Source organism: Streptomyces sp. NPDC051136 (assembly GCF_044455745.1).
Classification (GTDB): Bacteria; Actinomycetota; Actinomycetes; order Streptomycetales; family Streptomycetaceae; genus Streptomyces.
Genome location: NZ_JBITFE010000001.1, coordinates 457,863 through 514,430 on the forward strand (window position 1 = coordinate 457,863; position 56,568 = coordinate 514,430).

The 56,568-nt window shown below is 73.6% G+C and carries 50 protein-coding genes (2 of these 50 running past the window's edge); 20 read left to right on the forward strand and 30 right to left on the reverse strand.

Features of this window, described 5'->3' with window-relative positions:
• A protein-coding gene (locus tag ACIBCJ_RS01935) for a cytochrome P450 (RefSeq protein ID WP_362503708.1) crosses the window boundary here: on the reverse strand, positions 1-850 show its 5' portion. It extends 728 nt beyond the left edge of the window; the window shows 850 of its 1,578 coding nt (coding positions 1-850); the start codon lies at positions 848-850; the stop codon falls past the left edge of the window.
• A 121-nt stretch (positions 851-971) separates the two neighbouring features.
• Between ACIBCJ_RS01935 and ACIBCJ_RS01940 the strand changes: the two genes are divergently transcribed.
• A complete protein-coding gene (locus tag ACIBCJ_RS01940) occupies positions 972-1,580 on the forward strand; it encodes a TetR/AcrR family transcriptional regulator (protein ID WP_362092079.1) in 609 nt (202 codons plus the stop codon).
• Between the two features lie 108 nt (positions 1,581-1,688).
• Positions 1,689-2,414: a DUF2470 domain-containing protein gene (locus ACIBCJ_RS01945; protein WP_362092082.1), complete on the forward strand. Its 726-nt coding sequence runs from the start codon at positions 1,689-1,691 to the stop codon at positions 2,412-2,414.
• On the opposite strand, the gene ACIBCJ_RS01950 is transcribed toward ACIBCJ_RS01945, so the two are convergent.
• From ACIBCJ_RS01950 to ACIBCJ_RS01965, 4 genes are all read right to left on the reverse strand, one after another.
• Positions 2,382-3,602, reverse strand: coding sequence for a lactonase family protein (locus ACIBCJ_RS01950; RefSeq protein ID WP_365978771.1), 1,221 nt, complete (start codon positions 3,600-3,602; stop codon positions 2,382-2,384). The two genes, ACIBCJ_RS01945 and ACIBCJ_RS01950, sit on opposite strands and share 33 nt — an antisense overlap.
• An 81-nt stretch (positions 3,603-3,683) precedes the next feature.
• Entirely contained in the window at positions 3,684-4,736 is a 1,053-nt protein-coding gene (locus tag ACIBCJ_RS01955) for a hypothetical protein (RefSeq protein ID WP_365978770.1), read from the reverse strand.
• A 38-nt stretch (positions 4,737-4,774) separates the two neighbouring features.
• Positions 4,775-6,031: an FUSC family protein gene (locus ACIBCJ_RS01960; RefSeq protein ID WP_362092090.1), complete on the reverse strand. Its 1,257-nt coding sequence runs from the start codon at positions 6,029-6,031 to the stop codon at positions 4,775-4,777.
• A 105-nt stretch (positions 6,032-6,136) separates the two neighbouring features.
• The gene (locus ACIBCJ_RS01965; RefSeq protein WP_365978769.1) at positions 6,137-6,631 is read right to left on the reverse strand and encodes an FBP domain-containing protein; all 495 of its coding nucleotides are present in this window, start codon (positions 6,629-6,631) and stop codon (positions 6,137-6,139) included.
• A gap of 194 nt (positions 6,632-6,825) precedes the next feature.
• Here ACIBCJ_RS01965 and ACIBCJ_RS01970 point away from each other — a divergent pair, with 194 nt between their 5' ends.
• Both ACIBCJ_RS01970 and ACIBCJ_RS01975 read left to right on the forward strand, forming a co-directional pair.
• Entirely contained in the window at positions 6,826-8,115 is a 1,290-nt protein-coding gene (locus tag ACIBCJ_RS01970) for an ROK family transcriptional regulator (protein WP_365978768.1), read from the forward strand.
• Between the two features lie 109 nt (positions 8,116-8,224).
• The gene (locus tag ACIBCJ_RS01975; protein WP_362092098.1) at positions 8,225-8,536 is read left to right on the forward strand and encodes a hypothetical protein; all 312 of its coding nucleotides are present in this window, start codon (positions 8,225-8,227) and stop codon (positions 8,534-8,536) included.
• A 93-nt stretch (positions 8,537-8,629) separates the two neighbouring features.
• Here ACIBCJ_RS01975 and ACIBCJ_RS01980 read toward each other — a convergent pair whose 3' ends face one another.
• The 4 genes from ACIBCJ_RS01980 to ACIBCJ_RS01995 all read right to left on the reverse strand — a co-directional run bounded on the left by ACIBCJ_RS01980 (position 8,630) and on the right by ACIBCJ_RS01995 (position 13,034).
• A complete protein-coding gene (locus tag ACIBCJ_RS01980; RefSeq protein WP_365978767.1) occupies positions 8,630-9,661 on the reverse strand; it encodes an SDR family oxidoreductase in 1,032 nt (343 codons plus the stop codon).
• Positions 9,662-9,989: 328 nt separating this feature from the next.
• Entirely contained in the window at positions 9,990-11,216 is a 1,227-nt protein-coding gene (locus ACIBCJ_RS01985) for an FUSC family protein (protein WP_365978766.1), read from the reverse strand.
• Between the two features lie 76 nt (positions 11,217-11,292).
• On the reverse strand, positions 11,293-11,949 hold the full coding sequence (locus tag ACIBCJ_RS01990; protein ID WP_362092108.1) for an HAD family hydrolase: 657 nt from the start codon (positions 11,947-11,949) through the stop codon (positions 11,293-11,295).
• Positions 11,950-12,002: 53 nt separating this feature from the next.
• On the reverse strand, positions 12,003-13,034 hold the full coding sequence (locus ACIBCJ_RS01995; RefSeq protein WP_362092110.1) for a PHP domain-containing protein: 1,032 nt from the start codon (positions 13,032-13,034) through the stop codon (positions 12,003-12,005).
• Positions 13,035-13,195: 161 nt separating this feature from the next.
• Here ACIBCJ_RS01995 and ACIBCJ_RS02000 point away from each other — a divergent pair, with 161 nt between their 5' ends.
• Entirely contained in the window at positions 13,196-13,432 is a 237-nt protein-coding gene (locus ACIBCJ_RS02000) for a hypothetical protein (protein WP_362092113.1), read from the forward strand.
• Positions 13,433-13,463: 31 nt separating this feature from the next.
• Here ACIBCJ_RS02000 and ACIBCJ_RS02005 read toward each other — a convergent pair whose 3' ends face one another.
• From ACIBCJ_RS02005 to otr(A), 4 genes are all read right to left on the reverse strand, one after another.
• On the reverse strand, positions 13,464-14,729 hold the full coding sequence (locus ACIBCJ_RS02005; protein ID WP_362503691.1) for a ricin-type beta-trefoil lectin domain protein: 1,266 nt from the start codon (positions 14,727-14,729) through the stop codon (positions 13,464-13,466).
• 168 nt (positions 14,730-14,897) lie between these two features.
• Positions 14,898-15,452, reverse strand: coding sequence for a VanZ family protein (locus ACIBCJ_RS02010; protein WP_362092119.1), 555 nt, complete (start codon positions 15,450-15,452; stop codon positions 14,898-14,900).
• 227 nt (positions 15,453-15,679) lie between these two features.
• Complete coding sequence (locus tag ACIBCJ_RS02015; protein WP_133884947.1) at positions 15,680-16,366, reverse strand: DUF4230 domain-containing protein; 687 nt, start codon at positions 16,364-16,366, stop codon at positions 15,680-15,682.
• A 107-nt stretch (positions 16,367-16,473) separates the two neighbouring features.
• Entirely contained in the window at positions 16,474-18,342 is a 1,869-nt protein-coding gene (gene otr(A) / locus ACIBCJ_RS02020; protein ID WP_365978765.1) for a tetracycline resistance ribosomal protection protein Otr(A), read from the reverse strand.
• Positions 18,343-18,546: 204 nt separating this feature from the next.
• On the opposite strand from otr(A), the gene ACIBCJ_RS02025 reads away from it, so the two are divergent.
• Entirely contained in the window at positions 18,547-19,500 is a 954-nt protein-coding gene (locus tag ACIBCJ_RS02025; protein ID WP_362092126.1) for a ribose-phosphate pyrophosphokinase, read from the forward strand.
• Here ACIBCJ_RS02025 and ACIBCJ_RS02030 read toward each other — a convergent pair.
• A complete protein-coding gene (locus ACIBCJ_RS02030; protein WP_362092129.1) occupies positions 19,466-19,852 on the reverse strand; it encodes an anti-sigma factor antagonist in 387 nt (128 codons plus the stop codon). The two genes, ACIBCJ_RS02025 and ACIBCJ_RS02030, sit on opposite strands and share 35 nt — an antisense overlap.
• A gap of 211 nt (positions 19,853-20,063) precedes the next feature.
• Positions 20,064-21,005, reverse strand: coding sequence for an NADP-dependent oxidoreductase (locus tag ACIBCJ_RS02035; RefSeq protein WP_365978764.1), 942 nt, complete (start codon positions 21,003-21,005; stop codon positions 20,064-20,066).
• 298 nt (positions 21,006-21,303) lie between these two features.
• On the opposite strand from ACIBCJ_RS02035, the gene ACIBCJ_RS02040 reads away from it, so the two are divergent.
• Positions 21,304-21,696 carry a VOC family protein gene (locus tag ACIBCJ_RS02040; protein WP_133884942.1) on the forward strand — a complete coding sequence of 131 codons (393 nt, stop codon included), beginning with the start codon at positions 21,304-21,306 and terminating at the stop codon, positions 21,694-21,696.
• A 77-nt stretch (positions 21,697-21,773) separates the two neighbouring features.
• On the opposite strand, the gene ACIBCJ_RS02045 is transcribed toward ACIBCJ_RS02040, so the two are convergent.
• Positions 21,774-22,076: a DUF4235 domain-containing protein gene (locus tag ACIBCJ_RS02045; RefSeq protein ID WP_362092136.1), complete on the reverse strand. Its 303-nt coding sequence runs from the start codon at positions 22,074-22,076 to the stop codon at positions 21,774-21,776.
• A 48-nt stretch (positions 22,077-22,124) separates the two neighbouring features.
• Positions 22,125-23,150 carry a glutathione S-transferase C-terminal domain-containing protein gene (locus ACIBCJ_RS02050; RefSeq protein ID WP_365978763.1) on the reverse strand — a complete coding sequence of 342 codons (1,026 nt, stop codon included), beginning with the start codon at positions 23,148-23,150 and terminating at the stop codon, positions 22,125-22,127.
• Positions 23,151-23,326: 176 nt separating this feature from the next.
• Here ACIBCJ_RS02050 and ACIBCJ_RS02055 point away from each other — a divergent pair, with 176 nt between their 5' ends.
• Positions 23,327-24,331 (forward strand): cation diffusion facilitator family transporter, encoded by a 1,005-nt coding sequence (locus ACIBCJ_RS02055; protein ID WP_362092142.1) that lies wholly within the window; start codon positions 23,327-23,329, stop codon positions 24,329-24,331.
• Positions 24,332-24,395: 64 nt separating this feature from the next.
• Here the strand turns inward: ACIBCJ_RS02055 and ACIBCJ_RS02060 are convergent, their stop codons facing one another.
• On the reverse strand, positions 24,396-24,845 hold the full coding sequence (locus tag ACIBCJ_RS02060; protein ID WP_362092145.1) for a nitroreductase family deazaflavin-dependent oxidoreductase: 450 nt from the start codon (positions 24,843-24,845) through the stop codon (positions 24,396-24,398).
• A 377-nt stretch (positions 24,846-25,222) separates the two neighbouring features.
• Here ACIBCJ_RS02060 and ACIBCJ_RS02065 point away from each other — a divergent pair, with 377 nt between their 5' ends.
• From ACIBCJ_RS02065 to ACIBCJ_RS02080, 4 genes are all read left to right on the forward strand, one after another.
• Positions 25,223-26,461, forward strand: a complete 1,239-nt coding sequence (locus tag ACIBCJ_RS02065; RefSeq protein ID WP_365978762.1) for a cytochrome P450 — start codon at positions 25,223-25,225, stop codon at positions 26,459-26,461.
• A gap of 12 nt (positions 26,462-26,473) precedes the next feature.
• Positions 26,474-26,674: a ferredoxin gene (locus tag ACIBCJ_RS02070; protein WP_365978761.1), complete on the forward strand. Its 201-nt coding sequence runs from the start codon at positions 26,474-26,476 to the stop codon at positions 26,672-26,674.
• A 52-nt stretch (positions 26,675-26,726) separates the two neighbouring features.
• Positions 26,727-27,278, forward strand: a complete 552-nt coding sequence (locus tag ACIBCJ_RS02075; RefSeq protein ID WP_365978760.1) for a flavoprotein — start codon at positions 26,727-26,729, stop codon at positions 27,276-27,278.
• 78 nt (positions 27,279-27,356) lie between these two features.
• The gene (locus ACIBCJ_RS02080; RefSeq protein ID WP_362503673.1) at positions 27,357-28,325 is read left to right on the forward strand and encodes an aldo/keto reductase; all 969 of its coding nucleotides are present in this window, start codon (positions 27,357-27,359) and stop codon (positions 28,323-28,325) included.
• 39 nt (positions 28,326-28,364) lie between these two features.
• On the opposite strand, the gene ACIBCJ_RS02085 is transcribed toward ACIBCJ_RS02080, so the two are convergent.
• Together ACIBCJ_RS02085 and ACIBCJ_RS02090 are read right to left on the reverse strand one after the other, a co-directional pair.
• The gene (locus ACIBCJ_RS02085) at positions 28,365-29,027 is read right to left on the reverse strand and encodes a DUF4232 domain-containing protein (protein ID WP_365978759.1); all 663 of its coding nucleotides are present in this window, start codon (positions 29,025-29,027) and stop codon (positions 28,365-28,367) included.
• 136 nt (positions 29,028-29,163) lie between these two features.
• The gene (locus ACIBCJ_RS02090) at positions 29,164-31,545 is read right to left on the reverse strand and encodes a SpoIIE family protein phosphatase (protein ID WP_365978758.1); all 2,382 of its coding nucleotides are present in this window, start codon (positions 31,543-31,545) and stop codon (positions 29,164-29,166) included.
• 287 nt (positions 31,546-31,832) lie between these two features.
• Between ACIBCJ_RS02090 and ACIBCJ_RS02095 the strand changes: the two genes are divergently transcribed.
• The 3 genes from ACIBCJ_RS02095 (at position 31,833) to ACIBCJ_RS02105 (ending at position 39,274) form a co-directional block, all read left to right on the forward strand.
• Entirely contained in the window at positions 31,833-34,919 is a 3,087-nt protein-coding gene (locus tag ACIBCJ_RS02095) for a glycoside hydrolase family 2 TIM barrel-domain containing protein (RefSeq protein WP_365978757.1), read from the forward strand.
• 154 nt (positions 34,920-35,073) lie between these two features.
• Complete coding sequence (locus tag ACIBCJ_RS02100) at positions 35,074-37,317, forward strand: cellulase (protein ID WP_365978756.1); 2,244 nt, start codon at positions 35,074-35,076, stop codon at positions 37,315-37,317.
• 355 nt (positions 37,318-37,672) lie between these two features.
• Positions 37,673-39,274 (forward strand): RICIN domain-containing protein, encoded by a 1,602-nt coding sequence (locus tag ACIBCJ_RS02105; protein ID WP_365978755.1) that lies wholly within the window; start codon positions 37,673-37,675, stop codon positions 39,272-39,274.
• Between the two features lie 56 nt (positions 39,275-39,330).
• Here the strand turns inward: ACIBCJ_RS02105 and ACIBCJ_RS02110 are convergent, their stop codons facing one another.
• Positions 39,331-40,500, reverse strand: a complete 1,170-nt coding sequence (locus ACIBCJ_RS02110; RefSeq protein WP_362503658.1) for a lactate 2-monooxygenase — start codon at positions 40,498-40,500, stop codon at positions 39,331-39,333.
• 357 nt (positions 40,501-40,857) lie between these two features.
• Here ACIBCJ_RS02110 and ACIBCJ_RS02115 point away from each other — a divergent pair, with 357 nt between their 5' ends.
• Positions 40,858-41,292: a protease inhibitor gene (locus ACIBCJ_RS02115; RefSeq protein WP_365978754.1), complete on the forward strand. Its 435-nt coding sequence runs from the start codon at positions 40,858-40,860 to the stop codon at positions 41,290-41,292.
• Positions 41,293-41,440: 148 nt separating this feature from the next.
• Here the strand turns inward: ACIBCJ_RS02115 and ACIBCJ_RS02120 are convergent, their stop codons facing one another.
• The 9 genes from ACIBCJ_RS02120 to ACIBCJ_RS02160 all read right to left on the reverse strand — a co-directional run bounded on the left by ACIBCJ_RS02120 (position 41,441) and on the right by ACIBCJ_RS02160 (position 50,958).
• Positions 41,441-41,707 carry a CDGSH iron-sulfur domain-containing protein gene (locus ACIBCJ_RS02120; protein WP_399281615.1) on the reverse strand — a complete coding sequence of 89 codons (267 nt, stop codon included), beginning with the start codon at positions 41,705-41,707 and terminating at the stop codon, positions 41,441-41,443.
• Positions 41,688-42,332, reverse strand: a complete 645-nt coding sequence (locus ACIBCJ_RS02125) for a HemK2/MTQ2 family protein methyltransferase (protein ID WP_362092180.1) — start codon at positions 42,330-42,332, stop codon at positions 41,688-41,690. Before ACIBCJ_RS02125 ends, ACIBCJ_RS02120 begins: the two co-directional genes overlap by 20 nt.
• Positions 42,333-42,362: 30 nt before the next feature.
• Positions 42,363-43,394: an iron-containing redox enzyme family protein gene (locus ACIBCJ_RS02130; protein ID WP_365978753.1), complete on the reverse strand. Its 1,032-nt coding sequence runs from the start codon at positions 43,392-43,394 to the stop codon at positions 42,363-42,365.
• 55 nt (positions 43,395-43,449) lie between these two features.
• Positions 43,450-43,629 carry a hypothetical protein gene (locus tag ACIBCJ_RS02135; protein ID WP_362092186.1) on the reverse strand — a complete coding sequence of 60 codons (180 nt, stop codon included), beginning with the start codon at positions 43,627-43,629 and terminating at the stop codon, positions 43,450-43,452.
• 88 nt (positions 43,630-43,717) lie between these two features.
• Positions 43,718-44,728, reverse strand: coding sequence for a Ppx/GppA family phosphatase (locus ACIBCJ_RS02140; RefSeq protein WP_365978752.1), 1,011 nt, complete (start codon positions 44,726-44,728; stop codon positions 43,718-43,720).
• A gap of 30 nt (positions 44,729-44,758) precedes the next feature.
• Positions 44,759-47,581, reverse strand: coding sequence for an NHLP bacteriocin export ABC transporter permease/ATPase subunit (locus tag ACIBCJ_RS02145; protein ID WP_362503648.1), 2,823 nt, complete (start codon positions 47,579-47,581; stop codon positions 44,759-44,761).
• 1 nt (position 47,582) lies between these two features.
• Entirely contained in the window at positions 47,583-49,805 is a 2,223-nt protein-coding gene (locus tag ACIBCJ_RS02150; RefSeq protein ID WP_365978751.1) for an NHLP family bacteriocin export ABC transporter peptidase/permease/ATPase subunit, read from the reverse strand.
• Positions 49,802-50,608 (reverse strand): HlyD family efflux transporter periplasmic adaptor subunit, encoded by an 807-nt coding sequence (locus ACIBCJ_RS02155; RefSeq protein ID WP_362092198.1) that lies wholly within the window; start codon positions 50,606-50,608, stop codon positions 49,802-49,804. Before ACIBCJ_RS02155 ends, ACIBCJ_RS02150 begins: the two co-directional genes overlap by 4 nt.
• A 134-nt stretch (positions 50,609-50,742) precedes the next feature.
• Positions 50,743-50,958 carry a type A2 lantipeptide gene (locus ACIBCJ_RS02160; RefSeq protein WP_133884919.1) on the reverse strand — a complete coding sequence of 72 codons (216 nt, stop codon included), beginning with the start codon at positions 50,956-50,958 and terminating at the stop codon, positions 50,743-50,745.
• A 618-nt stretch (positions 50,959-51,576) separates the two neighbouring features.
• On the opposite strand from ACIBCJ_RS02160, the gene ACIBCJ_RS02165 reads away from it, so the two are divergent.
• From ACIBCJ_RS02165 to rfbB, 4 genes are all read left to right on the forward strand, one after another.
• Entirely contained in the window at positions 51,577-52,893 is a 1,317-nt protein-coding gene (locus ACIBCJ_RS02165; RefSeq protein ID WP_365978750.1) for a S1 family peptidase, read from the forward strand.
• A 549-nt stretch (positions 52,894-53,442) separates the two neighbouring features.
• Positions 53,443-55,929 carry a SpoIIE family protein phosphatase gene (locus tag ACIBCJ_RS02170; protein WP_362092205.1) on the forward strand — a complete coding sequence of 829 codons (2,487 nt, stop codon included), beginning with the start codon at positions 53,443-53,445 and terminating at the stop codon, positions 55,927-55,929.
• Between the two features lie 161 nt (positions 55,930-56,090).
• Positions 56,091-56,270 (forward strand): hypothetical protein, encoded by a 180-nt coding sequence (locus tag ACIBCJ_RS02175; protein WP_133884916.1) that lies wholly within the window; start codon positions 56,091-56,093, stop codon positions 56,268-56,270.
• A 147-nt stretch (positions 56,271-56,417) separates the two neighbouring features.
• Positions 56,418-56,568 carry the 5' portion of a dTDP-glucose 4,6-dehydratase gene (gene rfbB, locus ACIBCJ_RS02180; protein WP_365978749.1) on the forward strand. It continues 824 nt past the right edge of the window, so only the first 151 of its 975 coding nucleotides appear in the window; it begins with the start codon at positions 56,418-56,420; its stop codon lies beyond the right edge, outside the window.

Here is a 56,568-nt window from a genome sequence, read left to right on the forward strand (position 1 = left end):
GCGACAGCCGCTCCCCGGTCTCCGGGTGGGCCGTCTCCAGCATCCGGTCGAGCAGGTCGCCGTCACCGCCCCGGCCGTCCGCGCCGGCGCCCGCCCGGCGTTCGCGGACTAGGTCGTCCACCGTGCGGTTGAGGTAGGCGATGTCGGCGGCGTTGCGGCGGCTCGCGTCCCGCAGCAGCCAGGGGGCGAGCGGCGCGGGCACCGTGTTCAGACGCTGCGCGTAGCCGAGCGTGCCCACCATCGCGGTGACGAAGGGATGCGGGCGGGGGCGTTCGAAGGAGCCGAAGTCGTGCCCGAACCCGGTGCGCGCGATGGTCTCCAGCGTCAGCTTGGTCATGTCGCCGGGCACGTCCACCGCCCGCCCGGCCGCCTCGGCCAGGTCCCAGTGGCCGGTGAGCCGGGCGGCCACGTCCAGCATCATCACGTGGTACCCGGCCATGGCCTCGCGGCTGAAGCCGGGCGCCAGCACGTCGTGCGCCAGCTGCCAGTTGGGCTCGTGGTTGTACGCCGTGAACAGCCCGTCCCCGGCGACCGGCCGCAGGTTGGCCACCCCGAGTCCCACGTGCTTGGCGAACCGCGCCTCGTCCGCCAGGTCGGCGGCCAGGGACGCGCCCCACACGAAGACGAACTCCTTGCCGAACGCGCGCCGCCGGAATATCGGCCCCAGCCGCCGCGCGTACCCGAGCGAGTCCTGCATCGGCGTGCGCCGGCTCGCCCCCACCACGTCGCCGAGCAGGGGCAGCCGGTACGGCGGGTGCGGGATGCGGTGCAGTTCCGGCCAGCCCTGCTCGGCACTGCGGAAACCCTTGGGCAGTCCGCCTCGGGTCGTCTCCCTCGCTGTCTGGGCCATGACGCGGTCTCCCTTGACGCTGCGGCGTGTTGCACGAGCCGAGGCGAGCGTGTTGTACATGGATTCAATAACGCGCCCAGTCTCGACCCGTTGTTGAACCGGCGTCAAGTAAGGTGCGGGCATGGCCGCGAACCAGGGCGAGCGCACCCGCCGCCGGCTCAGTACCGCCGAGCGCCGGGAGCAGTTGCTCTCGGTGGGCGCGCGACTGTTCTCCGAGAGCCCCTACGACGAGGTCCGGATCGAGCAGGTCGCCGAGATCGCCGGGGTCTCCCGCGGGCTGCTGTATCACTACTTCCCGAACAAGCGGGACTTCTTCGCCGCGGTCGTCGAGCGGGAGAGCGAGCGGATGCTGCGGCTCACGGCGGCCGTGCCCGGCGTCCCGGTCCGCGAGCAGCTCGCCGCGGGCCTCGACGCGTACCTGGAGCACGTCCGGGCCCACGCGCACGGCTACCGCGCCTTCCATCGCGCCGACGCCGCGGGCGACCGGGCCGTGCGCCGCGTGTACCGGCGGGCGCTCGCGGTGCAGGAGCGGCAGATCCTCGCCGCCCTGGCCGCCGACCCGGAGTTCGGTCCGGCCTTCGCGGAGCGCGGCGACGTGCGGCTCGCGGTGCGCGGCTGGCTGGCCTTCACCACCGCCGTCTGCCTGGAGTGGCTGCGGGACCCGGAGCCCGCCCGCGAGCAGGTGCGCGACCTGTGCGCACGGGCGCTGCTGGGGGCCATCGCGCCCTGAGGGCACGGCGGCCGCGCGGACGGAGCCGGTGCCGTGGTTGGCGCGCTCCCCGATCTCCGATAGGTTAGGTGAGCCTTACCTAATGAAGTGCCCCGAATGGGGGTTGGGATGGGTGACAACCACGCCTGGACGGCCGCGCCGGCCGCGGCGGAGCAGGCCCGGTCGGTGCTCGCCGCCGCCTGGTCCTGCGCGGTGACCGCGGAGGGCGGCCGCGAGGAGTTCGTCGGGGCGCACACCGTGGCCGACGACGGACGGGTGCTCCTGCGGGTGCCTGAGGACAGCGCCCTGCTCGCGGCGGCGCTCTGCGCGCCCCGCGGAGAGCCGTCCGCCGTGCTGGAGTTCGCCGACGTGGCGCCCGTCCCGGTGCACAGCCGGATCAGGGCCCGGCTCTGGCTGGCAGGCTGGATGGCCGTGGAGGAAGAGCACCTGGCCTTCCGGCCCACCCGCGTGGTGCTGCGGCGTCCGTCCGGGGCCGTGGTGGTCGACGTCGACGAGTTCACCGCCGCCGCGCCCGATCCGCTGGCCCTGGCCGAGGCCCGGCTGCTGACCCATCTCGCCGACTGCCACGACGACGCCGTGCAGCGGCTGACGCGGCTCGTCGATCCGGACAGCCTGCACGGAGCGGTCCGGGTGCGGCCGCTCGCCGTCGACCGGCACGGGCTGACCCTGCGCATCGAACGCGTCCGCGGGCAGGGCGACGTCCGCCTGCCCTTCCACGCGCCCGCCGACGAGGTCGCGCAGCTCACGGAGCGGGTGCACGTACTGCTCGCGCAGGCGAGCGCCGCCTCCTGCCCGCGGGCCCTACAGCGGCAGCGCGCAGACGGCGACGGGTGAGGCGAACGGCTCTCCCACCGGGCTCAGCCGGCCGGTGTCCCCGCTCACGCGGAACGCGCTGACGGTGCCGGACCGCTGGTTCGCCGCGAACAGCAGCCCGCCCTCCGGGGAGAACGCGATCTGCCGCGGGAACGCGCCGCCGACCGGCACCGTGCCGAGCAGCCGGAGCCGGGCCCCCCGCTCCTCCACCGCGTACCGCGCGAGGCTGTCGTGCCCCCGGTTGGCGAGGAAGGCGTACGCGCCGTCGGACGTGACCAGCAGCTGCGCCGGGTAGTTGGTGCCGGACCCCGGGTCCGGCCCGGTGCCGGTGGACTGGCCCTCGCCGATGGTCAGGCGTCCCGTCTCCGGGTCGTACGCGCAGACCGCGACGGTGTCGTCGACCTCGTCGGCGAGGTAGGCGTGGCGTCCGCCGGGGTGGAAGGTCAGGTGCCGTGGTCCGGCGCCGGGCCGGGTCCGCGCCCGGGAGACCTCCGTGAGGGTGCCCGCGCTCTCGTCCAGGCGGTAGGTGTACACGGTGTCCGTGCCGAGGTCCACGACCAGGACGTGGCCGCCGTCCGGGCTGGTGACGACCTGGTGGGCGTGCGGACCCCGCTGTCCGGGGCCGGGCGGGGGAGCGGTGTGCGTGACCAGGTCGGTGCGCTCCCCGAGCGCGCCCGAGGCGTCGATCGGGTGCACGGCCACGCTGCCCGAACCGTAGTTGGCGCTGAGCAGCCAGCGTCCGCCCGGGTGCACGGACAGGTGGCAGGGCGCCGCGCCACCGGTGCTCCGGCTGCCCAGCACCGTGCGGTCCGCCAGCCGGACGGCGGTCACCGCCCCGTCCTCGCGCTCGTTCACCGCGTACAGGGTGCGGCCGTCGGGATGCACCGCCAGGTACGACGGGTCGTCCACCTCGGCGAGGATCCCCCGGCCGGTGACGCGTCCCGTGCCGGGGTCGTACTCGGCCAGCCCGATGCCCTTGCCGCCGCCGTCGGCGGAGGTGTACGTGCCGAGGAGGAGCGGGCGCGGTCCTGATGCCTCCCGCCGCCCGCCCGCCGCGTTGCGGCTCGCCCCGGGAGCGGTGGCCGTCGTGGCCGGGCGGTCGGTATCCGTCCGTCCGCCGCAGGCCGCTGCCGCGGGGAGCGCCGCCGTGGTGGCGGCCCGTGCGAGGAGCCCGACGAACCGGCGCCTGTCGAACCCGTGACCGCTCATGCCGCCTCCCGTGCCGGTCCCGGCGGCCGTGCGAGCCGCCCCTGTCGTCCGATGGTCCCCCGCCCGCCCCGGCTCGCGCGGCTACCAGTCCCCGTCCTGCACCGGCTTGCCCGGGGCGCCCCCCAGCGGGTGGACCTGGCCGGGCGCGGGGGCCTGCCACGGCTCGTGGTCGTCGCCGACCCACTCCCCGACCGGTTTGACGTCCCGCAGCGGCTCGGTCGGCGCGAGGTCGTCGGCGTCCTGGTCGTAGTAGTCGTACCAGGGCAGACCGGCGCGTGTGTACGCCGCCCGGTCCACCGGCGAGGGCGGCGGCGCCTCGCCGGTGATGCGGCGCCACTCGGGCGGCGTCACCAGGTGCACGAAGACCCGCCCGGCCGGGCGCCCGGCCCAGTCCGTCAGCGGCCGCTCGTCGCGGTACACCTCCTGGCGCATGGAGCCGCCGACGCCGAGGCCCATGGCCGGCGCGGACCGGGCCCGTGGCGCACCGCCGTACCCGGCAGCCGCACCCGGGGCCGGCGGGGCCATCGCCGGCGCCGCGGCCCCGAAGGCGCCGCCGGAGGGGGCCGCCCTGCGTGCCGACTCCGCGCGGCGCCGCTCCTCCTCGCGCCACCGGGCCAGTTCCGCCTCGCCCAGCGTGAACGCCTGGAGCTGGACGCCTCCCCAGACCTCCTCGCCGGTCACCTGGCCCTCGACGGTCGCCCCCATGCCGAGCGGCACCGCCACGAACTGCCGGACGGTGCCGGACCCGGAGTTGATGCCGTCCAGCCAGGGCTGGCGGGGGAGGACCACGTAGTTCTGCGGATCGCGGGACAGCCGGTCGCTCCACGGCCGGCCCGAGACCGCGCACACCTTGCCCACCCCCACCTGAAGGGCGGCGGGCTCCCGGGTGCCCGCGAAGCTCAGCCACATGGCCTCGCGCAGGTACACCGGCAGCATCACGCCGCCGCGCGCACGCCAGGCCTCGGGCACGCTGTCGGCGTAGTCGGCCACCCGCCGGACCGGGAACTCGCCGAGCCCCGGCGGCAGCGGGTGCGTCCCCGTCTCGGGCAGCCGCAGGGTGCGCACGAAGCGCACCGCCGCACCCCCCGGCAGTGTCAGCCGGTTCCCGTCGATCCGCACACTGGTGTCGGTCATCCGAACGCCCCTCATCCGCCGTGCCTGTTCGTCGCTCCTCAAGAGGAACGCCGCGCGGCGGCCCCGCGGTTCCGCCTGCGCAGCCGGCCCCGCACCCGGTCCCGCAGCCGGGTGAGCCGCGGCATGCGCTCGCGCTGCTCGCGGGTGTGGCGGTCCAGCTCCTCCAGGAGCCGGCGGGAGCGGTGCTCGGTGTCCATCTCGTCGATGATCCGGTTCACCTCGGTCAGCACCGCGCCCCGCAGCTGCCACTGCCGGGAGTCGCGCCGGACCTCTTCGAGGAGCAGGTCGGCCAGCCGGTCCCGGGTGGCCGCGGCCTGGCGCAGCTCGGCGGCCAGCCGCTCCTCCGCGGACTCGGCGCTCTCGCTCGCGCTGCTGGTGACCAGCACCGAGAAGCTCACCACGGCGTCGGCGATCTCGGACAGCAGCTGCTGGACGGCGGCCCCCGTCTCCGGCGCGAACAGAGGCTCCGGCTCCCGCTCCTTGGCCAGGTCGGTGAAGCTGCGGGCGAGGACCCGCATGACCACCGTGCAGATCTCCAGGGTGTCCAGGCCGGTGCGCAGCACGACCCGGTGCAGCAGTCCCTCGCGCACCCGGGGGTTGAACCGCAGGCTGTCCTCGGCCTGGCGCAGGTCCTCGTCCACCTCGCCGATGTCGTGGTCGAGCCGGCGCGCCTCGTGCAGCCGGGCCGCCGCCTCGTGGAACGGCGTACTGCCCGAAGCCTCCTCGCCCATGCGCAGCAGCAGCTGACGCACCTGCCGGGCCAGTCCCACGACGGACTCGCCGGCCTGTTCCACCCACACCGGTGGCGCGAGGATCAGGTTGAAGACCAGACCGACGATCGCCCCGATCAGGGTCTCCACCACCCGGGCCCAGGCCAGGCTCCCGTGCGAGGTCACGCCGAGCACCAGCATCGCGCTGATCGCGACCTCGGCGGTGAACTCCTCGGCGCGCACCAGGTGCCCGACGCCGAGCGCCGCCACGATGATCAGGGCCAGGCTCCACCAGCTCAGCCCGACCAGCTGGCTGAAGGCGATGGCGACCAGGACGCCGGCGACCACGGCGTTCACCCGGCGGAAGCTCATCTTCAGCGTGGCGTACAGGGTGACCTGGACGACCAGCAGCGCGGTCAGGGGCGCGGTGAGCGGTGCCGCCGACTTGTCGGGGGACAGCCGCACCGCGATGACGTAGGCGATCGAAGCCGCGGCGGCGGAGCGCAGGGCCTGCACGACCACGGGGTCCCGCAGCCACTTCACCCGACGCAGAGCCGCCCTGGCGGCCTCAAGCACATCCCGCATCCTCGGGCTGTTCCCTTCCGCAGGCGCCTCGAACGTGTCCGATCAGGACGGTAGCCGGACGCGGGCGGCCGGACCCCTCTCACGCGCCGGGCGCCGCCGGACGGGTCAGCCGGTCACCTTGGCGACGAACGCGGCGAGATTGCCCACGGTCCGGGCGATCTGCTGCTCCAGAGTGAGGCTCTCCTCGAACCGGCCGCCGCTCTCCGGCACCTTCTTGCCCCGCAGGTACAGCGAACAGGCGAGGTCCGTGCACATGTACAGGCCGACCGAGTTGCCCTCGCGGCCGGCCGCTCCCGCCTTGCGCGCCGTCATCAGCGACACACCGCCGCGGGGATGGGTGGTCAGGCACAGCGCGCACATGCTGCGCTGGAGGAAGCCGCTGCGCGGCGGCTGGAACCGCAGCGCCACACCGGTGGGGCGGCCGCCCTCCTCCAGGACCAGATAACCGCGGTCCGGCGCTCCGGGATCACGCCAGCCGAGGAAGTCGAGGTCGTCCCAGGGGCGTTCGTCGAGATCACGGGGCACGGCCAGGCGCTTCGCCTCGCCCTTCGAGCAGTTGATGAAAGAGGCGCGGACGGCCTGCTCGTCGAGTGCTCTCATGGGAGCCTCCCTTGCACATGGACATCGAAACTAGACTCTCTAGGTTTACGCCTAGCGTAGATAGCTTACGGCGGAGAGGGCCAGCGATTTCTCGGCGAGCGCGAGTTCATAGCATGAATTAAGGGCGAAGGGAAGTCGCGTGCGATTGTCCGGCAGAGGTATGTTGCAGACCGGGCACGTACGGGAGGAGCCACATGGCGGGGCGGAACGGACGCACGGTGCGCGACCTGAGGAGGGCCAACCGTACGGCCGTGCTGCAACGGCTCTACTTCGACGGACCGCTCAGCCGCTTCGAGCTGGGGCCGGCGACCGGACTCAGCTCGGGTTCCGTGAGCAACGTGGTCGCCGACCTGGTCGCCGACGGACTCGTGGAGGAGGCCGGCAGCGTCGACTCCGACGGCGGCCGGCCCCGCACCCTGCTGCGCGTGGCCCCCGCGAGCGGCCACATGATCGGCGTGGACGTCGGCGAGACCCGGGTGCGGGTCGAGCTGTTCGACCTCACCCTCACCGAACTCGCCCGCGCGGAACACCCGCTGGCCCAGCAGCGCTACGACGTCGACGTCATCGTCGGACACATCCGCGACGGCATCGCCGAGGTCCTGGCCACGGCCGGGCTCCCGCCCGGGAGGCTGCTAGGCGCCGGCATCGGCGTGCCCGGCATCGTCGAGCACACCGCCGACCGCGGCGCCGTGGTGCACGGCCAGACCATCGGCTGGGACGCGGTCCCGCTGGAGGCGCTGCTGCGCGCCGGCTCCCCGCTGCCCGACACCGTCCCCTACCTCATCGACAACGGCGCCAAGACCCTCGGCCAGGCCGAGATGTGGTTCGGCGCCGGACGCGGCGCCCGCAACGCGGTCGTGGTCCTCTTCGGTTCCGGCGTCGGCGCCAGCCTCGTCACCCCCGAGGTGGAGCAGGGCCGGGCGGTCGAGTGGGGCCACCTGACGGTCCGGGTCAGGGGGCGCCGCTGCCGCTGCGGAGCACTCGGCTGCCTGGAGGCGTACGCGGGCGCCGAGTCGCTGCTGGCCCGCTGGCGGGAGGCGGGCGGCCGGGTGCCGGACGGCACCGACGAGGAGAGCGCCCTCACCGCGCTGCTCGCCGCCGCCTATCCCGCCGACGGCGAGGGCGCCGACCCGGTCGCGCTCGCCGTCCTGGAGGAGACCGCCGAGTACCTGGGCGCCGGCCTGTCCGACCTGATCAATCTCTTCCAGCCCGAGCGGATCCTGATCGGCGGCTGGGCCGGCCTCCAGCTGGGCGACCGCTTCCTGCCCGCCGTACGCCGGCACGCGGTGTCCTACGCCCTGCGCCACCCCGCCAGGAAGGTCACGGTCGACCTGGGGCGGCTCGGCCCCGACGCCGTGACCGTCGGCGCCGCGATCCTGCCCCTGGCCGACTTCTTCGCGCGCGGCGGCAGGCGTCCCGAGCCGGCCCCCGAGTACCCGGTCCCCGCCTGGCGCACGGCGCTCGAGGAGCGGGCGCCGCACTGAGGTTTCGCCGGGCCCCGAGGAGGTACCCGGCGCCGCCGGAGACCGGCACCGGTGGGCGACCGCCGGCCGGCACCGGACGCCTTGGTGAACCATCGGGAAGGAGTGCGCAGTGTCCGACCACCGCGAGGAGGGACCGGGGGAGAACGGTGGCCCCGTCCCCCGCGACATGCCGGACCAGCAGGCCGGGGACCACGACGACCCGTGGGAGGCCGCCTCGCCGACCCGCGAGCAGCTGGAGCACCAGCAGGGCCTGGACGACGAGCGGTCCGAGGACGGCGGCGCCGACGGGGCCGGTGACGCGCAGTCGGAGCCGGCGGCCGACGTACCGGACACCGACGAGGCGGGAACCGGCCGGCAGGGTGCGCCGCACTCGGGCGCCGTACACCCCGAGCATCCGGTGCCCGACGAGTCCTCGGGCTGACCGGGGCGGCCGGGCGAGTCAGCCGGTCGCGCCGTGCGCTCTCACGTGCGAGGGGCGGCGGGCACTGTGCCCGCCGCCCCTCACCCGTGGGGCTCAGCCGACCTTGCGCCCGCGCATCGGCTCGGTGTCCGCCCCCGCGCCCTCCCGCAGGCCCCGCAGGAACTCCTCCAGCACCTGCGTGGCCGTACGCGTCGGCTGCCAGCCCAGTACGTCCCGCGCCCGAGCGCAGTCCATGATCGGCAATCGCAGTACCGCGTCGAACAGGTGCGGCGAGGCAGGCAGCAGCCGCAGCCCCCAGGCGGCGGCGATCGCCGAGCGGGCCGCGGTGCGGGGCAGCCGCACCGGACGCACCCCGAGCATCCCGCCCAGCACCTCCGCGTCCACCGGCGGCTCCGCGGCCAGGTTGAACGCACCTCGCGCGTCCTCGGAGCGCGCCGCCAGCCGGTAGGCGTGGGCCGCGTCGTCCGTGTGCAGGGCCTGCACCCGCAGACCGGGGACGTCCGGCAGGAAGGGCAGCAGCTCCACCCGCGCCGCCGGGCCCGGCAGGAACCGGCCGCCGAAGATCCGGCGCTGCTCACTGGCCGACTCCCGCTTGAACAGGAAGGCCGGCCGCATCCGCACCACCCGGATGCCCGGATGATCGCGTTCGAAGATGTCCAGGGCCCGTTCCAGGTACGCCTTCTCCCGGCAGTACGCGGCGTCCGGCCAGCCGTGCGTCGGCCACGACTCGTCCACCGCGTGGGTCTTCGGCCCCGGCGAGTACGCGCCGACCGACGAGGCGTGCACCAGCGCCGGCACCCCGGCCGCGGCCACCGCCTCGAAGACCCGGATCGAGCCGAGCACGTTCGTGCGCCAGGTCGTCGCCGGGTCGTGGGTGGGCTGGAACGCCCAGGCCAGGTGGATCACGGCGTCGGCCCCGGCGAAGTGGCCGGCCAGGTCGGTCCGCTCCGAGGCCAGGTCCACCGCGGCCCACTCCGTCTTCGCGGGCGACCACCCGGGCACCCGCCGCGCCAGTCCCAGGGCGGACCCCACCTCCGGGTCCTCGGACAGGAGCCGCACCACGCTGGTGCCCACGTTGCCCGTCGCGCCCGTGACCACGATCCTGCCGCCCGTCGTGCTGCTCACCCTGTGCTCCTCTCGGCCGCCTGTCCGTGCGGAGAGCACCGGGTACCCGCCGCCCGGGAAGAGCACGCGCGAGAAGGGCGCGGGAGCCGGGCAGGCGGGCAAGGAGAAGCCCCGACCGTGACGGGGGAATCACGGCCGGGGCGGACCGGGGCGGATACGGAGGGCGGTCGCCTCGCGGCGAAAGGCTCCACAGGGCTTCAGCCGAACGATCGTCCCTGTGGGCAATAGGTGAGGCCCGGGGACACTGTCCCCTCCGTACCCACGGTCTGTTCAACGGTGAACGACCGGCGGGTGTTCCACCGTTCGCCGTGGTGTGCGGTGAGGTGCGTCACTGCCCGTCGTCCGCGGAGTGCTCCGCGGGACGTGCCGCGGAGTCCCGGGGCTCGGGCACGACCTCGGCCCACAGGTTCTCCGCCTGGAGGAGCAGCGTGCCGAGGACCGCCGCCCGTGCCGCCTCCCGTCCGGCGTGCTCCCGCAGCCCTTCCTGCAACTGCAGGTGCAGCTCCTCCATCGTCTCCTCGGCGGCCGCCTTCGTGTCCGGCCCGGGCCTCTCGCCCATCAGCCGGCTAGCCTCGGCGTGGCAGGCTTCGGCGATCAGCCGTAGCAGGCGCGCGTACAGGTCGAGCACCGGGCGTTCCGGCGGGGCGGGTGTCCGCCGCTCGTCGGCCGCCACCGCCAGCGTCCGGATCAGCGCCGTGATGTTCCCGGTGACCCGGCTCCACCGCTGGTCCTCGTCCTCCGGCGGCACCGTGGCGGGTGCGCGGTGCAGCCTGCGCAGCGAGCGGGAGGTGAGGCGCAGACTCTCCTGGCTCCACGAGCGGGCGGATTCCAGGGCCCCCAGCCGCCGCTGAAGGCGCGCGGCGTCGCTCGACCAGGCGGCCGCGCTCTGCTCCCACTCGGTCTCCCGCAGGTCGGTGGCGACGGTGCACAGCACGTCACCCGACTCCCGGGCCAGCGCCGCGAGGTTCTCGCGGACGTCCCTCAGGTGGATCGGCGGCAGCACCAGGGCGTTGACCGCCACGCCGATGACCGCGCCGAGCGCGGCCTGCCCGATCCGGTGGCCGACCGCGGGGGCCGACACCGCCGTACCGGAGGCCAGCACGAACACCGCCGTGGTGGCCGTGTAAATGCCCTGCCGGCCGAAGCGGGGCCAGTTCGCCATCAGCATCAGCACCGGCAGGGACAGCGCCAGCGCACCCGTGGTGTCGTCCGTGATCGCCTGCGCGGCCGACGCGACCAGCGCTCCCGCGCAGATCGCCGCGAACTGCTGTCCGGCCTGCCGCACCGAGCTGTACACGGTGGCCTGGACGAGGACGAGCGCCACCCAGGGCGCCATCAATGCCATCGGGTCGTCCAGCCACACGCCCGCCACGGCCCAGGCGAGCAGCGCCGCGCCGGCGGCCTTCAGAGACTGCACCACCAGGTCGCGTTCCCGTCCGGGACCTCGCCAGGCGGCCCGCACGGCCCGCCCGACGGCACACAGCTCCCACCACACGGCGGCCAGGGGCCGCCGCCCCCGGAGCGTCTCCCGGCGGGTGGGTGTCACAGCGGTCATGCGGTGCGGGACGTCCGCCCGGCCGGCGGACTGGTACGGGGGCGGAACGTCGGGCGGTGGGACATGGTAACGCGGCTCATGCGAAGGGGCTCCCGTGCAGCGAGGACAGGAGGTCGTCCGGGTCGGCGTAGACCGCCTGCGCCCCCGCCTCCTCCAGGTCGGCGCGGGGCAGGCCGCCGCACAGCACGCCCACGCAGCGCACTCCGGCCCGGCTGCCGGCACGCATGTCCCACACGGTGTCGCCGACGAACACGGACCGTTCGGCCGGTACCCCGGCCAGCTCCAGGGCGTGCTGCACCGGCTCCGGGTCCGGCTTGCCCGCGTCCACGTCGTCGGCGCTCGCGGTGGCGGCGATCGCGTCGTCCGCGTCGATCGCCCGCCGCAGGGCGCCCAGCTCCGCACCGCCCGCCGAGGTGGCCAGCACCACCGTCCAGCCGTCCCCGGCCAGCCGGCGCAGCAGCTCACCGGCGCCCGGCAGGGCGGGGAGCCGGTCGAAGTACTGGCCGTAGAGGGCCTTGTGGGCGGCGCTCAGCGCGGCGTCCTGGTCCGTGTCCCGCTCCTCGCCCAGCAGGTGGGCGATCAGGTCGGTGGAGGGGAGCCCCACCGCCCGGTGGATCGCGTGCATCGGCACCTGGTGGCCCGCCTGCCGGAACGCCTCCCACCAGGTCGTCACGTGCAGGTGATTGGTGTCGACGAGGGTTCCGTCGACGTCGAACACGGCCGCCCGTTGCATGCGGTGTCCCTTTCGTGGTGCGCGGAGGGTGGATCGGCGGGCGGGTACCCGCGTCAGCGGTCCGCCACTCCAGGCGGTGTGCGGCCCTCACGCGTCCAGGCCAGCAGCTCCTCCAGGGACCAGGTGGTGACCACGCGCTCCGGGGGCACCCCGCACTCCTCGGCCCGGGCGCACCCGTGGATCTGCCAGTCCAGCTGACCGGGCGCGTGGGCGTCGGTGTCGACGGAGAACAGCACGCCGGCCGCCACCGCCCGGCGCAGCAGCCGCCGCGGCGGGTCGAGCCGCTCCGGGCGGCTGTTGATCTCCACGGCCGTACCCGACTCGGCGCAGGCGGCGAACACCTCGTCCGCGTCGAACTCCGACTCCGGCCTGCCGCGCCCGGTCAGCAGCCGGCCGGTGCAGTGCCCGAGCACGTCGGCGTGCGGGTCGCGGACGGCGGCGACCATCCGGCGGGTCATCGAACGGCTGTCCATCCGCAGCTTGGAGTGCACGGACACGACCACCACGTCCAGCCGCTCCAGCAGCTCCGGCTCCTGGTCGAGCGAGCCGTCGTCGAGGATGTCGCACTCGATGCCGGTCAGCAGCCGGAACGGCGCCCAGGCCGCATTGAGCTCCGCCACCACGTCCAGCTGCTCGCGCAGCCGGGCGGGGGAGAGCCCGCGGGCCACCGTCAACCGGGGCGAGTGGTCGGTGAGGACCGCCCACTCGTGCCCGAGCGCCGCCGCGGTCCGGCCCATCTCCTCGATCGGGCTGCCGCCGTCGGACCAGTCCGAGTGCAGATGGCAGTCGCCGCGCAGCAGCTCCCGCAGCTCCTCGCCGCCCCGGGCGAGCGGCGTGTCCGCCTCCGCCTCCAGCTTCGCCAGATAGCCCGGCACCTGTCCGTCCAGCGCCTCGCGTGCCACTTGCGCCGTCTTGGGTCCGACCCCCTTGAGCGACTCCAGCGACCCCGCCCGCTCGCGCAGCTCGCCGGCCGGGAGCCCGCCCAGCACTCCGGCGGCGGTACGGAAGGCGCGGACGCGGTACGTCGGTGCCTGGGCCCGCTCCAGCAGGAACGCGATCCGCTCCAGCGCCTCGACGGGGTCCATCGCCGCCTCCTCGCGCGCCCTCGGCCCGGCCCACCGGCCCTCACCGGCACTGTCCAGGGTTCCCCAGAGGGCCGGGACCCGCACCACGAGACGGGTGGCAGGCCGGTGCCGGGCCGGGCACGGGTGCCCGCTCGCGGACGTCGCGGCCTACCCTCGATGGCATGACCGAGATCGACAGCCCGTACATCGGCAGTCCGAGGATCCTCGTGTTCGGGGTGCACCCGGGCCCGCCACCGTTCCGGATCGTGGAAATCGACGGCCAGGTGGTCGGTGAGGCCAGGGCCGTCACCGACGTGCTGGAGGCGGCCGCCGCCTTCGGCATCACCGTTCACGACCTGGACGATCCGGCCGTCGTCCGCTGGGTGGGCGGGGACAAGTTCACCTGGGCCGCGCACTGAGGGGCGCCCCGGGCCGTCCCCGCCCGGTGCCTCAGCCCACCGTCCACTTCTGGTTGGCGCCGCCCGTGCAGGTCCAGATCTGCAGCCGGGTGCCGTTGGCCGAGTTGTTGCCGGTGACGTCGAGGCACTTGTTCGCCTGGGGGTTGACGATGTCGCGCGCGGCGGAGACGACCCACCGCTGGGCGGCACTGCCGTTGCAGTCCCACAGCTGGACGACCGTGCCGTCCGCCGTGCCGCCGGCGTTGACGTCCAGGCACTTGCCGAGCGCCCGGACGGTCCCGTCGGACCCGACCGTCCACCGCTGGGCCGCGGTGCCGTTGCAGTCGTAGAGCTGTACGGGGGTGCCGTTGGCGGTGTTCGCCGCGGCGACGTCCGCGCACTTGCCGGCCAGACCGCGGATCGCGCCCCCGGCCGACGAGTCGCCCGTGGTCACCGAGACGTGGTCCACCACCAGGGTCTGCGGGAAGACCGTCGAGCCGTCCGGGTCGCCCGGCCAGTAGCCGCCGACCGCCAGGTTGAGGATCAGGAAGTACGGCCTGTTGAACACCCACTGCTTCCCGCCCAGGTCGGCCGGGGTGCGCCGCTGGTAGACGTTGCCGTCCACCGACCAGGTGATCGAGTCGGGCGCCCAGTCGACGGCGAAGGTGTGGAAGGCGTCCGCGAACGCCTGCCCGCCCGGCAGCGTGTAGCCGGCGCCGATGCCGCCGGAGCCCGAGTAGCCGGGGCCGTGCAGGGTGCCGTGCACGGTGGAGGGCTCGAAGCCGACGTTCTCCATGATGTCGACCTCGCCGGAGTCCGGCCAGTTCACCGGGGTGCCCAGCATCCAGAACGCCGGCCACATGCCCTGTCCGCGCGGCACCTTCATGCGCGCCTCGACGTGCCCGTACTGCGCGGTGAACTTGCCGGAGGTGTTGAGCCGGGCGGAGGTGTACTGGCAGGAGCCGTACCAGCACTGGTAGTTGGCCGGGTTCTCCTTGCGGGCCGTGATGACCAGGTGGCCCTGTCCGTCCAGGGCCGCGTTCTTGTTGCCGGAGGTGTAGTACTGCCGCTCGTGGTTGTTGACGTTGTCGCCGGTCTCGATCTGCCACTTCGAGGAGTCGACGGCGGCGCCGGCCGGTCCGTCGAAGGTGTCGGAGAAGGTCACGGCGGCGGCCGCCGAGGACGAGGCGCCGACGGCCCCGGCGGCCGGGGAGGTGCCGGGTTCCGCCTGGGCGGGGCCGGTCACGAGGGTCGCGGCCAGTCCGGCGGACAGGGCGGCGGCGAGGAGACATCTGCGGAGCAGGCGTGGACGTGCCACGGCTCTCCCTTCCGTACGGCGCCCGGGGCGGGCGCCGACCGAGGTGGGGGTGGGAAGTGTGTCGCCTCTTTATTCAAGTAGTGAGATAAGGGGTGGTCAATACCTTGGTACGGACCAGATGTCGCCGCCCTCCGACCGCATCCGCGGCCCGCGCTCCGGAACGTGCCCTCAGGCGCGGGTCACGCGGGCGTGCACCGTGCGGCTCATCCGCCGGCCGAGGAGCAGATAACCGATCAGCGCGCCGGTGGTGTTGAGGATGACGTCGTCGATGTCGAAGGCCCGCCCGGTGACCAGGGCGCCCTGGGCGAACTCCACCAGCAGCATCACGACGGCCGTCAGCAGCGCCACGCGCAGCACCCCGCGCGTGCGGGGGGCGACGACCGGGACCAGGACGCCGAACGGCACGCCGAGCAGGATGTTCCCGCCGATCTGCTTGACGGCGTCGCGCAGCGCGGGCTGGTCCAGGTAGGCCCGCACGGAGCGCCCGGGGTGCAGGTTCGTGTGGGTCAGGGCCTCGGACGCGGGGGAGGGGTTCAGGGTCAGCCGCGCCAGCACCACGGCGAACGCCACCATGAAGACGAACGCGCACGCCGTCGCCAGCAGGCGCAACGGCCAGGCGAGCGCGTGCCGTTCGCGACGCTCGGGCTTCTGCGGCTCGGCCTCCGGCGTCCTGGCGGCGCGGGGGCGCGGCCACGGACGCACCCGTGAGGCGGCACGAATCATGTCAGTCCTCCAGTCTCGACGTCCCCGCGTGGTGGGGCGGTTACCCGCTCCATGGCCGAGGATGCCCGCCGTCGCGCCGAGCATGCCCGGCGATCGCCCGGCCGGCCGCCCCCGCCCTCGTCCCCCGTCTCGCCGTGCCGCGGATCCCCCCGAGCGCGGGCACGCCCCTTGACCCCGGGGTGGTGTGCCGCCGGGTGGGCCGGGCCGGCCGTGCCCGCGGGCCGGGGTCAGGTCGTCCCGTACGTCACCCGGACCTCCTCGAAGCCGAGGGAGGTCAGCAGGCCCCGGAGCATGGCGGTGGTGTTGCTCTCGGCGCGCGCCTTCAACTCGCTGTCCTTCGCGGCCTCGCCGATGTGCCGGGCGGCGAGCTTCTGCACGGCCTGCTCGCTGTTCGGGTTGTCCGAGAACAGGTCACCCAGCCGGTCGAGCAGTCCGCGCTGCTTGGAGACCGCGTAGGAGCGGTCGGGGTCGAGGGCCGGCTCGCCGAGCGCGGCGTGCGGCAGCCGCAGCGTGGCCGACGTCCGCTCGTCGTCGACCGTGACGTCGTTCTCGCCCACCTTCCCGAGGTCGACGAAGGCGTCCACGGTGCCCGCCCCGACGTACAGGGTGCGGCTGCCGCGGATCGCGTCGGGCAGGAACTTGGCGTCCTTCTCCAGGTCCACGACGACCTGGAAGTTGCCGGACGCGGCGTCGTAACGGCTGATGTCCTGCACGGACTTGAGCAGCGCGGGGCCCGAGCGGTCCTGCGTCTCGGAGCCGAACAGGTCCTTCAGCCCCGGCACGATGCTCAGCCGCAACCCGGCGAACAGCACGACGAGCACCAGCAGCAACGCGGTCAGCGCCTTGGCCCAGCCGGGGATGCGCCGCGCGGGCCTCTCGACGGAACTCGTGGGCTTCTTGACGGGAGTCGTCATGGCGACGGCCCTCCTTCCTACTGACCCTGATGCCCGTCATCTCCGGCGGCAGACAGCGCAGTTGGCGCACGGCCCGGAGAGGTGAGGGCCGCCGGGCGTACGGCGGCTCAGCGCCCCGCCCCGAGACGCCGGTCGGCGCAGGGCCGCGTCGACCAGACGGCCTCCCCGCGCGTGAGCCCGGGCAGCCGCAACTCGGCCTCCCGCGCCCGCCGGGCCGGCAGCTCGCCGGTGACGATCCAGGCCGGGTCGCCGCCCGTCGTGCCGGTGAAGTCGGCGCCGAGGGAGCCCAGCAGGGCCGTCACGGCCGCCAGCGCGTCCGGCGGGACCTCGGCCTCGAAGGCCAGGCAGGGCTCGTACAGCACGGTCCCCGCCCGGGCGAGGGCGCGGCGCAGCACGATCGGGGTCAGCCCGCGGAAGTCGGCGGCGGTGCTGACCGGCGAGGAGAATCCGGAGCGGACCAGCGTCACCCGGTAGTCGGTGACCGCGGCCCCGGTCAGGCCGGTCAGCAGCGTGGCGTGCACCGTCTCCTCGATCGCCTGGTGGAAGGCGCGGGGCAGCGCGCCGAGTTCCGTCTCGTGGGCGAACACCCCGCCGGAGCCGCGCGGCCCCGGCTCCACGCGCAGCCCGACCGTTGCCCAGTACCGGGTGCGGTCCAGCCACGGCATCTCCTCCGCGGCCTCGCCGGTACCGGCCGGGCGCTCCAGGAACCGGACACGGCCCGGTGCGAACTCCGCCTCGATGCCGAACTCCTCGGCCAGCGTCGCGGCGAGCACCTCCATCTGGACCTCGCCGTACAGGAGCAGCACGGTGGCGCCGGACGCCGCCGGGCGGACGTGCAGCAACGGGTCCTGGTCGGCCAGCGCCAGCAGCGCCGAGCGCAGCGGCGCGGCCTGCTCCGGCCGTACCGCCCGGACCAGCGTCCGCAGGGTCGGCGGCGCGAACCGCGGTGCCCGGCCGGCCGGCTCACCGAGCCGGTCACCGACCCGCAGGCCCCCGGGGAAGGTGAGCGCGGCGATGTTCCCGGCGGTGAGCGTGGGGTCCCCGCCGACCACGTCGAGGCGGGTCACCCGGCCGCCGACCTCGGTGGTCCGCCCGTCGGCCCCGCGCCGCAGGAAGGTGAGCCGCCGGCGCGGACGCACCTCACCGTCGAACAGCCTGAGGTACGCGGTGCGCTCGCCGGCGGGTCCGGGGCGTACGGCGAAGACGGTGCCGCGCGGTTCGGCGGTGCCGTCCGCGCCGGGCGCGGTGCCCGGCACCGTCCGCACCAGGCCCTCGACCAGCTCCGCGATGCCCTGGCCGCCGAGCGCACAGCCGTGGTACAGCGGATGGAACGAGCCGTCGGCGGTACGGGCGGCCAGTGCCCCGGCCAGGTCCTGCGCGGTCGGCCGGGGGCCGTCCACCAGAGCGGCCAGGATGTCCTGGTCGACCTCGGCGAGCGCCTCGGCGGTCCGCCCGTCCGGTGGGCGGCGGGTGACCCGGGCGTGCGGGGTGCCCGCGCCCGTCACCTCGGTCAGCGGCGCGACATGCGGCGTCAGCAGGCGCCGGACGTCGTCGAGCAGGCCGTCGGGGCGCGCCCCGGTCCGGTCGATCTTGTTGACGAAGAGGAGAGTGGGCATCCGCAGCCGCCGCAGGGTGCGCATCAGGACGCGGGTCCGCGCCTGTACGCCCTCCACGGCCGACAGCAGCAGCACCGCGCCGTCGAGCACCTCCAGGGCGCGCTCGACCTCCGCGACGAAGTCGGAGTGTCCCGGCGTGTCGATCAGGTTGACCCGCCGGTCGCCGACGTCGAAGCAGGCGACGGCCGAGCGGATGGTGATGCCGCGGCGGCGCTCGATGGTGCCGTCGTCCGTACGGGTGTCGCCGGCGTCGACACTGCCGAGCCGGCCGACGGCACCGTGGTCGAAGAGCAGGCGTTCGGTGAGGCTGGTCTTACCCGCGTCGACGTGGGCCAGGATGCCGATGTTCAGGGTGCGCATGCGTGGAGGAGTCCTCGAAAGCCGTGGGCCGGAAGGGGCACTGGGAGGTTTCGAGGAGTCGGCGCATGCGAGGTGTCCTGACGTGTGGGGAGCGGGGGAGAGGCACGGACGGGGACCATCATGGCGCGGGGCCCCGGGAGCGGCGCAACGGGATTTCCGTAAGCTGAGGGTCCCGGCCGGACAGGATCACCCGAGGAGCGGTCCGTGCGAGACATCGCCGTGTTCAGCGGTAGTGCCCACCCCGGGCTGGCCGAGGAGGTCTGCGCCCAGCTGGGCGTGCCGCTCAGCCCCACCCGGGTCAGCCGGTTCGCCAACGACTGCCTGGAAGTGCAGTTGATGGCCAACTGCCGCGAGCGGGACGTGTTCCTCGTCCAGCCGCTGGTCGAGCCGGTGCAGGAACACCTCGTCGAGCTGCTGCTGATGTGCGACGCGGCCCGCGGTGCGTCGGCCGGCCGCATCACCGTGGTCATGCCGCACTACTCCTACGCCCGCTCCGACAAGAAGGACGCCCCGCGCATCTCGCTGGGCGGCCGCCTGGTGGCCGACCTGCTGGTGGCCGCGGGCGCGAGCCGGGTCCTCGCCATGACCCTGCACTCGCCCCAGGTGCACGGCTTCTTCTCGGTCCCGGTCGACCACCTGCACGCGCTGCGGGAACTGGCCGCGCACTTCCGGCAGTACGACCTCTCCCGCGCGACCGTCGTCTCACCGGACCTGGGCAACGCCAAGGAGGCCGCCGCGTTCGCCCGGATGCTCGGCGCCCAGGTGGCGGCGGGGGCCAAACAGCGGTACGCGGACGACCGGGTCAGCATCAGCGCGGTGATCGGGGAGATCGCGGGACGGGACGTGATCGTGCTGGACGACGAGATCGCCAAGGGCAGCACGGTGCTGGAACTGCTCGACCGGCTGCGGGAGTCGGGCCCGCGCAGCATCCGCCTCGCCTGCACGCACGGACTGTTCGCGGCCGGTGCGCTCGGGCGGCTCAGCGAGCAGCCGGACGTGCTGGAGATCGTGTGCACCAACACCGTCCCGGTGCCGGTGGACCACCACACGGACAAGCTGCGGATCCTGTCGATCGCCCCGGCGCTCGCCGAGGCCGTGCGCCGCATCCACAACGGCGAGTCGGTCAGCGCCCTGTTCGAGGCCCGGCCGAAGGGCTGACGTCGAGGGCCTCGTCCAGGGTCGGCCGGGGCGGCAGCAGCCGTGCCAGGCCGGTGATCCGCAGCATGCGCAGGGTCAGCGGGTGGGCGCACACCAGGTGCACCTGCCCGCCCTGGTCCAGCACCTGGCTGCGGGCCCGGTACAGCAGGCGCAGCCCGGAGCAGTCGAAGAACTCGATACCGCCGAGGTCCAGCACGATCCGGGCGCCGGGGCGCGCCGTCTCCCGGTCCAGGTGCGGGACGATCTCCGCCGCCGAGGCGATGTCGATCTCGCCCCGGAACTCAAGGACCGTGTGCCCCCGGTGGTGGCGCACCCGCAGGTGCCGGGTGGGCGACCCGGATTTCTGCCGCACGAACCTTGCCTCCAGCCTGTCGCGGGCCCTTCCGGCCTGCTTCCGGGGACTCAACTACCCAGCCCGCCCGGAAAGTTACCCCGATCGAGCGAGTTTGAGCATGTTCGATTGACATATGTCATCGAAGTCTCGCCGCCCCGTGTACGAGGCCGCCCGGGCGACGAGCGGAGCCCCGGATGAGCCCGTCGGGAGGGAGCGACCGAGCCCCGGGTCAGTCGACCACGAGGACGAGCTTGCCCGTCGTCCGGCCGGTCTCGCCCTGTGCGTGCGCCCGCGCCGCCTCCGCCAGCGGGAACGTCTGCGCGACCGTGGCGCGCAGCTGTCCCGACTCGACCAGACGGGCGATCTCCTCCATGCCGGCCCGGTCGGCGTCCACCAGCATCCGCACCGCCCGGACACCCAGCCGGTCGGCCCCCTCGAAGAACTCGTCCGACCCGACCGGCAGGATCGACACCACGACGCCGCCCGGCCGCAGCACACGCAGTGACCGCAGGGACGTGTCCCCGCCGATGGTGTCCAGGACGACGTCGACGTCCTTCACAACCTGGGCGAAGTCCGTCTCCCGGTAGTCCACGGTCTCGTCCGCTCCCAGGGAGCGCAGGAACTCGTGCTTGCCCGCACTGGCCGTGCCGATCACGTACGCCCCCCGGGCCTTGGCGATCTGCACCGCCACATGGCCCACCCCGCCGGCCGCCGCGTGGACGAGCACCCGCTGCCCCGGTCGCAGCTCCGCACGCTCCACCAGGGCCTGCCACGCCGTCAGCGAGACCAGCGGCAGGGCGCCCGCCTGGACGTGGTCGATGCCGGCCGGCTTGTGGGCGAAGGTGCGCGCCGGGGCGGTGACGTACTCCGCGTGGGAACCGTGGCCGAAGGGGTAGGACAGCATGCCGAAGACCTCGTCGCCCGGCCGGAACGCGGCGACGCCGACCCCCACCGCCTCCACCGTGCCGGACGCGTCCCAGCCCAGTACGAAGGGCGGCTCGCCGAGGAAGCCGCCGGCCGCCCGGTGCTTCCAGTCCGTCGGGTTCACCCCGGCGGCGCGCACCCGCACCAGGACCTCGTTCGGGCGCGGCTCGGGGCGGGCCGGCCGTACCTCCTTGAGGACCTCGGGACCGCCGAGGACGTCCTGGCTGATGGCGCGCATGGTGTTCATCGGGACCTCGCACTTCGGGGAGGGGACGGGCGACAGGGACTGCAACCCCCGAGGTGATCGTGCCATTCCCGGCGCCCCACGGCACCGCGGGACGACACGATCGAGCCGGGCCGGTCGTCACGCCGTGCCGGTCGCTGCCGGGACGACCGGCCCGGATCCGCCAGGGCTGCGACGGCGAACGCGAACCGGCGCGTGACGGCCTCCTGTTGACCGTCGACTGATTCGGCCGGGCGGGGATATCCGCAAGGTACAGGGCACGGGGCACGGCGCTCCGGACCCGGAATCCTTCGGAGGAGACATGGCACTGGTCAACGCGGGCGTCGTGGTGCTCGACTGCGCCGAACCCGAGCGGCTCGCCGAGTTCTACAAGGGGCTGCTGGGCGCGGAGGAGAGCGACGCGAGCGCCAACCGGATCGAGATCGAGGGCCCCCGCGGCTTCCGGATGGCCTTCCGGCGGGACGTGAACGCCACCCCGCCGAGCTGGCCGCGCCCGGAGAACTCGCTCCAGGTCCACCTGGACTTCGTGGTGTCGGACCTGGACGAGACCGAGCGCGCGATCGTGGGGCTGGGCGGGCGCCCGGTGGAGGCGAAGGACCCGGCGGGTCCGCACGAGGAGCGCGGCTACTCGGACCCGGCCGGCCACTCCTTCACCCTGCGGACGCTCGCCCCGACGGCACCCAAACAGGGCTAGGGGGTGCCGTCCGGATCAGCCGGCCGCGGGCCTCGGTGCCCGGTGACCCGGCGATCCGAACGGCACTCCCCGGGGAGTCAGTCCCGGCCGCCCTTGTCACCGACCGGCCAGACGCCGGTGGAGCGCTCGATGGCCTTGGCGCCCGTGCGGTCCACGGCGCTGCGCACCGCGGCGAAGATGGCGCCCTGGATGGCCGCGGCCAGGAGGATCTCGCCCCAGCCGCGGTCCGGGTCCAGGGCGTCGGGCGCGTCGTCCTCGTGCCGGAGCACCTTCCAGGTCTTCTGGAAGGCCATCCCCGCCACCGTGCCGCCGAGCCAGCCGAGCGCGAACCCGACGGGCTTGTAGGCGAGGGGGAGCTTCTTCTTCTTCGTCTTCGCCATGGGTATCTCCTTGCCTCGTATCAGCTGAATGGTCGTACGCGAACCGGGTCAGGGCCTGCCCCGCACCGGTACCTCCTCGTCGGCCCGGACGGGCCCCGGCGGGGTGCCGTCGCCGAACGGGCGCCCGCCCAGCTCCTGACGGTGATGGGGGGTCAGCCAGCCGGCCAGGTCCGGGCCCAGGGGCACGATGCCGGTCGGGTTGATGCCGGTGTGCACCTGGTAGTAGTGGCGTTTGATGTGGTCGAAGTCGACCGTGTCCCCGAATCCGGGCGTCTGGAACAGATCGCGGACGTACCCCCACAGCACCGGGTTCTCGGTCAGCTTCCAGCGGTTGCACTTGAAGTGGCCGTGGTAGACCGCGTCGAAGCGCACCAGCGTCGTGAACAGCCGGATGTCCGCCTCCGTGATCGAGTCACCGACCAGGTAGCGCTGCCGTTCCAGCCGGGGCGTCAGCTGCTCCAGCCGCCGGAACACCCCGGCGCACGCGGCCTCGTACTCCTCCTGCCCGGTGGCGAATCCCGCCCGGTACACACCGTTGTTGACGTCCTCGTAGACCCCGGCCATCACCTCGTCGATCTCGTCGCGCAGCGCCTGCGGATACAGGTCGGGCGCGCCCGGCCGGTGCAGAGCGGTCCACTCGGTGGCCAGGTCGAGCGTGATCTGCTGGTAGTCGTTGGTGACGAGGGCCCCGCTCGGCACGTCCACGACGGCCGGCACACTCACCCCGCCCGGGTAGCCGGTCTCCCGCCGGTCGTAGGCCTCGCTGAGGTAGCGGATGCCGAGGACGGGGTCCCGGCCGTCCGGGTCCAGCGTGAACCGCCAGCTGCGGTCGTCCTGGACCGGATCGGCGACCGCCAGGGACAGGGCGTCCTCCAGGCCGAGCAGCCGCCGGGAGACCAGGGCCCGGCTCGCCCACGGGCAGGCGCGGCTCACCACCAGCCGGTAGCGGCCGGCCTCCACCGGCCAGCCGTCCCGGCCGTCCGCGGTGATCCGGTCCGCGAAGTGGCTCCGGGACCGCTTGAACGCCTTCCTTCCGTAGCCGCTGTTGCCGGGCGTCCCGTCGTCACCGCTCATGGCCCTGCCTGCCTTTCCGCGTTCGAGTCGTCCGAGTGGCTGTGTGTCCGGATCCGTGGATGCGTATGCCCGCGCACCGGTGCCTTGTAGAGGCGTTCCCCGTTTTCGCCCGTCGGCACTGGTGGCCGTCCGCCAGGCGGGTGTGAGCCGCCCCGGCAGGGGGCAGTCGGGGCTTCGTGACTGGGACAGACGGAGAAGAGAAGTCCGGCCGGAAGGCCGACCGCAAGACACGCGTGACCGTACTCGTGGCCCTGGCGGCCAACCTGGTGATCGCCGTCGCCAAGGCGATCGGCGGGTTCGTCGCGGGATCGCCCGCACTGCTGTCGGAGGCGGCCCACTCGGTGGCGGACAGCCTGAACGAGATCTTCCTGCTCGCCGCGCTGCGCCGAAGCCGCCGCCCCGCCGACCGGAAGCATCCCTTCGGCTACGGCAAGGAACGATTCTTCTGGTCGCTCCTCGCGGCCGTCGGCATCTTCGTCATGGGTGGCTGCTTCTCCTTCTTCCAGGGCATCGAAGCCCTGCGCAACGGAGCGGAGGAGAGCCTCAGCGGCTACGTGGCCGGACTCGTCGTGCTCGGCATCGCCTTCCTGGCCGAGGGCGCGTCCCTGCTGCGGGCCCTGCACCAGGTACGGGGGCAGGGCGGGCTCGCCGACGGGCTGCGCGACCCGGCGCTGCGCACGGTCGTCGCCGAGGACGGCACCGCGGTGCTCGGCGTCAGTTTCGCCATGGCCGGCATGGCGCTCCACATGGTCACCGGGCAGGTGGTGTGGGAGGCCTGCGCCTCGCTCGCGATCGGCGGCCTGCTCGTCTACGTGGCCTATCGACTGGGCCGCGAGGCCCGCGACCAGCTGATCGGCGAGGCGGCCGACGCCGAGGCCAGCGGCCGGATCCGGGCGCTGCTGCGGGCCCAGCCGGAGATCGACAGCGTCGAGGCGCTGTTCACGATGAAGACCGGACTCGACTCCACCCTGGTGGCCGCCCGCGTCGACCTGGTGCCGGGCCTGGACAGCGAACGGGTGGAGGAGGTCTCCGTGCGCATCAAGCGGTCGATCACGCGCACCGTCCCCGAGGCGGGGCAGGTCTTCCTCGACGTCACGGACCGGAGCGCACGCGAGGCGGCCGACTGCCCGGCGGCGGCAGCGGAAAGCCCCGCCGCGACGGGGGAACGCGGCGGGGCCTGACCGGCGTCTGCCCGGCAGACGCCGGTTCATTCACGGTGATCCGGGAAACCTCCGCCCACCCGGCTCAGTGCGCGCCGGACGGCTCCAGGACGAAGACCGGGATCTCCCGGTCGGTCTTCTCCTGGTAGTCGGCGTACGGCGGGAACGCCGCGACCGCGCGCTCCCACCACTCGGCCTTCTCCGCCCCGGTGACCTCACGGGCCGTCATGTCCCGCTTCACCGGGCCGTCCTGGAGCTCCACCCGGGGGTCGGCGATCACGTTGAAGTACCAGACCGGGTGCTTGGGGGCCCCGCCCAGGGAGGCGACCGCCGCGTAGCGGCCCTCGTGCTCCACGCGCATCAGCGGTGTCTTGCGCACCTTGCCGCTGCGCGCTCCCCGCGTGGTCAGCACGATCACGGGCAGGCCGGTGTCCCGCAGGGTCGTCCCCTCGGTGCCGCCCGAACTCTCGTACCGCTCGACCTGTTCGCGCACCCACTGCGTGGGGCTGGGCTCGTACTCGCCGTCAAGAGGCATGTGTGTCCGTCCGTGTCGTCGTCGCCGGGGCGGGCCGAGGCGGTGGGCACCGACGCCGGCCCGCAACCATCCTTACCGCATCCCGCCTCGCGTACCCCACGGCGGCGCGGACATCCGGACGGAGCAACTCCGGCCGCCGGCGCGCCACCCCCACCCGCTCGGCCAGTCACGGGGGGCGGCCAGGGCAGCCGGAGGGCCGGTTCGCGCCACTCGCGCCGCGGCCCCGGCAGGCCCGGGCGGGCCGGGCCGTCACGGACCGGTGATCCCCGGCCAGTCTGCCCACGCCACCGATCTGGCCGAACTTGCCGTCCCCCTGTAGATGCCCGAGGCATCTAATGAAGATCGGTACGACGCACTCTTCGTCTGCGAGGTCTTCCATGACGGACACCGACACGACGACCGGCACCACCGGGGCGACGGGCGAGGACACGGCGGACCCCGTCGCCTTCCCGCAGGACCGGACCTGCCCCTACCAACCGCCCGCGGCCTACGACCCGCTGCGCGCCGCCCGGCCGCTGGCCCGGGTCACGCTCTACGACGGACGTCGGGCCTGGCTGGTGACCGGCCACGCCGCCGCACGCCGGCTGCTGGCCGACCCACGCCTGTCGAGCGACCGCACCCGCGACGGCTTCCCCGCCACCTCCGCGCGGCTGGCCGCGGTCCGCGGACGCAGGACCGCCCTGCTGGGAGTCGACGACCCCGAGCACCGCACCCAGCGCAAGATGGTGCTGCCGGAGTTCACCCTCAAACGCGCCGCGGCACTGCGCCCGGGCATCCAGCGGATCGTCGACGAACGGATCGACGCGATGACCGCGCAGGGCCCGCCCGCGGAACTGGTCACCGACTTCGCCCTGCCCGTGCCCTCGACGGTGATCTGCGCGCTGCTCGGAGTGCCCTACGCCGACCACGACTTCTTCGAGGAGCAGTCCCGCCGCCTGCTGCGCGGCCCCCTGCCCGCCGACACCCAGGACGCTCGCGAGCGACTGGAGGCGTACCTGGGGGAGTTGATCGACCGCAAACGGGCCGCACCCGGCGAGGGCCTCCTGGACGACCTGGTCCGGCGGCAGCTGAACGAGGGCACGGCCGACCGCGGGCAGCTGATCGCGTTCGCGGTGATCCTGCTGGTCGCGGGACACGAGACGACCGCCAACATGATCTCGCTGGGCACCTACACCCTCCTGACCAACCCCGGGCGGCTGGCCGAACTGCGGGCGGATCCCGCCCTGCTGCCCGGCGCCGTCGAGGAGCTGATGCGCGTCCTGTCGATCGCGGACGGACTGCTGCGGATGGCCACCGACGACATCGAGGTGGACGGGCAGACCATCCGGGCCGGCGACGGGGTCGTCTTCTCGACCTCCGTCATCAACCGCGACGCGTCCGTCTACCCCGAACCGGACGCCCTCGACTGGCACCGTCCCGCCCGCCACCACGTCGCCTTCGGCTTCGGCATCCACCAGTGCCTGGGTCAGAACCTGGCCCGTGCCGAGATGGAGATCGCCCTGCGCACCCTCTTCGAACGGCTGCCCACGCTGCGCCTGGCCGCTCCGGCGGACGAGATCCCCTTCAAACCCGGCGACACCGTCCAGGGGATGCTGGAACTCCCCGTGACCTGGTAGGAGGGTACGGACATGCGTATCGGCATCGACAAGGACACCTGCGTCGGCGCGGGCCAGTGCGCCCTCACCGCTCCCGACGTCTTCACCCAGGACGACGACGGTTACAGCACTCTGCTTCCCGGCCGCCAGGACGGCGGCGGCAGCGCGCTGGTGCGGGAGGCGGCCCGTGCGTGCCCGGTGGGCGCGATCACCGTCTCGGAACGGGTGGGCTGACCCCGGCGTCCGTGCCCGTCCCCGGCGGACGCCCGCCCAGTAGGGTTCCGGGGTGAGCGAACAGGCTGGAAGTGACGCGGCCGCGAGGCCCTTCCTCTACGTCGTCGTCTGCGCCGCGGGCGTCGCCGAAGGTGTCGGTGGGCTGATCGACGCCGCGCGGGGACGCGGGTGGGAGGTGGGGGTCATGGCGACCCCGGTCGCCATGAACGGCTTCTTCGACACGGCGGCCGTCGAGGAGCGGACCGGCCGGCCGATCCGCTCCGCCTGGCGCACGCCGGGTGATCCGCGGCCCTTCCCGCCGCCCGACGCCGTCGTGGTCGCGCCCGCCACCTTCAACACGATCAACAAGTGGGCCGCGGGCCTGGCCGACACCCTCGCCGTGGCCACCCTGTGCGAGGCGAGCGGTCTGGGCGTCCCCGTCGCCGTCCTGCCCTGCGTTTCCGACGCGCTGGCCTCGCACCCCGCGTACCGGGAGAGCCTGGCCCGGCTGCGCGGGATGGGCGTGCGCTTCGGCGACCCGTACACCGGGGACACGGAGCAGGACGGCGGCCGACCCGGGTTCGGCTGGGAACGCGCCCTGGACCTGCTCGACGAGCGGCGCTGATCCGGACGGAGTTCGAGCCCGCACGAAGACGTACGCTCGCCCTGTCACCGATGACCGGCGAAGACAGGAGCAGCAACGATGCAGTACGTGAAGCTCGGTGCGACGGGTCTGGACGTGTCGCGGATCTGCCTGGGCTGCATGACCTACGGCGTTCCCGGCCGCGGCACGCACGAGTGGACCCTCGACGAGGAGGCGTCGCGTCCGCTGATCCGGCAGGCGCTGGAGGCCGGCATCACCTTCTTCGACACGGCCAACGTCTACTCCGACGGCACCAGCGAGGAGATCGTCGGCAAGGCGCTCGGTGACTTCGCCCGCCGGGACGACGTCGTGCTCGCGACCAAGGTGAACGGGCGGATGCGGCCCGGGCCGAACGGCGCCGGACTGTCCCGCAAGGCGATCATGACCGAGATCGAGCACAGCCTGCGCCGCCTGGGCACCGACTACGTCGACCTCTACCAGATCCACCGCTTCGACCCGCACACCCCGGTCGAGGAGACGATGGAGGCGCTGCACGACCTGGTCAGGGCGGGCAAGGTCCGCTACATCGGGGCCAGTTCGATGTACGCCTGGCAGTTCTCCAAGATGCAGTACACCGCCGAGCGGCACGGCTGGACGAAGTTCGTGTCCATGCAGAACCACTACAACCTCGTCTACCGCGAGGAGGAGCGCGAGATGCTGCCTCTCTGCGCGGACCAGGGCGTCGGCGTGCTGCCCTGGAGCCCGCTCGCCCGCGGTCGCCTCACCCGGGACTGGGACACCGCCACCGAGCGCAGCGCCACCGACGACTTCGGCAGCACCCTCTACCGGGAGGGCGACCGCGCGGTGGTCGAGGCGGTCACCCGCATCGCCGGCGAACGCGGCGTTCCGCGCGCCCAGGTGGCCCTGGCCTGGCTGCTGCACCAGGACACGGTGACGGCGCCCATCGTCGGCGCCTCGAAGCCGGGCCACCTCGAGGACGCGGTGGCGGCGGTCGAACTCACACTCTCCGACGAGGAGATCGAGGAGCTGGAGCGTTCCTACGCACCGCACCCGATCGCCGGTCACTGATCACGGGGCCGGAGTCCCGGACCCCCGGGGTACGGCACCTCAGGGGCCGGTGCCCGGTTCCAGGGCGGTGACGGACACCGAGGACGCGTTGCCGCCGACCGGGACCTCGCCGGCCGTCCACGTCACCTTCAGCGGCTCCTTCTCGTCCGGCGGCGTGACGAGCAGTGCCGCCGGAGCGGCCGTGCGGGCGCCGCTGATCTGAGGGCTGGAGAACGACAGTCCGGCCCACGCGCTCCTGCCCGCCGTCAGCGTCACCGTCTCGGGCGAGCCGGACACGCGCTCGGGATCCGGGCCGAGCTGCTTGCCGGACGCGTCCACGAAGGCGGCACCCGGATAGCCGTACACCGTGCAGGTGCGGTCCGAGGTGTTGGTCAGCACGACGGGGAAGTTGCGCTGACCGGCCCCCGGGTCCACGCGGCCGACGGCGGCCCGCAGTTCGGAGGTGCGGCAGCGGCCGTCGGTGCGCGCCGAGGCGGAGGCCGAGCCCGCGGTGTCGCTGGGCGAGGCGCCGACCGTGGGGGAGGTGGCCCCGGGTGTCGCCGGGCCGGCGGTCGGCTCCGCGCTGCCGCGAGCGGTCGCGGCGGACTCGGGGCTGCCGCTCGACGTGGCGCTCTCGCTGCCGCAGGCGGTCAGCAGACCGAGCACGGCGACCCCGCTCACGAGCAGGGCCGTACGGCGCAGTGGCTGGGGCGTGTTCGCCATCGCTTCTTCACCCTCCCGTCGGGCTCGTGCGCACGGTCCGGCGACGACCGGCCGCCCCGCGCGACTCCTACTGCCGAGTGTCCCGCCGCGCGGCCCGGGAAACGAGGGCGCGCGCTCCGCATCGAGTCGCGGGGGCTCACTCCTCGTCGTCGAGCAGCCCCAGCTCCGCCCAGATCGTCTTGCCCTCCGTCGTGTGCCGGCTGCCCCAGCGCTGGGTGAGCTGGGCCACGAGGAGCAGACCGCGCCCGCCCTCGTCCCAGGTCCTGGCCCGGCGCAGGTGCGGCGCGGTGTGACTGGTGTCGGAGACCTCGCAGATCAGGGTGGCCGTGTCGTGGATCAGCCGGAGCCGGATCGGCGGGGAGCCGTAGCGGATGGCGTTGGTGACCAGCTCGCTCACCACCAGCTCGGCGGTGAAGGTCGCCTCCAGCAGGCCCCAGTCGGAGAGTTGCTCCAGTACCTGCTTGCGGACCGGGGCGACCAGCGACGGGTCGGCCGGGATGTCCCAGGTGGCGACCTGGCCGGCGGGCAACCCCCGGGTCCGGGCCAGCAGCAGGGCCACGTCGTCCGCCGCGCTGCCCGCGGGCAGGAGGGTGTGCAGGACGCGGTCGCAGGCGGCGTCCAGGGAAGCGGCGGGGACGGCCAGCGCCTCGCGCAGCAGCGCCTGGCCGACGTCGGTGTCCCGGTCCCGGCTCGCCACAAGACCGTCCGTGTAGAGCGCCAGCACGCTGCCCTCGCGCAGCTGCATCTCGGCCGACTCGAACGGCAGCCCGCCCACCCCCAGCGGCGGCCCCGAGGGCAGCTCGACCTGCTCGGGCGGGCCGTCCGGCGGGATCAGCACCGGGGCCGGGTGCCCGGCCCGGGCCATGGCGCAGTGCCGCGAGACCGGGTCGTAGACCACGTACAGACAGGTCGCGCCCACCTCGCCCGCCCGGTCGTCACCGGACTCCTCGGAGAGCCGGACCACCAGGTCGTCGAGGTGGGTGAGCAACTCCTCCGGCGTCAGGTCGATGTCGGCCAGGGTGCGCACGGCGGTGCGCAGCCGGCCCATGGTGGCCGAGGCCGGGATGCCGTGGCCGACGACGTCCCCGACGACCATGGCGACCCGCATCCCCGACAGCGGGATGACGTCGAACCAGTCGCCGCCGACGCCCGAGCGGGCCGCCGGCAGGTAGCGGGAGGCCGCCTCCACCGCGGCGGTCGGCGGCAGCCACCGGGGCAGCAGGCTGCGCTGGAGAGTCAGTGTCGCCTCTCGCTCGCGCGAGTAGCGGCGGGCGTTGTCGATGCAGACGGCGGCGCGGGCGCTGACCTCCTCGGCCAGCAGCACGTCGTCGTGGGTGAACGGGTCGGGACGCCGGAAGCGGGTGAAGACCGCGACGCCGAGGGTGGTGCCGCGGGCCTGAAGCGGCACCGACATCGTGGAGTGGATGCCGTACTCCTCCATCCGCTTCAGGCGGGCGGGGTCCCACTGCAGCCAGCGTTCGAGGTCGCCGTAGGCAGTCGAAGCCACGATCGCCTGCCCCGAGAGCAGGCACTCGGCCTGGGGCGAGCCGGCCGGGTAGACGTCCAGCCGTCCGGTCTCGGTCACCGCCTGCGGGCAGTCGGCCGTGACCGACCGGTGCGCCGTGCGGCGCAGGCCGACCGGCGGTTCGACCACGGCGGCGGGCTCGCCGCCGTTCTCGCGCGGGTCCAGCAGGTCGACGCTGACGAAGTCGGCGAGCGCGGGCACGCACACGTCCGCCAGCTCCTGTGCCGTACGGGTGACGTCGAGGGTGGTGCCGATGCGCACGCTGGCCTCGTTGACCAGTTGCAGCCGCTCGCGGGCGCGGTGCTGTTCGGTGAAGTCGTGGGCGCTCACGCACACGCCGCACACCCGGCCGTCGGCGTCGGTGAGCGGTGCGATCCGGGCGTTCCAGGCGTGGGCGCGGCTCTCGCCGACGGCCCTGAGCCGGGCCTGCATGTCCTGCCGGCGGCCGGTGGCGAGCACGCGCCTCATCTGCCGTTCCAGCTCCGCGTTCTGCGGCCGGCCGCTGATGTCGGTGGCGCGCAGGCCGCGCACCCGGTCGGCCGGGAGCCCCATCAGCCGTGCCATGGTGTCGTTGACCCCGCGCAGCAGGAGCCGGTCGTCGAAGATCATCATGGCGCAGGGGGACTGCGTGAGCGCCGCCCTGACCAGTGAGTCGTCGTCCGGTTCCGGTCCGGCTTCCAGCGGGGTCACGGCGAGCCACGAGGCCGGAGCGCCGTCCGCCGCGGGCCGGCGGTGCGCGAGCACCCACACGGGCACGGTGTGCCCGTCGCGGTGGCGCAGCGTCAGGATGCCGCTCCACTGCTCGTCGTCGTGTCCCGGCGGCGTGCCCTCGTGGCCGTCCGCGAGGAGGTCGGTGGCGGGACGGCCCACGACCTCGGCGGCAGGGTGGCCCAGCAGCAGGCGGGCGCCCTCGTTCCACTCCCGCACGGTGCCGGAGCCGTCGACGACGGCGCGGGCCGTGGCGGCATCGTCGAACGGGTTGACCGGACTCATCGTCGCCACTCCATTGCGCGCACCCACAGTGATCACCGCGTCACCTTCTCCCCAGCCTAGTGGGTTCGGGGCCCGCGCGGACCCGAACCCACCCGGCCCACGGCGCCCGGCCGTCGCGAGAGTCCGCGGCGGGCCCGTCCGACGCAGGGCAGAAAGTGCTTTCCGTGCCCTTGACGGGCGCATAGGGCTCGACGTCAGAATCTGTTTGTTCGCGATCGCTTGTGAGTGTTTCTGGGTTCTGCTGGGTGCTGTTGATGTCTGCTGAGTTCCTATGAGGGAGATCCGTCGTGTCGGTCACGCGTAGAACGGTTCTGATCGCCTCCGCCGCCGCGCCCGCGGCCGGGACTGCGTTCACCGCCCCGTCGGCGTGGGCCGCGGACGGGGCCGCGGACTCCCCGGGCCGCCGCACGCTCGCCCTGCGCGACGGCTGGCGCTTCCGGCTGGTCGACGCCGACGGCGCGGCCGAGGACACCACGGACGCCGCCGATCCCGCCCACGACGACTCGGCGTGGCGCGAGGTCGCCGTCCCGCACGACTGGAGCATCGAGCAGACGCCCACCACCGAACACGGCACCACCAGCGGAACCGGCTTCCTGCCGGGCGGCCTCGGCTGGTACCGCCTCGCCTTCACGCTGCCGCCCGCGTTCGCCGGGAAGCGGATCTCGGTCGAGTTCGACGGCGTCTACATGGACTCCCGCGTCCACTGCAACGGCCGGGAGGCCGGCCACCACCCGTACGGCTACACCGGGTTCGCCCTCGACCTGACCGGACTGGTGCACACCGACGGCCGCACCGAGAACGTCCTCGCGGTGCAGGTGCGCAACCGGCTGCCCAGCAGCCGCTGGTACTCCGGCAGCGGCATCTACCGCGAGGCCCGCCTCGTCGTCACCGAACCGGTGCACGTACGGCGCTGGGGCACGTACGTCACCACGCCGCGGGTGAGCGCGGGCAGCGCCGCCGTCCGGGTGGAGACGTCGGTGGTGAACGCCTCGGGAGCCGGGCGCGAGGTCGAGATCCGGTCGGCGGTCGAGGACGCGGACGGGTGCACGGTGGCCCGCACCGCCTCCACGGTGGACGTCACCGACGCGGCGACCGAGACCCACGAACTCACCGTCGAGCGCCCGCGGCTCTGGGACTTCGCGAGCCCGCACCGCTACACCCTGCGCACCGAACTGCGCGTCGGCGGCCGGATCGTCGACACGTACCGCACCCCGTTCGGCATCCGCACCTTCCGGGTCGACCCCGACGAGGGCTTCCACCTCAACGGCAGGCACGCCAAGATCAAGGGCGTCGACCTGCACCACGACCTCGGCGCGCTCGGCGCGGCGGTGAGCATCGACGCGATCCGCCGCCAGATGACCCTCATGCGGTCGATGGGCGTCAACGCCTTCCGCACCTCCCACAACCCGCCCTCGCCCGAGATGATCCAGGTCTGCGAGGAGCTGGGCATCATCATGCTGGTGGAGGCCTTCGACTGCTGGCGCACCGGCAAGAACCCCTACGACTACGGCCGGTTCTTCGACGAGTGGTGCGAGCGGGACGCCACGGAGATGGTGCTCGCGGCCCGCAACTCGCCCGCCGTCGTCATGTGGTCCATCGGCAACGAGATCCCCGACTCCACCGCCACCGCCGGACTCGCCATGGCCGACCGCATCATCGACGCCGTCCGCGCCGCCGACGCCACCCGCCCGCTCGTCATCGGCTCCGACAAGTACCGCCGGATGCCCGCCAAGGGCTCGGCCGCCGACCTGATGCTGGCCAAGCTGGACGGACTCGGCCTGAACTACAACACCGCCAAGTCGGTGGACGACCTGCACGCGGCCTACCCGCACCTGTTCCTCTTCGAGTCCGAGTCGTCGTCCGAGACCTCCACGCGCGGCACCTACCAGGAGCCGGAGCACCTCAACACCGGCGAGAACCACACGCCGGGCGGGCGGGCCACCTCCTCCTACGACAACAACCTCGCCTCCTGGACGATGAGCGGCGAGTACGGCCACAAGAAGGACCGGGACCGCAAGTGGTTCGCCGGGCAGTTCCTGTGGTCCGGCATCGACTACATCGGGGAGCCCACGCCGTACGACGTCTTCCCGGTGAAGGCGTCCTTCTTCGGCGCGGTCGACACGGCCGGGTTCCCGAAGGACATGTACCACCTGTTCCGCAGTCAGTGGACCGAGGAGCCGATGGTCCACCTGCTGCCGGCGACCTGGAACCACCGCGAGGGCGACACCGTCGAGGTCTGGGCGTACAGCAACGCGGACACCGTGGAGCTGTACCTGAACGGGAAGTCCCTCGCCACCCGCCGCTTCGACCGGAAGGAGACCGTCGACGGCCGGGCCTACCTGGAGACGACCGAGGCCACCGGCGACGACAAGACCTTCACCGACGGCCCCTACCCCGGCAGTTACACCAGCCCCAACGGGAGTGCGGGCAAGCTGCACCTGACCTGGAAGGTGCCCTTCGAGGCGGGCGAGCTGAAAGCGGTCGCCCGGCGCGGCGGCAGATCGGTCGCCACCGACGTGCTGCGCACCGCCCAGGCGCCGCACGCCCTGCGCCTCACCCCCGACCGCGAGACCGTCGCCGCCGACGGCCGCTCCCTGGTGTTCGTGACCGCCGAGGTGGTCGACCGGCACGGGGTGGTGGTGCCCGGAGCCGAGCACCTGATCTCCTTCGACGTCGCGGGCGGCTCGCTGGCCGGTGTCGACAACGGCCGCCAGGAGAGCGCCGAGCGCTACCAGGCCAGTACCCGCACCGCCTTCCACGGCAAGGCGCTGGCCATCGTGCGGTCCGGCACCCGGACGGGCACGGTCCGGGTGACGGCCCGGGCGGAGGGGCTGCGCACCGGCACGGCGACCGTCCGCGCCCGGCGGGCGGCGGACCGGGCGACCACACCGGCCCCCCGGTTCCGCCCCGAGCACCCGGCGCCCGAGGACCACCCGTCCGCGGACGCGAGCTACTCCGGCCGGCCGGACACCCTGCCCGCCGCAGTGCTGGACGGAGACCCGGCCACCGGCTGGTCCAACGGCTTCCACAAGGACGCCACCGCCCTGCTGCCCGCCTTCGACGGGGCCCGCGCCGGGGACTGGATCTCGGTCGACCACGGACGCACCCGCGCCTACGACCGGATCGAGGTCTCCTTCACCGTGGACGACGGGCACAGCCTGCCCGCGGCCGTCGAGGTGGCCGTCTGGGACGGCCGCACCTGGCGTACGGCGCGGGGGACGCGGACCGACTGGGCCACCGCCTCCGACGCGCCCACCGTCGTCACCTTCGACCGGCAGCGCGGCTCCCGGGTCCGCCTCACGCTGACCAGCCGCCACCCCGGTGAGACGCGGGGAGCGATCCGCGTCAGCCGCCTGGAGGCGCCCGCCGCCTGAGCCCTCGCATCGCGCTCCGGACGGGAACCGGTCGGGAAACCGGTCCCGTCCGGACCGTTGACTGTGTGTCATGTCTGCCACAAGCATGTCCTGCGACCGCATTTGGGAGCGCTCCCATTCCCGGCGAGCGCCACCTCCCCTGAGGAGCCCGGACGTGAAAAGACGCAGAACCGCGCTCGTCTCCCTGACGGCGCTGCTGGCGGCGGCCGTCACCGCGCTGCCCGCCGCACCGGCCGGCGCCGAGGAGACCGAGCAGGTCAGGAACGGCAGCTTCGACAACGGCACCGACTCCTGGTGGACGAGCAGCAACGTCACCGCGGCCGTGACCGACGGCCGGCTGTGCGCCGACGCCCCGGGCGGCACCGCCAACCGCTGGGACGCCGCTCTCGGCCAGAACGACGTCACCCTGGTGGCGGGGGAGTCGTACAAGTTCTCCTTCACCGCCACCGGTACGCCCGCCGACCACGTGGTCCGGGCGATCGTCGGTCTGTCGGTGTCCCCGTACGACACGTACTACGAGATCAGCCCCCAGCTGAGCGTCTCCGGCAACACCTACTCGTACACCTTCACCTCGCCCGTCGACACCACCCAGGGGCAGGTCGGCTTCCAGCTCGGCGGGACGCCCGACGCCTGGCGGTTCTGCGTGGACGACGTGTCGCTGCTGGGCGGTGTGGCACCGGAGCCGTACGTGCCGGACACCGGGCCGCGGGTGCGGGTCAACCAGGTCGCCTACCTGCCGTCCGGACCGAAGAACGCCACGCTCGTCACCGAGGCGGCCTCCCGCCTGCGCTGGCAGCTGAAGAACGACGCCGGACGGGTCGTCGCCGACGGCTGGAGCGTGCCGCGCGGCGTCGACGCCTCCTCCGGGCAGAACGTCCACTCGATCGACTTTGGCCGCTACAGGACACGTGGCGAGGGATACACCCTGGTCGCCGACGGCGAGACCAGCCGCCCCTTCGACATCGGCACCGCCGCCTACGAGCGACTGCGCCTGGACTCCGCGAAGTACTACTACACGCAGCGCAGCGGCATCGCGATCAACGACGAACTCCGCCCCGGCTACGGCCGCCCCGCCGGACACGTCGGCACGGCGCCGAACCAGGGCGACACCGAGGTGCCCTGCCGGCCCGGCGAGTGCGACTACACCCTGGACGTCTCCGGCGGCTGGTACGACGCGGGCGACCACGGCAAGTACGTGGTCAACGGCGGCATCTCCACCTGGGAGCTGCTGAGCACGTACGAGCGCTCGCTGCACGCCCGCACCGGGGAGCCCTCGAAGCTCGGCGACGGATCGCTCCGCATCCCCGAGAGCGGCAACAGGGTGCCGGACATCCTCGACGAGGCCCGCTGGGAGCTGGACTTCCTGCTGAAGATGCAGGTGCCGGACGGACAGCCGCTGGCGGGGATGGCCCACCACAAGATCCACGACGAGCAGTGGACCGGGCTGCCGCTGCTGCCCAGCGACGACCCGCAGAAGCGCGAGCTGCACCCGCCGACCACCGCGGCGACCCTCAACCTGGCGGCGACGGCCGCCCAGGCCGCCCGTCTGTACCGCCCCTACGACCGTGCGTTCGCCGCCGAGGCGCTCGACGCGGCCCGCACCGCCTGGAAGGCGGCGCTCGCCCACCCCGACCTGCTCGCCGACGAGAACGACGGCATAGGCGGCGGCGCCTACCCCGACGCCAAGGTCGCCGACGACTTCTACTGGGCCGCGGCCGAGCTGTACCTGACGACGGGGGAGCGGGACTTCAAGGAGTACGTGCTGAACTCCCCGGTGCACACGGCCGACGTCTTCGGGCCGGTCAGCTTCGACTGGGCGAGCACCGCGGCCCCCGCCCGCCTCGACCTGGCGACCGTCCCCAGCCGCCTCCCCGGCCGGGACAAGGTCCGCCGCTCCGTCGTGGAGGGCGCCGACGGCTACCTGGCCACGCTGAAGGCACACCCGTACGGCATGCCCTACGCCCCCGCCGGCAACGTCTACGACTGGGGCTCCAGCCACCAGGTCCTGAACAACGCCGTCGTCCTCGCCACCGCCTACGACATCACCGGCGGTTCCACGTACCGCGACGGCGCCGTCCAGAGCATGGACTACATCCTGGGCCGCAACGCGCTGAACATGTCCTACGTCACCGGATACGGCGAGGTCAACGCGCACAACCAGCACAGTCGCTGGTACGCCCACCAGCTCGACCCGAAGCTCCCCGCGCCGCCCGACGGCACCCTGTCCGGCGGTCCGAACTCGAACATCCAGGACCCCTACGCGCAGAGCAAACTCCAGGGCTGCGTCGGTCAGTTCTGCTTCATCGACGACATCCAGTCCTGGTCGACCAACGAGCACACGATCAACTGGAACGCCGCGCTGGCCCGGATGGTCTCGTTCGTGGCGGACCAGGGATGACCGGTTGACCCCGGCGCCCTGATCCCGGCGCCTCGCGCCCGAGGGCCGTGCCGCTTCCGCGGAGAAAGGCGGAATGCCGGTGCGGCCCTCTCGGCATGCCGGGGATTCTGACCATCTTTCAAAGGCGGCCGATGTTGTCCGGTCGCCTTGTTGACCATGAGTGGTTTGTGCGACAGTGAAGCACCCGTGCGGGGGGCAAAGGCCGGGTCTCGCACGCGCTTTGACGGGCCGGGTCAGATTTCGCCATGGCGAATTCACGCCTCCCGTGCCGCGTCCAAGAGGTACACACCAATCCGTGGGTCCTTTTCGGCGCTCGGAACTTCTGAGTCACCTGCGCGTGGGAAGGAACATCTCAGTGCCCACCCCCCACCCCCCTCGGCCCGCCCACCCGCCCACCGGCGGGGGTCCCGGGGAGTCCGACGAGTTGCTGGCCGCGCGACTGCGGGACGGCCCGGAGACGGAGGCCGCCCGGATCGCCGCGCTGCTCATGGCTCGCCACTGGCAGCCTGCGCACGACTACGCGGCCATCTGCCTCGCCACGTCGGCCCAGGTCGCCGCCATGGTCACCGCTGTAGCCTGGCGCCGGGTGCTGGACCGTCTGGCCCAGGGCGAACCCGCCACCGCGCTGCGTCCGCGCCTGCTGGTCGCCGTGCGCGACACGGTCCGCCAGTGGTCCGCCGACGACGCGATATCCGGCATCCTGCCGCAGTTGCTCAAACCGGCCGGCGGCCGCGGTATGCGGGCGGCGAAGTCCCTGACCCCGGAAAACCGCACGCTGGCGGCCCGGGCATTCGCCTCTCTTCCCGGACCGGCCCGTTGTTTGCTGTGGCACACGGAGGTCGAAGGGGAGCCCATAAGCGTCCCGGCGGGTCTGCTCGGCATGGATACCGACACCGCGTCGGCCACTCTCGAACAAGCGCGTGAGAAATTCCGCGAGGGATGTCTGCACGCCCACCGGCAGCTGGCGCCGAGCCAGGAGTGCCGCTTCCACAGCCGGCTGCTCGACGTCCCGATCCGCCGGGGTGGCGCCCTGCTGCCGGACGTGCGCAAGCACCTGGCGGACTGCCGTCACTGCCGGCATGCCGCCGATCAGCTCGGTCAGTTCGAGGGGGAGCTGGGCACGCTGATCGCCGAGTCGGTGCTCGGCTGGGGCGCCCGCCGCTATCTCGACTCCCGCCCGGCGCGCGCGACGCTCGGCACGCTGGCCAAGGGCGCCGCCCGGCATCGCGGCGCGCGCCCCGGGCTGCTGGCCCGGGTCCCGGTGCCCCTGCGCAGGACGCCGGTACGGCCGCGCTCGGGCCGGTCACTGCTCAGGCAGTTCGGCGCCGCGTCGGCCGGCGTGCTGGCCGTCGTGCTCGTGGTGAGCGTCTGGTCCTACGACGGCGGGGGCGCCGACCCGGCCGCCTCCACCAGCGCGGTCGACGGCGAGACGTCCGCGACGAGCCGCCCCCGGCCCCCCGGTACGGCCGGGATGCCCGCATCGGCCGACCCCGTACGGCTGCGCAACATCGCCGCGGACCTGTGCCTGGACGTGCGGGGCGAACCGAGGGCCGGGGCCGCCGCCCGGCTGGCGAAGTGCTCGCAGGCGTGGACCCAGCAGTGGACCCACGAGGAGGACGGGCTCCTGCGCAGCGTCGCCGATCCGGGGCTGTGCCTGGACTCGCGGGCGGACGCCGGCGTGGTCGTTCTCGGTACCTGCGCCGACGAGGGCACCGAGCGGGGCGACGACGTGCGCTACGACCTCACGCGCCAGGGGGAGCTGGTGCCGCGCGGCCAGAAGCTGCTGGCGCTCGCCACCACCACCCGCGCGCCGGACGCCGACGTCGTCGTCAAGGTGCACGACCGCTCCGACGACCAGCGCTGGAGCACCGAACCGGTCCCGGCGGCGGAGGGCTCCCTGTCGATCGCCCGCACCGACGCCCCGGGAGCGCGGGCCGTCGACCTGTCCGGTCACTGAGGGGCCCCGCACCGGGTGGCGCCGTCAGGGACGCGGCGGTCGGCGCCACCGCACCCTCACGCCGGGTCCTCGACGAGGTCGGCGGGCCCCGGCGTGGCCGGTGAGGCGTGTCCGGACAGGGCCAGGGTGAGGTCGAGTTCGGCGAGCAGGCAGCGGATCACGTGCTCGACACCGGCCTGTCCGTCCAGGCCGAGGCCGTAGGCGTAGGGACGGCCCAGGAGCACCGCCCGCGCACCGAGCGCGAGGGCCTTGAAGACGTCGTCGCCGGTACGGACGCCGCTGTCGAAGAGGACGGTCAGCCGGTCGCCGACCGCCTCCACCACCCGCGGCAGGGCGTCGGCCGCCGCGACGGAACCGGCCACCTGACGGCCGCCGTGGTTGGAGACGACCACGCCGTCCATCCCGGCGTCGGCGGCGAGCCGGGCGTCGTCCGGGTGCAGGACGCCCTTGAGGACGATCGGACCGTCCCAATTCTCGCGCAGGAACGCCAGGTCGGGCCAGGACTTGGCGGGATCGGAGAACATGCCGACGAAATGCATCACCGCCGCGTTCGGATCCTCGTGCACCGGCTTCGCCAGACCGGCCCGGAAGGCCGGGTCCGAGAAGTAGTTGGCGGTGCCCACCCCGTGCAGGAAGGGCAGGTACGCCTGGTCGAGGTCGCGCGGGCGCCAGGACAGCAGCGGCGTGTCCAGCGTGACGAACAGCGCGGTGTACCCGGCCGCCCGGGCGCGGCCCAGGAAGCTGCGCGCCACCTCGCGGTCCTTCGGCCAGTACAGCTGGAACCAGCGCTCGGCGTCCCCCATCGCCTCGGCGACCTGCTCCATGGGCGTGCTGGAGGCGGAGGACAGGATGTACGGCACACCCTGGGCGGCGGCGGCCCGGGCGGCGGCGGGCTCCGCGTCCGGGTGCATGATCGACAGGACGCCGACCGGAGCCAGCGCCAGCGGGGCGGGCAGGTCGCGGCCCAGGACCTCGACGCGCAGGTCGCGCTCGTGCACGTCCCGCAGCATGCGGGGGACGATCCGGCGCCTGTCCAGCGCCGCCCGGTTGGCCCGGGCGGTGCTGCCGTCACCGGCGCTTCCCGCGACGTAGCCGAAGGGGCCGGGGCCCAGGCGCCGCTCGGTCAGCTCCTCCAGCCGGGTCAGGTCGGTGGGCAGCCGCGGGACCGCGCCCGTCATGCCGTTCAGATAGATCTCGTACTGGAAATCCGCCCAGTGCTTCGGCATCCCGGGTCCGCCTCTCCTCGTCGGGCTCGCGCTGCCGGCACCCTACCCGCGGGTACGAAGGGGCGGCCGTCGGGGTCGACGGGTCTGTTTCAGGAGTGTTTCCGGCCTATTGGCGAAGAGGTGGATCACGCCATTCGGCCAGTTCTGATCTCAATAATCGATCAAGAAACGCGCAGATCCGGACTTGGAACGTTCTAATTCCGTGACTTCACGCCACTGATTGAATACCCAAGGTTACCGAAATCCATGGGGTCGAGATGAGTTTCGGTGCCGGACTCGGCAGACTCGCGCTCGCCGTTCCGGCACCGACCGAGCCGGGCCGGCACCACCCTCGAAACGAGCGGAAGGATGCACACAATGCGGAACACCGCGCGCTGGGCAGCGACTCTGGGCCTGACGGCCACCGCCGTCTGCGGGCCCCTCGCCGGGGCCTCCCTTGCCTCCCCGGCCCATGCCCCCGCGTCGCTCTACGCCCCCTCGGCCCTGGTGCTGACGGTGGGACACGGAGAGAGCGCTGCCACTGCCGCACCCCTGCGGGCGGTCACCCTGACCTGCGCCCCGACGGCTTCCGGAACCCACCCCGCGGCCATCGCGGCCTGCGCGGAACTGCGCGCCGCGGGCGGGGACCCGAGCGTCCTCGCCGCCGAGGACTCGGTGATGTGCACCCGGGAGTACGCCCCCGTGGTCGTCACCGTCGAGGGGGTCTGGCAGGGCCGGCGCCTCTCCTACGAGCGCACCTTCGCCAACGAGTGCGTGAAGAACGCGGGAAGCGAGAGCGTCTTCACGTTCTGAGGGACCGGGACCGCCCGGACCGTGCGGTGTGACCGGCGGCTCGCCACTGGGGAGTGCGAGCGCCGCCGCACGGGTCCCGCGGCCCCGCACCGGGGGCGGCGGACGGAGTGGGGCCGTCCGCCGTCCTCCCGGTTCAGGCGCCGCCGGGTCACTCCTGGCCGGCGCGCCCCTCGGCGGACCCGGCCGACCTGGCCCGGTGGCTCGTGTCGCACCAGGGATAACGCCGGCTGCGGCGGCAGGTGCACAGTGCCACCCGGAAACGGTCGGAGGACACCGTCGTACCGTCCTCCAGCTCCACCTCCACCGGCCCCTCCACCAGCAGGGGCCCCCGGCGCTGCATCTTGATCCGGCGCGGGGCCTGAGGCGGGCCGGGGGTGTCAGGGGTGTCAGGGGTGTCAGACGGGGAGTTCGGCACGGACCACCACCAGCTCTTCCTCGTACTCGGCCATGGACAGCAGCCCGCGCTGGCGCAGCCAGCGCTCCCGGCCGCGCAGCACGGGACCGAACGCGATCCGCCGGCGCCGGGTCACCGCGGCCTTCATGCCCGCCTCGCGCAACAGGGCCTCGGTCCTCGCGGGATCGCTGAGCGCCGACTGCACGAGCAGCAGCACGCCTCCGGGGCGCAGCAGGCCGGGCACCTCCCGGCAGATCCGGTCCAGGACCATGCGGCCGTCGTGGCCGGCGTCCCAGGCCCGGGCGGCACCGCGCGGCCGGCGGCCACCCCCCGGCGCCGGAACGTACGGCGGGTTCGCCAGCACCAGGTCGAAGGACTCACCGCGGACCGGCGTGAAGAGGTTGCCGTGCCGGACACGGATCCGCAGCCCGGCCCGGGCGGCGTTGAGCCGCGCGGCGCACACCGCGCGCCAGGACACGTCCACGGCGGTCACCCGGCCGCCCCGCCGGGCCGCGGCCAGGGCGAGCGCGCCCGTGCCGGTGCCCACGTCGAGCACGGCCGCGCCCGGCGGGAGCGACTCGTCGGACAGTGCCCCGACCAGCAGGGCGGTGTCCTCCTGGGGGGCGTAGACGCCCGGTAGCACCATGAAATTCACGGACCCCAGGTACCCCGGCCGTCACGGAATATGGGCGATTTCCTCACGTACCCGCGACGTGGCCGGCAGCGGCGTGCGCAGGGACGACCGTCCCGCCCGCCAGTCGGCGAGCAGCCGGTCACCGAAGCGGTCCTCGACGAATCCGGTGGCGTCGATGCCGAACACGACGTCCGGCGCGAGCCACGGCTCCTGCTCGAGGAGGCCGTCGATGACCTCGTGCCGCACGATCTGCTCGTGGACCGCGTCGGCCTCGACGTGCTCGTCGTAGAAGTGCTCGGCGGCCGGGCCCGCACCCGTACGGCGCATCGCCTCGGCGAGCCGCCGGGAGCCGGGTGACGAGGTGATCTCCACCGCCGCGAAATGCCCCACCAGCGCGCCGCGCAGGGCACGGTGCAGCCCGAACAGGGACATCATGTTCACTGTGGCCAGGCACTCGGCCGAAGCCGCGTCGAGGTGGCGCCCGTACGTCGTGTCCAGGTCCAGATCCGTCATCAGGTCGGCGAACAGACGGGCGTGCACCCGGTCGGCGCGGCCACCGCCGTACTCGTCGAACTCCACCGCCGCCATCGCCGCCTTCGAGCGGCCCCACAGCCGCGGCAGCACCCAGGCGTGCGGGTCGGCCTCCTTCAGGTGGTACAGGGAACGCTGGGCCGCGTACTCGCGCAGCTGCCACAACTCGCCCTCGTCCCGGAGGAAGTGGCTGACACCCTCACCGAGGACGGGCTCGACGAGCAGCGCCCCCACCGCGTCCTCCACACTGTCGTGCACGGGGGTGTCGGCCCGAAGGGCGGCCAGGAAACGCCGCTCGAGCCCGGCCCGGGTGCGCAGCAGGTCCGGGTCCCACTCCAGGTCGGGCGGGACACCGGCGAAGCCCCGGTAGTGCAGCTCGTAGCACTGGTACAGGGCCAGCTGCAGGTCGTCGCCGTAGACCGGTGCGGCGGCGACGGCCTCGGGGGCCGGCAGCGGGCCCGTTCCCAGCAGATGTGCGGCGACTGCCTCGGAGACCGGTCCCCGGGGCGCCGGCAGTCGTGGTCCTTCGCGGTCGAACTCCATGCGCCGCGAGTACCCGGACACCGCCGCCGCACCCCCGGCCGCGCCGAGCGGTGCGTCACTCGCCCTCGGCGTCCTCCTGGGCGCCGGTGTTCGGTGAGGTGGCGTCGCCGGCCTCGCCCCGGTGCCCCTTCTCGTCGGACTCCGCGTCGCGGGGCCTGGCGTTCTCCACCTCGCGCAGGACCTCCTCGACGGCGGTCCGGGGCTGCTCGTGGTCGTGCTCACCGTTGTGGGACACGAAGTGCTCCTCTTCTTGTAGGTGCTTCCGGGTTTCTCTTGTCGTGCCGGTGGTGCCGGCTCTTGCCGGCCGTCAGGGTTTCCGAAGGTCAGCCGGACGTGGACGCGAGCCGCAGTGGCGCCGGTGCCGGGGGTGCGGCCTCGTCGCTGCGGCGGACGACCTCGGCCCACCAGGAAGGGCCGTCCTCGATGTGGCGCAACAGGACGCCCTCCCGGATCGCCCAGGGGCAGAGCGCCACCGAGTCGAGACCGGTCAGCTTCATCGCAGTGTGGCCCACGACGGCGCCGGCCAGGCTCTGTGCCGCGCGCGGCGCCGATATGCCGGGCAGCAGGGCCCGCTCGGGCGCGGACAGGGCGGCCAGCCGGGTGACCGCGTCCCCCAGGTCCGAGCAGCGCATCCGGCGCTCCGTGAAGGGCCCGTGCCGACCGGGCGGGGCCCCGCACAGCCGCCCCAGCTGCTGGAAGGTGCGCGAGGTGGCCACGGCGGTGCGCGGTCCCTCCCAGCGGATCCGTGCCGCCGCGTCCCGCAGCTGGTGGCGGACCCTGCGGCGCAGCGCCCGCACCTGGTCCGGCGACGCCGGGCCCTGGCCGCCCGCCAGGAACTCGTGGGTCAGCCGGGCCGCCCCCAGCGGCAGGGAGGCCACGAAGCCCGGCAGCCGGCCGCGTCCGAACGCGACCTCCAGCGATCCGCCGCCTATGTCGAGCAGGGCGAGCGGACCCGCCCGCCAGCCCATCCAGCGCCGTGCCCCGAGGAACGTCAGCTCCGCCTCGACCTCGCCGGGCAGGGTGCACAGCGGCACCCCGGTGCGGTCCCGGACGGTGCGCAGCACCTCACGCCGGTTCGGCGCGGCGCGCACCACGGCGGTCGCGAAGGCCAGCGATCCCGACGCACCCCACCGGTCCGCCGTCCTGCTCGCGTCGGCGACCGCCGACACCAGCCGCTCCACGGCCTCCTCGGGGACCGGACCGCCCGGCCTCACCTGCTCCGACAGGCGCAGCCGCCACTTCGCGGTGTGCACCGGCAGCGGGACCCCGCCCTCGGCGTCCGCCACCATGAGCCGGACCGTGTTCGACCCCACATCCACCAAGCTGATCCGCATAAGGGCAACAGGTACCCAGGTGAGCGCCGGTCAGGCCAGCTGTCGCCGCACCAGCTCGTGCAACCGGCCACCGGTGTCGGCGAGCAGCTCGGCCGGCGAGCCCTGCTGGGCGACCTTGCCGTCCTCCATCACGATCACGCGGTCGGCGTCCAGCACCGTGGACAGGCGGTGCGCGATCACGACGCGGCTGGCGTTGAGCGCCTTGGTGGACTCGATCACCGTGCGCTGCGTCTCGTTGTCCAGAGCGCTGGTGGCCTCGTCGAAGAAGAGGATGCGCGGCCGGCGGATCAGCGCCTGTGCGATCATCAACCGCTGCCGCTGCCCGCCGGAGACCGCTCCGCCGCCCGACACGATGGTGTGCAGGCCCATCGGCATCCGCTTGATGTCCTCGGCCAGTCCCGCCATCTCGGCCGCGGCCATCGCCTCCTCGGGCGTGTACGGCTCGGTTCCGCAGATGACGTCCAGGATCGAGCCGGTGAACGGCTGCGCGTGCTGGAGCACCACCCCGCACTGCCTGCGCACCGCCGACCGGTCGAGCGCGGCCAGGTCCTGACCGTCGTACAGGACGCTGCCCGACAGCGGCCGGTCGAAGCCGATGAGCAGCCGCAGCAGCGTCGACTTGCCGCAGCCGCTGGGGCCGACGACCGCCACGAACTCGCCGGGACGCACCTCGAAGGACACGTCGTCCAGGACCAGCGGCCCGTCGTCGGTGTACCGGAACGACAGCCGACGCGCCTCGATGGCCCCCGACAGCGGTCCCGGCCGCGTGCTCGCCGTCCGCACCTCGGGCGTGGCGTCCAGCACCGGCCGGATCTCCTCGAACAGCGGCAGCGCCGCCACTCCCGACACGAAGGCGCCGGTCAGCTGGGTGACCGAGGTCAGCAGCATCGTCACCGACGCGTTGAAGGTGAGGAACTCGGCCGCCGACATCGAACCGCGCGCCGGACCGGCCAGCAGCATGAACATCAGCAGCGTGCACAGCGGCAGGTACACCGCGCCGAGAACGGCGTTCAGGTTCTTGACCCGGCCGGCCCGCTGTTGCAGCTCACGGCTGTGCGCGAACCGCTCCGCCCACGCCGCGTAGGCGTAGTTCTCGGCCGCCGCCACCCGCAGCTTGGGCAGTCCGCGCAGCGTCTGGAACGCCTGGTTGTTCAGCTTGTTGGTGAGCTTGACCAGCCGCCGCTGCCAGCGCACCTGCCACAGCCCGAGCCCCAGGAAGACCCCGGCGACGACCACCAGCATGCCGATCGCCGCGAGCGCCATCGGCACGCTGTACCAGAACAGCAGGACCAGGTTCACCGCTCCGACGGTGACCGACTGGGCCACCGTCGGCCCGACCCCCGCCAGCAGTCTGCGGATCGCGCTGATGCCCATGGCCGCGCTCGCCAGTTCACCGGTGGAGCGCTCGGTGAAGAACTTCGTCGGCAACCGCAGCAGCCGGTCCCAGACGGCGGGTTGCAGTGTCGCCTCGATGCGGCCCTCCAGGCGCAGCATGGTGAGGTTCTGCAACAGCATGAAGGCCGCCGCGACGACGCTGCTCAGCATCACCGCGAGGCACACCTGGACGATCAGCCCCGTCTGCGCCTTCGGCACGAACTCGCCGAGCACCTTGCCCGTCGCGATCGGCACTAGCGCGCCGAGGCCCACTGTCACCAGACCGGCGAGCAACAGGCCCGTCAGATCCCCGCGGGTGCCGGTCAGGCAGAACCGCAGCAGCCTCAGCGGACCGAGCCGCCGCTCCGGCAGCGGCCGGTAGAACATCACCGCGCGCGGCTCGAACTCCCCGGCGTTGGCCTTCTCCACCGGCGTCTCGCGCCCGGTCGCCGGATGCACGGCCACATAGCCCCCGCGCCGCCACAGCAGCGCCACCGGCGCCCCCGACAGGGTGCGGTGCCCGACCAGCGGCCCGACGTCGTCGCGCCACCAGCGGTCCTCCAGCCGTACGGACCTGGTGCGCACGCGTGAGGCGAGCGCGATGCGCTCCACCGGGTCGAGCCGCTCGCTCTCCGTGCCGCCCACGGCCGGTTCGGCCAGCGGTATCCCGGCGGCGCGCGCGACCAGCTTGCAGGCCGCGTACGTGGCGTCCGCGTCGGCGGCCGTGGTGCGCTGCGCCGACCGCTTGCCGATGGAGGCCAGCAGCGTCCGGTCGGCCTGTGCGCGTACCGCCTCACCGGCCTTGATACCGGCGGCGGTCCGGGTCTCGTGGGTGCGCTCCAGCTGTTCGATCCAGCGGTCCAGGGTGGTCAGCAGCCGGTACTGCTGGTCGACCATGCTCTGCCACAGCGCCGGGTCCATCAGCAGGTCGGCGGCCGCCTCCTCGCCGTAGACCGCCCCGTACTGCACGCTGCCGGGCGGCACCTGCATCCAGAACACGTCGTCGTCGGTGGGCGCACCCGCCCGCTCGCCGGCCATCGGCGCCTGGAAGAGGACGGTCAGGCCGCGGCCCACGCCGAGCGCGAGGGCGTACTCCAGCGGGCTCGTCGTCGGCGGCACGTACTGCGGGTTGCCGTAGGCGTCGTACGACCAGGTCTGGGTGTGCGCCGGCTGGTACAGCTCGCGCAGGGCGATGCGGTGCACCACGCAGTCCCGCAGCGGCCGCGCCACCAGCGTGTGCTGCGGCCCGGACACCGGACCCAGCAGCACCGAGCCGGCCTCCAGGCGTCCCAGATGGTGCCAGTGGCCCTGCTCCTGCGCGTCGACGGCGAACAGGTCCACCGCGCCCGACACCACGAGCCACAGCACCTGCGGCCCCTCCAGGTCGAGCCGGTTGAACCCGGCGCAGTCGACGCGCGTACCCAGCGAGCCGAGCGCCCCCAGGACCAGGTCGCCCTGCCCCTCCTGCACGGTCGTCATCTCACCGCTCCCTGACCAGCGCCGCGTACGCGCCACCGCGCGCCACCAGCTCCTCGTGCCGCCCGCGCTCCACCACCGTGCCGTGCTCCAGGACGACGATCTCGTCGCTGTCCCGCACGGTGCTGAGCCGGTGCGCGATCACCACACAGGCGCAGCCGCGCCGGCGCAGGTTGTCCATGACCACCAGTTCGGTCTCCGCGTCCAGCGCGCTGGTCACCTCGTCCAGGACCAGGATGCTGGGCCGGCGCACCAGGGCCCGGGCGATCTCCAGACGCTGGCGCTGACCGCCGGAGAAATTGCGGCCGTCCTGCTCGACCGGGCTGTGCAGGCCGCCCGGCCTGCGCATCACCACGTCGTACAGCGCCGCGTCCTTCAGCGCGTCCACCACGGCGTCGTCGGGGATCGACGGGTCCCACAGCGCCACGTTGTCGCGCACCGAGCCCTCGAACAGGAACACGTCCTGGTCGACGAAGGAGACGGAGGACGCCAGCGCCCCGCGCGGAATGTCGTCGAGCCGCTGCCCGTCGACGCGGATCACCCCGTCCCAGGGCGCGTAGAGCCCGGAGATCAGCCGGGACACCGTCGACTTGCCGCTGCCCGAGCCGCCCACCAGCGCCACCTGCTGACCCGGGCCGACGGTCAGGTCGAATCCGGTGAGCAGCGGCTTGTCGAGCGGGTTGTAGCCGAAGGAGACGTTCTGCAGCTCCACGTGACCGTGCAGCCGGCGCGTGGAGTCGGCGCCGCCGGGGCGGTCGTAGAGCGGGTCCGCCCGGAAGTTCTCCACGTCCTTCAGCCGGGCCACGTCGGCCGCGAAGTCCTGGATGCGGCCCGCGACGCCGTTCAGCCGGGTCAGCGGGGCGGTGAAGCGGACCACCAGCGCCTGGAAGGCGACGAGCAGACCGACCGAGATGTGGCCCTCGACCGCGCGCATCCCGCCGATCCACAGGATCAGCGCGCTGTTCAGCGTCGCGAGCGTCGGCGCGACCACGCCCAGCCAGGCGCTCGGCACCCCGAGCCGCTGCTGCTCCTCCAGGGTGGTGGCGTGCTGGCCGGCCCACTTGCGGAAGTAGCCGTCCTCGCCGCCGGTCGCCTTCATCGTCTCGATCAGCTGGAGGCCGGTGTACGCGGTGTTGGTCAGCCTGGCCGTGTCCGCGCGCAGCTTCGCCGTACGGGTCGCGCGCAGCCGGATGACGATCCGCATCGCGAGGATGTTGAGCAGCGCCACACCGACGCCGACGAAGGTGAGCTGCGGGTCGTACGTGTACAGCAGCACGGCGTACAGGACGACCACGATCGCGTCCACGCCGGCCGCGGCGAGGTCGCGGGCCAGCGTCTCGGCGACGGCGTCGTTGGACTGGAGCCGCTGCACCAGGTCGGCCGGGCTGCGCTGGGAGAAGAAGGTCACCGGCAGCCGCAGCAGGTGCCGCAGGAAGCGGGCGCTGGAAAGGGTCGAGGAGATGATGCGGCCGTGCAGCAGGTTCGCCTGCTGGAGCCAGGTCAGCACCACGGTGAGCAGCACACAGGCGCCCATCGACGCGAACAGCACGCCGAGCAGCGAGGTCTGCCTGCCGATCAGGAACATGTCGATGTAGGTGCGGCTGAGCGCCGGCACCGCCGCGCCGACCGCCACCAGCAGCAGGCTCGCGAGCACGGCCGCGGGCAGCGTGCCCGCGGTACCGCGCAGCCGGGCCGGCATCGCACCGAGCACACCGGGCTTGCGTCCGCCGCGGGTGAAGCCCTCACCTGGCTCCATCGTCAGCACGACGCCGGTGAAGGACCCGTCGAAGTCCTCCAGGGACACGAACCGGCGGCCCTTGCCGGGGTCGTTGATGAACACCCCGCGCCGCCCGAACCGGCGGCCCATGCCGTCGTAGACGACGTAGTGGTTGAACTCCCAGAACAGGATGGCCGGTGCCGTCACCTCGGCGAGGGCGGCCAGGTCCATCTGCATGCCCTTGGCGGTGAAGCCGTAACCGCGCGCCGCCTTCAGCAGGTTGCTGGCGCGCGACCCGTCCCGGGAGACGCCGCAGGCGATGCGCAGCTCCTCCAGCGGGACGTGGCGGCCGTAGTGCCCCAGCACCATCGCGAGTGAGGCGGCACCGCACTCGACGGCCTCCATCTGGAGCACGGTGGGCGTACGGACGGTCTTCGCGCGGCTCTTGGGCACGCTGCGCCTCGGCGGGGCGGCGCGGCGTCTGCCCCGGGTCTCCTGTGCGGTGCTCACGGCAGCAGCCAATCGACGGGACGCTGGTCGGCCAGCCGGATCGAGCCCGACGCCAGAGTCATGGAAGTCAGTGCGAACGGCGGCCCGTCCGCCGAGGACCAGTCGTAGCCGCTCTTCGTGGACCGGGAGACGGCCAGCCGCACCGTCACGGCCACCGGCCTGCCGTCCTCGGTGAACTGCTCGCCGAGCTGGCTGTCGCCGAGGAACGCGCCGATGGTCTGCGCCGACTGGGCCGAGCGGTCCACGGACTGCACCGTGCCGTGCAGCACGCCGTACTGCTGGGTCGGCACCGACTGGACGGTCAGGTCGACGGAGGCGTGCGCGGGGATGGCCGCGGCGTTCTCGGCGGGGACGTACACGGTGGCGTAGAGGGGGTCGTCGGTGTGGGCGACCTTCTCCACCGAGGCGACGTTCGCGCCGGTACTGATGATCTGCCCGACGGTGGCCGCGAGCGCGCTGACCCGGCCGGCGTCGACCGTGCGGACCACGCTCTCGCCGTCGGCGGTACGGACCTTCAGCACCGGGGCGTCGGCGGCCAGGCGCTGACCCGGGCGCGCCAGGACCGCGGTGACCTGCCCCGAGACGGGACTCTGCAACAGATAACTGCCCTGCCCGTGGGTGAGGATGGCGGGGGCGGAGACCGTGGAGGTCACCGAGCCGCCCACGGCCCACACGGACGCGGCGGCCATCGCGACCACCGTGACGGACAGCACCAGCCAGCCCTGGGGACGGGCGAAACGCACCGGGAGATCGAGTTCCTCCGGTGACTGGAGTTTTGCGAGGGCCTGTTGGCGGAACTGCACGCTGACGTATCCAGGGCTCGGTGGAGAACGGCCGAACAACGCCATCGGCCGAAGCGGGAGCGGCCGAAGGACGAGAACGGCCGAAAAGCCCCGGAGCCTGGGCGGCTCCGGGACTCAGCGACGCAAGGGCGCGATCAGAGACCGGCGACCAGGTTGGTGACCGGGGCCGTGTTCAGGCCGGTGGCACCCTCGACGGTACCGACGACCGTGTTGAGCAGGCCGGAGACCGGGGCGATGCCGTCCACCAGGCCGGTGACGGTGCCGACGGCGTTCACGTTCAGGCCGCCGGAGACGTTGTCGAGGTCGGCGTCGGAGATCTCGACGGTCTCAACCTGGGGGGTGGAGTTCATGATGGAACTTCCCTTCGTATAGCCATTTTCACAAGGGGGGAGCGGCCCCCTCTGGGGACAGATGACGGCCGCGACCGCGGACGCCGGGCGGCCCGTTTCCCGAGCCCTCCGCGGCCCCCGCGGTGCGATGGATCAAAGCACGCGGCCGGTGCGGGCTTCCAATCAATCACCCCTCCCACCAGCGCACTTGCGACGCCCGGGCGCCCAAGCGTGCAGGAAGGCGCACGCCTTCGCGGCGACTTCTTCACACCGCGCGCGGCATCGCGGCGCACGACCCTTTGCCCGAACGCGTGCGATTGGGACACTCCCGCCGCAAAGGCGCGCGGGCCGCCGTCGGCTTGTGCAGAAGATCCGGCGGGGGTGACCGGGTTGGGCATTCGATGTGCAGATTCGCTGAAGCGGTCATTCCGCTCCGTGTTCGGGACAGTGCGTCGCCGGTCGAACGCGGAGGGTGCCGACGGGTGTCGCGTCGCCGTGCGGGACAGCGCGTGAACGGGGCGCGATCCGACGGTCCGTCTGAACGCCCTGCCCGGCCCGTGCGTACCAACAGCCGTCCAGGCGCCCCCCATCCGATGCCGGACCGTGGACACGGACCCCGGTCCCAGGAGGTCGAGCAGGTTGAGTCACAAGCGAATCCCCAAGCGCAGGGCCGCGATGGCGGCGGGCGGAGTGGTGGCGCTCGGCGCGGCCGCGGTCCTGCTGCCGAACGCCAACGCCTCGCAGGACGGCGGGTCCCCGGACGCCGCGCCGGCGCCCAGGACCCTCAAGGCGGCGGACGCGTCGGATCTCGCCTCACGGCTGGCCGGCCTGCTCGGCGACACCTTCGCCGGCTCCTACTACGACCCCGGCGCCCGGCAGCTCGTCGTCAACGTCGTCCCGGGTGACAACGACCAGGTCGTCGTGGAGGCGAAGGAGGCGGGGGCGGCGGTCCGCGAGGTCGACAACAGCATGGGTGAGCTGAAGAGCGGCGCGCAGACCCTGAAGTCCAGGGCGAGCATTCCGGGCACCTCGTGGGCGATCGACCCGCGCACCAACAAGATTCTGGTGACCGCCGACAGCACCGTCACAGGCGACCGCTGGGACCGGCTGGAGTCCACCGTCGAGGGCCTCGGCTCCGGCATGGCGACCGTCAGGAAGTCCGCCGGCACCTTCAAGACCTTCGTCTCGGGCGGCGACGCCATCTTCGGCGGCGGAGCACGCTGCTCGCTCGGCTTCAACGTCACCGCGGGAGACGGCTCGCCCGCCTTCCTGACGGCCGGTCACTGCGGGGTCGCGGCCGACCAGTGGTCCGACGCGCAGGGCGGGCAGCCGATCGCCACCGTCGACCAGGCCGTCTTCCCCGGCGAGGGCGACTTCGCGCTCGTCAGGTACGACGACCCCGCGACCCAGGCCCCCAGCGAGGTCGACCTGGGCGACCGGACAGTGGCGATCAGCCGGGCCGCGGAGGCGGCGGTCGGGCAGCAGGTCTTCCGCATGGGCAGCACGACCGGACTGGCCGACGGCCAGGTCCTCGGCCTGGACGCCACCGTCAACTACCCCGAGGGCACGGTCACGGGCCTCATACAGACCGACGTCTGCGCCGAGCCGGGAGACAGCGGCGGCTCCCTGTTCACCCAGGACGGCCTCGCGGTCGGACTGACCTCCGGCGGCAGCGGCGACTGCACGGCCGGCGGCGAGACCTTCTTCCAGCCGGTCACCACCGCCCTGGAGGCGGTCGGCGCCACTCTGGGCGGCGAGGGCGCCGGCGCCGGTGACGCGGGTGGCGCTGGTGACGCCGGTGACGTCTCCGGAGCCGACGGTTCGGGCGCCGCCGGTTCCGGTGCCGACGCCGGCGGCGCGGCTGACGGCGCGGCTGACGGCAGCGGCGCCGACGACGGTGACGCGTCCGACGGCTCGGGCCTGGAAGGCTCGGACGGCTCGCATCCGACGGGCTGACGGCTGACGACTGACGGCTGACGCCCGACGCCCGACGGCACGGGCGTGGACGGTTCGGGCGGCTCGGGTCCGCAGGGCTGACGTCCGGCGGGCTCGACACAGGCCCACCCCCGGACCGTCGTCCCCCCGGGTTCCGCGGCCCCGGTCCGCGTCCGCCCGCGGGCCGGCGCCCGTCCCCCGATGGGGCCGGGCAGCGGTCCGGGCTCGGACGCCTCGGGTCCGACGGGCTGACGCCCGGCGGGCTCGACACAGCCCCGCCCTTGGACAGTCGTCCCGTCCCCCCGGGGTTCCGCGCCCCCCGGTCCGCGTCCGCTCTCGGACCGGCGTCCGCCCCCCGGGGAGGCGCCCGACCCCCGACAGGACCGGGCAGCGGTCCGTCGGGACGTGGGCGGGCGGACGGAGGTACCCGCCGCGCAAGGGACGTCGTCCCGCAGTCGTGTCCCCTCCCGCACCCACCGGAAGCCCCGGACTCCGCACGGCGCCGCGAAGAGCCTCCCCGCACCCCGCACGCTCCTGATCGCCGGTACTCGATCCGCAGGGGCTGCGCAGATGCCCCATAAGCGCTGTAATGGCGACGTGGTCGAAGAGGGCACTGCGGAACGCGGACCGAGGACGCTGCGTGCCGAGGGCGCCCTGAAGGCGATCGCGGCCGGTCCGCGGCCCCAGGAGCGGTCACGCGGGATCCTCGAACAGGCGCTGGTCTTCGCGGGTGCCTCCCTCGCCGCGCTCTACACGCCGGGCGACGACCGCGAGCTGCTCTGCCTCGTCGAGTCGGCCGGTGTGCCGCGCACCCTGTACGGCGTGCGCGACAGCTATCCCGCGGACGGCGGCTCCCCGGTCGCAGACGCGCACCGCACCGGTGAGACGGTGTGGATCGGGCCGGAGGAGTTCGCCGGATCGGCGGAGTCGCGGCACGTGCCGTCGAGCGGCTTCTCGCTGGCCGTCCTGCCCGTGGGCGGGGACGGCGGCGGCTGTCTCCTCGCCCTGACCGAGCGCCCGGACGGGTTCGACGCCGACGACCGCGCGTGCCTGGCCCTGATCGCCGAGGCCCTGACCTGCCCCGCTCCCGCAGAACCGGCCGAGCCGGCCGAGGCCGGTCCGCTCCAGCCGGACGCCTTCACCCTGGCCATGGACACCGGCCGGGCCGAGGTGGGGGACGACATCCTGCGCCTGTTCGGCCTCGCCCCCGGTGAATTCGACGGCAAGGTCGAGACGCTGCTCGGTCTCACCGTGCCGGAGGACCTGCCGTCGCTGATGTCGGTGACCGAGTCCGACCACATGAGCATCGGCGAACGCGAGCTGGAGTTCCGGGTGCTGCAGCCCACCGGCCCGCCGAAGTGGCTCCGGCTCAGCGGGCGCCTGCTGCCCGGCGGCGACGGCCGGCCCGCCCGCCTGGTCGGCACCGTCGCCGACGCCTCCACCCTGCGCCCGGACGTCACCGACGTCGCCCGCGTCCAGCGCCTCGCCGCCGCGCTCGCCACCGCCGGGACCGTCCGCGACGTCAGTCAGGCCGTCGTCGCCGCCCTGCGCAGGCCGTTGCGCGCCGACCGGATCGCGCTGGCCGAGGTGGAGAACGACCGGCTCGTCGTCACCGTCCTCGATCCGCCGGAGCCCGAGTCCTGGCCCGAGCTGTGGCGGCTGGAGTGGCGCACCGAGTGGCCGGACGCGCCGGTACGGGCCATGCCCACCCTCGCCGCCGCGCTGCGTGAGGGACGCGCCCGGATCTGGCCCGCGGGCACCGGCGACCTGGAGCCCGCCCTCGCCGACGTCGGCCCCGGCGGCCTGGCCGTACTGCCGCTGCCCGCGGGCGGCCGCATGGCCGGAGCCTGCCTGATCGGCTGGGACGCCCCGCACGACTTCGGCCCCGACGAGCGCGCCCTGCTCACCGCCTCCGCGGGCCTCGCCGGGCAGGCCCTGATGCGCGCCCACGCCTTCGACGCCGAGCACGAACTGGTCGGCATGCTCCAGCGCCAGCTGCTGCCGCGCCGGCTGCCGAAGCTGCCCGGCGCGGTGGCCGTCGCCCGCTACCTGCCCAGCACGGCGGGGCTGGAGCTGGGCGGCGACTGGTACGACGTGATCCCGCTGCCCGACCACCACGTCGCCCTCGTCATCGGCGACGTCCAGGGCCACAGCGCCGGCGCGGCCACCCTGATGGGCCAGATGCGCACGGCCCTGCGCGCCTACGCCGTCGAGGGCCACCCGCCGGACGTCGTGGTGTCCCACGCCAACCGGCTGCTGACGGGCATGGAGACCGACCTCTTCGCCACCTGCGTCTACGTCGACCTCGACATGGAGGAGGGCTCCGCCTGGTGCGTGCGGGCCGGGCACCTGCCGCCGGTGCTGCGCCACCCCGACGGCAGTACGGAGATCGCGGAAGTCGAGGGCGGCCCGCCGCTCGGCGTGGTGACACAGGCCGACTTCCCGATGAGCCCGCTGCGGCTGCGGCCCGGCACGCTGATCGCCCTGACCACGGACGGTCTCGTGGAGTCGCCGGAGTCCGACATCGACGAGGGCATGGACCGGTTCGCCCACGCGCTGGCCGTGTCCGATCCCGCGCACCTCGGGCTCGTCGCCGACGCCCTGCTCGGAAACGCCCGCCGCAACGACGACGTCGCCCTTCTCCTGGTGCGCTACGACGGGATGTCCCTGCGTCCGCTGCGGGAGAGCTGGTCGGTGTGGCGGCTGCCCGAGGCGGTGCGGCACGCCCGCCGCTTCACCCGGCGCACCCTGCGCTCCTGGGGCGTACCCGACGACGACATCGACGGCGTGCTGCTGATCGTCTCCGAACTGGTCACCAACGCCCTGGTGCACACCGACGGCAAGGTGCGCCTCGACCTCACCCTGATCGGCGGGCGCCTGCGCGTCGCGGTCGCCGATGCCTCGCCGCGCACGCCCGCCAAGCCGACCAGTATCGGCTGGGAGGCCACCGGCGGACGCGGCATCCTCCTCGTCGAGGCGATGTCGGCGGCCTGGGGGACGCTGCCGGTCAGCGGAGGCAAGCAGGTCTGGAGCGAGATCCCGCTGCGCGGCGTCTGAGCGCTCGACCGCAGTCCTGCCCCTGAGTGCGAGAGCTCACAGGGGTCCGGGGTTTCGCGGCGCCCCGCGAGGGGACCCGCCAGGGCGAGCGCACCAGGGCAGGGACGACGACGTCGAGGCCCGGGCGCGGCAACCGCGGAACCAGAGGGAAGATGATATTCGTGACCACGGACACCAGCGGCGAACCCGCCGTCCGCAGGCTGGAGACCGGCTGGTCAAAGGCCCGCCGCCTGCGGAGCAGGGACGCGATGCGTACCTGTGTACCCGCCGTCGAGGACGGCGCGGCCCCCCGCGCACCGCAAGCGGGCCAGGAGTCGAACATAGTCCGGGGCGAGGACTGAGCGAGCCCCGAGGGCGGCGACACCGCCCAGCGCGCCGGCCTCGTTGCCGGCGCGGTGCGCGTTCCGGGGCCGGTCACGCCGGGCGCGGGGAGCGCGGGTAGCGTCGGCACGCACCGCCCCCGACCGCAGCAAGGCACGGAACCGCTCATGAACATCCTGGTCACCGGCGCCGCCGGATTCATCGGCTCCCGGTACGTGCACGCGCTCCTCGCCTCCGACGGCCCCGGGGCCCCGAGGATCACGGTGCTGGACGCGCTGACCTACGCGGGCACCACGGCCAACCTGGAACTCGGCCATC

What these genes read in the sequence shown, in the direction of transcription:
- ACIBCJ_RS02045 (WP_362092136.1), bottom strand. Translation starts at nt 22,076, where the DNA reads ATGGCGAAGACGAAGAAGAAGAAGCTCCCCCTCGCCTACAAGCCCGTC.
- ACIBCJ_RS02010 (WP_362092119.1), bottom strand. Translation starts at nt 15,452, where the DNA reads ATGATTCGTGCCGCCTCACGGGTGCGTCCGTGGCCGCGCCCCCGCGCC.
- ACIBCJ_RS02115 (WP_365978754.1), top strand. Translation starts at nt 40,858, where the DNA reads ATGCGGAACACCGCGCGCTGGGCAGCGACTCTGGGCCTGACGGCCACC.
- ACIBCJ_RS01940 (WP_362092079.1), top strand. Translation starts at nt 972, where the DNA reads ATGGCCGCGAACCAGGGCGAGCGCACCCGCCGCCGGCTCAGTACCGCC.
- ACIBCJ_RS02000 (WP_362092113.1), top strand. Translation starts at nt 13,196, where the DNA reads ATGACCGAGATCGACAGCCCGTACATCGGCAGTCCGAGGATCCTCGTG.
- ACIBCJ_RS02065 (WP_365978762.1), top strand. Translation starts at nt 25,223, where the DNA reads ATGACGGACACCGACACGACGACCGGCACCACCGGGGCGACGGGCGAG.
- ACIBCJ_RS01970 (WP_365978768.1), top strand. Translation starts at nt 6,826, where the DNA reads ATGGCGGGGCGGAACGGACGCACGGTGCGCGACCTGAGGAGGGCCAAC.
- ACIBCJ_RS02015 (WP_133884947.1), bottom strand. Translation starts at nt 16,366, where the DNA reads ATGACGACTCCCGTCAAGAAGCCCACGAGTTCCGTCGAGAGGCCCGCG.
- ACIBCJ_RS02160 (WP_133884919.1), bottom strand. Translation starts at nt 50,958, where the DNA reads ATGAACTCCACCCCCCAGGTTGAGACCGTCGAGATCTCCGACGCCGAC.
- ACIBCJ_RS02070 (WP_365978761.1), top strand. Translation starts at nt 26,474, where the DNA reads ATGCGTATCGGCATCGACAAGGACACCTGCGTCGGCGCGGGCCAGTGC.
- ACIBCJ_RS02085 (WP_365978759.1), bottom strand. Translation starts at nt 29,027, where the DNA reads ATGGCGAACACGCCCCAGCCACTGCGCCGTACGGCCCTGCTCGTGAGC.
- ACIBCJ_RS02035 (WP_365978764.1), bottom strand. Translation starts at nt 21,005, where the DNA reads ATGAACACCATGCGCGCCATCAGCCAGGACGTCCTCGGCGGTCCCGAG.
- ACIBCJ_RS02060 (WP_362092145.1), bottom strand. Translation starts at nt 24,845, where the DNA reads ATGCCTCTTGACGGCGAGTACGAGCCCAGCCCCACGCAGTGGGTGCGC.
- ACIBCJ_RS01945 (WP_362092082.1), top strand. Translation starts at nt 1,689, where the DNA reads ATGGGTGACAACCACGCCTGGACGGCCGCGCCGGCCGCGGCGGAGCAG.
- ACIBCJ_RS02145 (WP_362503648.1), bottom strand. Translation starts at nt 47,581, where the DNA reads ATGACGACCGTGCAGGAGGGGCAGGGCGACCTGGTCCTGGGGGCGCTC.
- ACIBCJ_RS02125 (WP_362092180.1), bottom strand. Translation starts at nt 42,332, where the DNA reads ATGGTGCTACCGGGCGTCTACGCCCCCCAGGAGGACACCGCCCTGCTG.
- ACIBCJ_RS01950 (WP_365978771.1), bottom strand. Translation starts at nt 3,602, where the DNA reads ATGAGCGGTCACGGGTTCGACAGGCGCCGGTTCGTCGGGCTCCTCGCA.
- ACIBCJ_RS01990 (WP_362092108.1), bottom strand. Translation starts at nt 11,949, where the DNA reads ATGCAACGGGCGGCCGTGTTCGACGTCGACGGAACCCTCGTCGACACC.
- ACIBCJ_RS02040 (WP_133884942.1), top strand. Translation starts at nt 21,304, where the DNA reads ATGGCACTGGTCAACGCGGGCGTCGTGGTGCTCGACTGCGCCGAACCC.
- ACIBCJ_RS02130 (WP_365978753.1), bottom strand. Translation starts at nt 43,394, where the DNA reads ATGGAGTTCGACCGCGAAGGACCACGACTGCCGGCGCCCCGGGGACCG.
- ACIBCJ_RS02140 (WP_365978752.1), bottom strand. Translation starts at nt 44,728, where the DNA reads ATGCGGATCAGCTTGGTGGATGTGGGGTCGAACACGGTCCGGCTCATG.
- ACIBCJ_RS02170 (WP_362092205.1), top strand. Translation starts at nt 53,443, where the DNA reads ATGCCCCATAAGCGCTGTAATGGCGACGTGGTCGAAGAGGGCACTGCG.
- ACIBCJ_RS01995 (WP_362092110.1), bottom strand. Translation starts at nt 13,034, where the DNA reads ATGGACCCCGTCGAGGCGCTGGAGCGGATCGCGTTCCTGCTGGAGCGG.
- ACIBCJ_RS01955 (WP_365978770.1), bottom strand. Translation starts at nt 4,736, where the DNA reads ATGACCGACACCAGTGTGCGGATCGACGGGAACCGGCTGACACTGCCG.
- ACIBCJ_RS02090 (WP_365978758.1), bottom strand. Translation starts at nt 31,545, where the DNA reads ATGAGTCCGGTCAACCCGTTCGACGATGCCGCCACGGCCCGCGCCGTC.
- ACIBCJ_RS02050 (WP_365978763.1), bottom strand. Translation starts at nt 23,150, where the DNA reads ATGAGCGGTGACGACGGGACGCCCGGCAACAGCGGCTACGGAAGGAAG.
- ACIBCJ_RS01965 (WP_365978769.1), bottom strand. Translation starts at nt 6,631, where the DNA reads ATGAGAGCACTCGACGAGCAGGCCGTCCGCGCCTCTTTCATCAACTGC.
- ACIBCJ_RS01960 (WP_362092090.1), bottom strand. Translation starts at nt 6,031, where the DNA reads ATGCGGGATGTGCTTGAGGCCGCCAGGGCGGCTCTGCGTCGGGTGAAG.
- ACIBCJ_RS01985 (WP_365978766.1), bottom strand. Translation starts at nt 11,216, where the DNA reads ATGACCGCTGTGACACCCACCCGCCGGGAGACGCTCCGGGGGCGGCGG.
- ACIBCJ_RS02080 (WP_362503673.1), top strand. Translation starts at nt 27,357, where the DNA reads ATGCAGTACGTGAAGCTCGGTGCGACGGGTCTGGACGTGTCGCGGATC.
- ACIBCJ_RS02110 (WP_362503658.1), bottom strand. Translation starts at nt 40,500, where the DNA reads ATGCCGAAGCACTGGGCGGATTTCCAGTACGAGATCTATCTGAACGGC.